The sequence below is a fragment of the Tritonibacter sp. SIMBA_163 genome (assembly GCF_046535935.1).
In the GTDB taxonomy this organism is placed as follows: domain Bacteria; phylum Pseudomonadota; class Alphaproteobacteria; order Rhodobacterales; family Rhodobacteraceae; genus Epibacterium; species Epibacterium scottomollicae.
In genome coordinates this window covers 278356-336026 of sequence record NZ_JAWJBP010000003.1, presented here as the reverse complement: position 1 = coordinate 336026, position 57671 = coordinate 278356, and the positions used below count along the sequence as shown (strand labels likewise).

Here is a 57671-nt window from a genome sequence, read left to right as displayed (position 1 = left end):
TGTTTCCGGTCTGCATCCGCTGGCCATTCACATCACAGGACAGAGCCAACGCCTGTGGATCAGCCACCTCGTCGGCCGTCACCAGCCACGGCCCGATCGGGCCAAAAGTGTCGCAGCTCTTGCCCTTGGTCCATTGTCCGGTCAGCTGCATCTGAAAATCCCGCTCTGAGACATCATTGACGACGCAGTACCCCGCAACATGATCGAGCGCGCTTTCCACAGTGACGTATTTCGCCGCAGTTCCGATCACAACGCCCAGCTCGACCTCCCAGTCTGTCTTGGTCGCCCCCCGCGGAATGCGGATCTCGTCATTCGGCCCGACGATACATGAATTTGCTTTCATGAAAAGAATGGGGTGTTCGGGGGCGGTTGCACCCACCTCTTCCGCATGATCGGAATAGTTGAGTCCGATGCAGAGGAACTTGCCCACCGAACCGATGCAGGGGGCGTAGTCGATCTCGCCCGACAGCTCCGGCAGGGCGCTGGCATCCAGCGCCCGGATCCCGGCTAACACCGACGGGTTCAGCGTCTCCGGCGTCACATCCCCCACGTGGATCGACAGATCCCGCGCCACGCCCGACTCATCCATCAGACCCGGCTTCACCCCGTCCGCCGTGCGGTACCGAAACAATTTCATATGCTCTCTCCCTGAAAATATCGCGCCGATCCGCCGCACGATCGGGCGCGGTCGGACCGGCAGATCATCTGCCTGCAGGCTAACTGGAAACGTAGCCCGCAACCACCTGCAGCAGCTTGAAGGCCGTGTTGGCGTCGTTCTCCACCACCGCGAGGAATTCCTCCTCACCGATCCGCAGGCAGGTGAGGTCGCTTTCGGCGATCATCGACAGGGCGCGGGGTTCCTTGCGGATCAGGCCCAGCTCGCCCACTAGGCGGCCGGGGCCGACCTTGGCAATCAGTTGCCCCTCCGCGCCCTCGTCTTCGGCCGGCAGGTAGAGCCCCGCCTCCCCTTCGATGATCATATAAGCGCCGTCGGTGGCCGCATCATCCTTGTGGAAAACTGCCGTGCCCGGCGTGGCCTCGAACCAACGCGCCCCAAAGGCCAGCAGGCGCAGCTGACGACGATTGAGACCGGAGAACAGTTCGGTGCTCTCCAAGGCGCGTAGCTTGCGCGACAGGTCCGCCGCGGCGGCGCTGTCCTCATCGACAGCCTCACGCACATCGGCGCGTTCGTCCTTCAGGCGGCCCTGGCGCATCTCGAAGTAGTGATCGAACCGGTCGGGGTCGCGAAAGGCAGGTTCGAGGAAAATCAGCGTGGTGTCCGGCAGCAGGTCCCGCAGGTTGTCCTGCATCGCCCGGCGGGTGTCGCGATCAAAGCTGGCCAAGGCACTGTCGAGGATCAGGATGTCCGGGCGTTTGATTGAGGCCCGGCAGAAGGCCAGCGGCTCGGCAAAGCTCTGCCCCAACCCCTGGCCGCCGACGGAGACCGGCAGCTCGAAAATCAGCTCCACCACCATTTCGCGCACGCCTGCCTTGTCGATCACCTCGGCGACTGCGCGCCGCAAATCCTCAACGCGCGCCCCGGCGCTGTCGGAAATCTTGCCGAAGATGGCATTCTCCAACACCGTGAAACCGGGGGCAAATTCGCTCTTGCTGAGCGGCACGAAGATGTCATCAAGCGTGTCCAGCAATTCACGCCCATGACTGTCACGCAAGGACAGGATGCGATCCTCGATTTCGGTGCTGAAGGCCGGTCCCAGCGCCTCGGCAGAGATCGAGAAAGGCACGATCATCATCTGCGCCAGCTCTTCCGGGTCCAGCGCCTCCGCGCCCTTGGATTTCACCTTCTGCAACAGCTGCAATGCCGCCTCATAATCCGATGCTTCCAGCCCCAGCTTGCGGAAGAGAGGATGCACCGTACCATCCATGCCGAAGATCTGCCGGAGCATCTCCAGCACGTCCTGCGCCAGATTGACCAGATCGGTGTCGAGGCCAATGCGGCGCACCGTTTGCAAAAAATCATGTTGGTCGCGCAGCAGTTCAAAGGTGATGGGCACCGAGCGCGTCGCATAAAGCAGGTTTTCCACCACCGGCAGTGTCGGGTTGTAATATTCACGGTTGTTGAAATGGGCAAAGGCATCCAGCCCGGCGTCCATCAGGGCCTGCTGCACCTGTGGGCGCAGTTTGACCAGCGCATTGGCCAGTTGTGGATGCTCACTGCTGACAAAAACCTGATCCATGCCGCGCCGCAGAAGCGCGGTGTCCGAACCAATGCCCTCGACGATGCGCAGCCACCAGTCGCGCAGCTCCTCAGCCTTTTCAAAACCGGCGATCGTCGGATCGACCCAGTTCACCCCAAACGGATCGGCGCTGTTGCCCGCCCGGATCGCGTCGCGCTGCGCCCGCGGATCGGTGGGATCTTCCAGTGGCCGGATGCGCAGCGGCATCAATACGTTTTCCCCGAAAGACCCCTGAAACAGCGCCGGTCTCGATGTGGCATGCCCGATACGAGTGGCAAGCACCATCTGGTGCAGGTCACGAATGCCGTAGCCCGCCAGTGTCACCGTGCCGGAGGCGGGCAGCACCTCGCGGGTCAGCACCTCGGCCAGGGCGCGGCGGTCCTCTTCCGACGGGGCGGCAATGCCGATCAGCTCGCCCTTAGGAAAGGTCGCGGACAATTCTTCCAGCACCAGATTGCCATCGGCATCGCGCACGCTGACCCCGTCCAGCACGATGTCGCCATGCAGATGCGGCAGCTCCTCCGGCTCACCCTGCATCAGGCGTTCGTCCACCATGTCCGGCGGCGCGAACCGCTCCAGGATCACCTCCCAGCGCAGCCCCATGTCCTGGGTCTGATTGTAATAGGTCAGCAGTTCCTTCCACGGCGAGGCCAGATCCTTGTAGGCCGCCAGCGCCGCCACCAGCGCGCCGAGCGAGACCTTGCCCTCCAGCACCAGATAACCGCCCACCGCATAGAAGAAGAACGGCGTCAGCTGGGTGATGAAGTTGTTGAGGAACTTCATGAAGAATTTCTTCTGGTAGATGTCGAAGCGGATCTCGTAGAGATGCCCCAGCCGATCCGTCACCCGCGCCATGCGGTAGCGCCAACCGCCGTTGACGCGCAGGGTCGATGCCCCCGCCGCGCTTTCGCCAATCTCGGAGGCCAATGCACGCACCTGCTGGATGCGCTTTTTGTTGAGCAGGTTGATGCGCCGCTGCAGCATTGGGATCAGCCAGCCCTGCAGCGGGATCAGCGCCACCGCCGCCAGCCCGAACCACAGGTTTTGGACAAACAGGAAATAGAGGATGGTCAGCATCTGACCCGCCTGCAGCACCGGTTGGCTGACCGCATCTCCCATCAGCCCACCCATGGGCTCGGATTCGGAGGTGATCATCGAGACAAGCTCGCCCTGGCTGGTGCGCTCGAAATAGGGCTGCGGGAATCGCAGGACACGGGCGATCAGGCTGTAGCGGAAACGGCGCAACATGCGTTCGGCCAGCACGCCCTTCATGGTGTTGATGCGCATCTTGGTCAGGCCATGCGCCAGCACCGCCAACAGGAAGGCGCCGCAAAGGATCCACAGGTAGGTGAGCTGGTCGAACTGCTGCCCCCAAACCTCGACGGTGGAGGACTGGGCGCCGATGGCGTCATTGATGATGCGCTTGGGCAGCTCCAGCGTCAGATAGAGCAGCGGAAACAGGCAGGCGGTGACCAGCAGGAGAATCAGCTGGTCACGCTTGGAGTACTTCCAGATGAATTGGAAAAGCGTGCGTTCTATGGGAAGGCTCCGAAGATCTTGCGGCTGGGCACCGGCCCGCGTGGTTTAACAAGGAAATTGACGTGATTTCCCCATGATTAGCGCGGTTTGCCCTTCTCAGGCAATGACGCAGACATGACGTGGGCGCAGCCTAGAAAGCTGGCCCTGTTACGTCTGTGAGCTATGTCACAGACAATCCAATGCGATATTTGCGATATAGAGAAAACACCGTAAGGTCCGCGAGTGACCTGCCCGCCGCACGTTGCAACTGCAAGAGGAACATCTGTTTTGCCAGAGAATGTCGGTATCGTCCTGCTGCTGATCTGCCTGTTCGAGGTCAAGCATATGTTTGCCGACTTCTACCTGCAGACCAAAAAGATGCTATCAGGCCGCTGTCAGTATTTTCATCCCGGTCGCGCCCAGCATGCAGGCGTGCATGCGATGGCCTCGGTGGTGGTCCTGTTCATCGTCGGCAGCCCGCCCTGGTTCATTGCGGTGATCTGCGCCGCGGAATGGCTGATCCATTTCAACATCGACTACTGGAAGGCGCATCATACCGAGTGTAACAAGCTGGATCCGACCCAGGGTGCGTTCTGGCGTGCCATGGGCACCGATCAGCTGCTGCATCATCTGACATACATCGGCATGACTGCCGCCTGGGCGATGGTCTCTCTCTGATCCATACCGTGCCGGTCTGCTACAGCGCCGCGGCGGGGAGGCTCCCGCCCGTGTCGGTTGCATTGAAATGCCCCCTCCCCCGTTGGGCCCGGCGCCGCGCTGACGCGCGGCGGGGGCGCTAGGCCGCATCGCTGCGCAGGGCGCGGTGCTCACCACCCAGCATTGATTTCAGCTGATGCACCGTTTCGGCCGGTACATCCAGCGCGGCCATGACCTCGGCGGCAAAGCTGACGGGCGCAGTGCCCGCCGCCGTCACCACGCGTCCATCAGAAACTGCCGTAGGCTGCTCCAGATACGTTGCTGAGCCCGCATAGCTGTCCGCATGGGTGCCGAGGAAGGCCGCATCGTTCGAGGTATGCCGCACCGCGTTCAACAGACCGGCCCGGGCCAACGCAAGGGTGCCGCCACAGATGCCCGCCACAACTGCACCACGCCGATGCGCTGCCCGCAGGACATCGACGACATCCGGCGCTTCGGGGCGTTCCCAGATCGTGCCGCCGATCACCACCAGCGCATCCGGCGCCCAGGCCTCCAGCAGGTCAAGCCCGTCAACCACCCGCGCCACCAGACCACCCATGGAGGTCACCGCGCCCGGCACTGGTGTGACAAAGCGGATTTCCAGCCCGAAATAACCCTGCCCGAGGCCACAGAGCACCCCGTATTCCCAATCCGCAAACCCCTGCGTCAGCAGCACTGCCACTTTGGTCATGTCACCCCTCTCCTTCGCCACCACTCAAGAAGGAACATAAAGTGAACACGCGAGTCGAACAACCGAGAATTCCACCGATCTGGCAAAAATCCATCGCGGCCGCGCAGCCGCTCAGGGCACCACCGGCGTGTCCCGTTTCACCGTCTTCAGGATCACATGGGTCTGCGCACTTGCAACACCCGCCAACTGGAACAGGAAACCTTCGAGAAACTGATTATAGGCTTCTAAATCCGGCGCGAGCACACGAAGATGATAATCCGCCTGCCCCGTGGTGGCATAACATTCCACAACATGGGGATTGGTCTCCACTGCACGGATGAATTCCGTCAGGTGTTCGGGCGCGTGGCGCGTCAGGTTGACCTGTACCAGCGCCTCGAACTTCAGCCCCATGGCCTTTGGCACCACGCGGGCCCCGTAGCGAGAGATGACACCTGCCTCCTCGAGCGCGCGCACTCTGCGCCACAACGCCGATGCAGACATGCTGACGGCGTCCGCGAGATCTGCGTTGGACATGCGGCAGTCTTCCTGCAGCAGCTTCAGAATGCGGCGATCACGTTCATCCAACTGCATCATGTCGAAATCTCACTCCCAAGAATCCATAATATCTGGTCCAATTTTCCGATTAACTGCCAATTTCCGCATGCTCTGGCAAGATTTTTCACATCTTTCGAATTACACTTTCAGCCACTTCATCCATTTCCCCGACCGATAGCCACTTTAAGGAGCCATCATGACCGAGCTGTCCCACGCGTTTCAGACTTACCAGCTGGAGGACCGCTATGCCCGCACCGAAGGCCGCGTGTTTCTGACCGGCACCCAGGCGCTGGCCCGGATCATGCTGGACCAGTCCCGTCGCGACCGCGCCGCCGGGCTCAACACCGCCGGATTTGTCTCCGGCTATCGTGGCTCGCCCCTGGGCGGCGTCGATCTGGAATTCTGGCGCGCCCGCGACCGGATGAAGGACGCCGGCATCGACTTCATGCCCGCGGTGAACGAAGATCTTGGCGCCACCGCCGTGCTTGGCGCCCAGCAAGCCATTCTTGACCCCGATTGCGAGGTCGAAGGCGTGTACTCCATGTGGTACGGCAAGGGGCCCGGCGTCGACCGCTCTGGCGACGCGCTGAAACACGGCAACGCCTACGGCTCCGCGCCCAAGGGCGGCGTGCTGGTGGTGGCAGGTGACGACCACGGCTGCGTGTCCTCCTCGATGCCGCATCAGTCAGACGTCGCCTTCATGTCGTGGTTCATGCCGGTGCTGAACCCGGCGGATGTGGGCGAATACCTGACGTTTGGCGAATATGGCCTTGCACTGTCGCGCTACTCCGGCACTTGGGTTGGCTTCAAGGCGGTGTCTGAAACAGTGGAAAGCGGCCGTTCGGTAGAGCTGCCAAAGGACCGCCAGTTCACCCTGCCCGACCTGCCTGACTATCCCGGCGGGCTGCACATTCGCTCGTCCGATCTGCCCTCGCCCGAGATCGAGACCCGCATCCGCGCCAAACTGCAGGCCGTGCGTGCCTTTACCGAAGCGAACCTGATCGACCGTCGCATCTATGATCTGCCAGAGGCTCGCTTTGGCATTGTCACCACCGGCAAGGGCCATCTCGACCTGATGGAAGCCCTGCGCCTGCTCGATCTGGACGAGGCCACCTGCCGCGACCTTGGCATCGACATCTACAAGGTCGGCATGGTCTGGCCGTTGGCCCGCGCCGAGGCGCTGCGTTTCGTGAACGGCAAGGAAGAGGTGCTGGTGATCGAAGAAAAACGCGGCATCATTGAAAGCCAGTTCAAGGAGTATTTCTACGACTGGCCCGGCGACAAGCCCAAGAAGATGGTCGGCAAATACCACGCCGCGGGCGAACCGCTGATCCCTTGGGTCGGCGAGCTGAGCCCCCTGATGCTGGTGCCGGTGGTGGCGGAGCGTCTGGACCGGTTCTTCCCCGAGCTGAAGCTGTTGGACAAGGCGCGCGCCCTGACCGACACGCCCCCGAACCTGCTGAACATCACTGGCGCCACCCGCACGCCCTATTTCTGCTCGGGCTGTCCGCACAACACCTCGACCAAGATCCCCGACGGCTCCACCGCCAACTCCGGCATCGGCTGCCACGTCATGGCCTCTTGGATGGGCCGCGACACCGCAGGCTATGCCCAGATGGGCGGCGAGGGCGTGCCGCATCTGGTGGCGTCGAAATACAACGGCGGCAAGCATGTGTTCCAGAACCTGGGCGAGGGCACCTGGTATCACTCCGGCTCACTCGCGATCCGGCAGGCGGTGGCGGCGGGGGCCAATATCACCTTCAAGGTGCTGTATAACGACGCGGTTGCCATGACCGGCGGTCAGCCAGTGGACGGTCCGGTCTCGGTTGCGGGTATCGCCCAGACCAGCCGCGCCGAAGGGGTGGACCGCATCGCGCTGATCTCGGATGACATCGACAAATTCACCCGCAGTGACTTTCCCGTCGGCACCTCGTTTCATGATCGCGCAGACCTCGATCTGGTTCAGCGCGAGCTGCGCGAGGTCAAGGGCGTCACCCTCTTGATCTATGAACAAACCTGCGCCACCGAAAAACGCCGCCGCCGCAAGCGCGGCACCATGGAAGACCCCAAGCGCTTTGCCTGGATCAACGATCTGGTCTGCGAGGGCTGCGGCGACTGTTCAGTTGAATCCAACTGCCTCAGTGTCGAGCCGAAGGACACCCCCTTCGGACGCAAGCGCAAGATCAACCTCTCCAGTTGCAACAAGGATTTCTCCTGCCTCAATGGCTTCTGCCCCAGCTTCGTGACGGTTGAGGGCGCCACGCGCCGCAAGAAACAGATCGCCGATCTGGACGCCCAGCGCCTGACAGCCGATCTGCCAACACCAGAGCTGCCCACGCTCTCACGGCCTTTCGATCTGCTGGTCACTGGGGTGGGCGGCACCGGTGTTGTCACCGTCGGCGCGCTGATCACCATGGCTGCGCATCTGGAGGGCAAAGGCTCCTCGGTGCTCGACTTTACCGGCTTTGCGCAGAAATTCGGCACGGTTCTCAGCTACATCCGCCTGGCAAAGACCCCCGAAGACGTGCACCAGGTGCGCACCGATCAGGGCTCCGCGGATGCGGTCATCGCCTGTGATGCGGTGGTGTCCTCCGCGCCCAAGGCCTCGGCGCATTATCGCGCCGGTGCTCAAGTGGCCCTGAACCTCGCCGAAATGCCAACCGGCGACATCGTCCTGCGCCGCGACGCGAGCCTCGACATCCCCACCCGTGCCCGCGCCGTGGCCTCGGTGGTGGGGGCCGAGAACGTCGCCGCGCTCAACGCCAATGCGGTGGCCGAGACGCTGCTCGGCGATGCGGTGTTGGCCAATGTCATCATGTTGGGCTTTTCCTGGCAGCAGGGACTGGTGCCCGTCAGCCTCAGCGCGCTGCAGCAGGCCATCGTGCTGAACGGCGTCGCCATCGAGAAAAACCAGCTGGCCTTTGCCATCGGCCGCACCTTGGCCGCCGCGCCGGACCGGCTCGCAGCACAGTACTCCGAGGACACGCCCGAAGAAGAAACGCTGCAGCAGCTGATCGACCGCCGCGCCGCCTTCCTCACCCAGTATCAGGACGCCGCTTACGCGCAGGACTATCGCGACCAGCTGGCTCGCCTGCACGCCGCCCTGCCCCGCGATCAGGCCGACAGCCTGACGACACATGCGGCGCGCAGCCTATTCAAACTGATGGCCTACAAGGATGAATTCGAGGTCGCCCGCCTGATGAGCGCCGACAGTTTCAAGGCCGAACTGGAGCGCGAATTTGACGGCGATTTCACAGTGAAATACCACATGGCGCCGCCGCTGCTAAATTTCAAAACCGACGCGCGCGGCCGCCCCGCCAAACGCGCGCTGGGGGCATGGATGTCACCACTGCTGACCCTGCTGGCCAAGGGAAAGAGCCTGCGGCAGACACCGCTCAACCCCTTCGCCTACCACGGCGAGGCCCGGATGCACCGCGACCTGCGCGATTGGTTCATGGACATCATCGAAGATATCGCCGCCCATCCGACGGCCCAAGCCTCCGACGTAATGGCGCAAATCCTCGCCGCCCCGATGGACATCCGCGGCTACGGCCCGGTGCGCGAAGAGGCCGCCCGAACCGTCAAGGCAGAGGTCGAAGCCCTGCGCGGCTGACCTCCTTCACCTTTTTTGAAAATACCTCCCGCCGGAGGCCACCGCCTTGCCCCCCAAGGGGGCAAGGCTCAAACCTACCGCGCGTCAGCGCGCCCACTGGGCAACGTTGACACTCAGCGCGACAGATCCTGCCAGAACTGTCGGCTGTAGTCGGAAAACTCGGCCAACTCATCTGCGGTCGGGGCCTGTCCGGTGAACACCTTGAGATACTCCGGCGTCATCTCCAGACGATAATCATGGCTCTCCTCCGGTTCCGCCATGTCATAGCCCAACTGCATGTAATAGAGCACCTTGGCCCGGGTCACCGCCTCCCGCTCGCCGCAGCCGTAGCGGGCGAACATCTCCGTCAGCGCCGCCACCCGCGCCGCATCCCCGTCCCGCATCCGTGCCAGCACCGCATCCGAGCGGCGGGCCCAGTCGCGCACCGCAAAATCCAACGCCGTGTTGAACAGCGCCGGGTTGGCGATACAGCGAAAGATGTTCAGGACCGCGCCGGTAATCCGCTCTGCTGGCACCGCCGCCTGGGCGATCAGACCGGCGGTATTGGTCTCTTCCCAGCGGGTCAGCAGCGCATCCAGCAGGTCCTGCCGCGATTTGAAATACCAGTAGAAGGATGACCGCGAGACCCCCATCGCCTCGGCCAGCGCCAGCACCTTCACCCGCTCCTCCCCGTCGCGGATCAGCACATCCAGACCGATGTTGAGCCAGTCGTCACGGGTGACCTTGATATTGCCCACCAGGGGCGCGGCCTCGGGATCATCGCGGTGCAGCAGCGGTTTCGGTGTCATCAGGCCCTCGGTCAATCAGGCGCACGTCCGGCGCGCAGGCACAGTGCCCCGCCCCGTCCGCCGGTGCAAGCCACGCCGCCCGCCGCCGGCACTCAAAGCGCCGCACTGGGCCGGGCTGCAATACGGGCCTGCCAATCCAGCGTCGCCTCATGCGACTGCGGCACCGGCATTTTGATAACGCGGGCAAAATCGACAAACACAAAGGCGGTGATATCGGCAAAGCTGAAGTTCTCGCCCGCCAGATAGGGCACCTGCTGCAAGCGCGCCTCCAATAAACCAAAAAACGCCTCTGCTCGCGCCCGGCCCCGCTCCGCCAGCGCCGGGATCTGAGGGCAGTCCACAGGGCCTGGCACCGCGCGGTTCTCAAACGCCGGATGGCTGTTGCGCAGTGCCTCGGCGATGGGCAGGCCGCCCTGCTGCTCGACCATGGCGTTCCACATCATCACCAGGCCCTTTTCCCGCGCGCCGCGCCCCAGCAGCGGCGGCTCTGGCTGTAGCGCCTCAAGATAGGCCGCAATCCCGAGGTTCTCGGTCAACAGCGTGCCGTCGTCCAGCTCAAGCGCTGGCACCATGCCGTGCGGGTTGATGGCGCGAAACTCAGCACTCAGCTGTTCGCCCTTCGCGATGGATATCTCACGCACCTCCGGGGTGAGACCCTTTTCGGCAAGCACCATCCGCGCCCGACGCGGATTGGGAGCGGTGGAACAATCGAAAAAGATCATGCGGATCTCCTGCTGATATGTTTGAGTCTGACCACAGGCTACAGGATGAGCACCGTCGGAGAGAAGAAACGTCACGTCCAGCCACAAGGGCCTGCTCAGAACGCGCATGGCGCCGCGCCCACACCTCATGTCGCGCCCCACGCCGGGCGCCAGACGCGGCGGAACCGGCACGCGGCTTGTCGCGTTAGTGTTGCAACCGCGCCCTATCAGCCGTGTCGTCGCCCCGCTGCGCCGCGGGAATGGGCCGCAGTGTCACATTTCACTCTGAGACGGTGGCCGTTGGGCAAATGACATTTGACTACAAGGGCCTGCCCGCGCGAAGGTATGGCGAAAAACTAGGGAGAACACTCATCACAAGTCCTGCGCAGCGGCCGCATGACGGGAGCATCTGAATGCGCCCCCTTCTGTCGGTTGAAGATCTCAGTATTGGGTTCGGGAAGGACACACCGGTTGTCCGGAATGTGAATTTCGCGGTGAACCCCGGCGAAACGCTGGCGCTTGTCGGCGAGAGCGGCTCTGGCAAGACCATCAGCTGTCGCGCCGTGCTGCGCATTCTGCCGCGCACCGCGCGCCTGCACTCGGGCCGCATGATCTTGAGCGGCAGCGACGGCGATCTTGATCTGGCGCGTATCAGCGAACGGCAGATGCGCCGTGACGTGCGCGGCAACCGCATCGCGATGATCTTTCAGGAACCGATGCGTTCGCTGTCGCCACTGCACCGGATCGGCAATCAGGTGGTCGAGGTGATCCACCTGCATCGCTCCACCTCCGAGGCCGACGCCAAGCGCGAGGTGCTGGAGTGCTTCGAGCGCGTCGGCTTTCCCGACCCGGAGCGCACCTGGCGCTCCTATCCGTTTGAACTCTCGGGCGGCATGCGCCAGCGCGCGATGATCGCCATGGCCATGGTCGCCAAGCCTGACCTGCTGATCGCCGACGAGCCGACAACGGCGCTTGACGTGACCACTCAGGCGCAAGTGCTGGGGCTGATGAAGGAGCTACAGCAGGAAACCGGCATGGCGATGATCCTGGTGACCCATGATCTCGGCGTGGTGGCCAATATGGCCGAACAGGTGGTGGTGATGCACAAGGGCCGCGTGATGGAGGCTGGCCCCGCCGAGCCGATCCTGCGCGCGCCCGCCCATCCCTACACCCAGCACCTGTTCAACGCCGCCCCCAAGATCCCCGAGGCAATCTGCCCCCTGCGCGACGGCACCGAGGATCTGATCCTCGAGATGCGCAACGTCACCAAGACCTTCACCATGCGATCCGGCAAGAGCTGGAGCAAACCGACGCTGGTGCGCGCCTGCGAGAACGTGGACCTGACCCTGCCGCGCGGCAAGACGTTGGCCATCGTCGGCGAAAGCGGCTCCGGCAAGACCACCGCCGCCCGCATCGCGCTTGGCGCCGAGACGGTGGACCCCGGCGGCGAGATCCTGTTTCGCAATGCCCCCGGTGCTGCACCGCTGAAGGTCCATGACATGGATCGCGCCCGCCGCCGCCTGTTTCAGAAACAGGCGCAGATGGTGTTTCAGGACCCGTATTCTTCGCTCAGTCCCCGCCAGCGTATCATCGACACGCTGGCCGAACCGCTGGAGATCCACGGCATCGGCAACCGCGCCGAGCACAAGGCCCGCGCCGCCGAGATGCTGCGTCTGGTCGGCCTGCCCGTGGATATGCTGACACGCTTTCCGCATGCGTTTTCCGGCGGCCAGCGCCAGCGCCTGTCGATCGCCCGCGCGCTGATGCTCGACCCGAAGCTGCTGGTCTGCGACGAGCCGACCTCGGCGCTGGATGTCTCGGTGCAGGAGCAGATCCTGACCCTGCTGGAAGACATCCGCGACGCCCGCCAGCTGTCCTATCTCTTCATCAGTCACGACCTCGCCGTGGTCGCCCGCATCGCAGACGAGGTCGCAGTGATGCGCCGGGGTCTGATCGTCGAGCAGGCCCCGCCGGAAGTGCTGTTTCATGACCCCAAACACCCCTATACCAAGGCGTTGATCGCCGCTCAGCCGGTTCCGGACGTGGACCGGCCCATCAACCTCAAACTCGTGGCTCAGGGCGCCGGTGCGCCCGAAAGCTGGCCGGAGGCCTTCCGCTTTGTCGGACAGGACGCGCCGCCGCTGATGCCACTGGACCCCGGACATAAGGTGCGCTGCCATGTTTAACGCCCGAACCCCGCTTTTCTTCACCTCCGCGCTGGCCTTTGCCGTGGCGCTGCCGCTTGCCGCCCTTGCCCAGCCCGCCCTGCAGGAAAGCGCCTTTTGGAGCCATGAAGTCGAGGCCGGTGACCTGCCCCCCGTGGCCGAGCGTGTCCCGGCAGAACCACTGGTGGTGAACGTCGCCGCCAAGGGGCGCACGCCCGGCGTTCAGGGCGGCACGCTCAACACCATGGTCACCCGCTCCAAGGACATCCGCCAGATGGTGGTCTACGGCTATGCCCGGCTGGTGGGCTACAATGAGGCCTATGACCTGGTGCCCGACATCCTCGAAAGCTTCGAGAATGAAAACAACCGTATCTTCACCCTGAACCTGCGTGAGGGGCACAAGTGGTCCTCCGGCGATCCATTCACCTCGACCGATTTCGAATACTGGTGGAAACACATCGCCAACAACGCCGAGCTGAACCCCACCGGCCCGCCGGATTTCGTCCGCGTCGAAGGCGAGCTGCCAGAGGTGACATTCCCGGACGCCTCCACGGTTGTCTTTGAATGGAGCCGGCCGAACCCCAGCTTTCTTCAGGTTCTGGCGCAGGCCGCGCCGCCCTTCATCTATCGCCCCTCCGCCTATCTGAAGCAGTTCCACAAGGATTTTGCCGAGCCAGAAGCGCTGCAGGAGGAAATCGACTACGCGCGAGTCAAGAGCTGGGCCGCACTGCACAACAAGCGCGACAATATGGACAAGTTCGACAACCCGGACCTGCCCACGCTGCAGCCCTGGCTCAACGCCACTGCCGGCAAGAAGATCCGCCATCAGTTCGTGCGCAACCCCTATTACCACCGCATCGACGAGAACGGTTTGCAGCTGCCCTATATCGACACGGTGGAGATGGAGATCGTCTCCGGCGGGCTGGTTGCGGCCAAATCCAACGCGGGCGAGGCCGACCTGCAGGCGCGGGGCCTAGATTTCCGCGACATCCCGATCCTGCGCAAGGGCGAGGCCAATGGCGGCTATCGCACCGAACTCTGGTCCTCCGGCACCGCCTCGCAGATCGCGATCTACCCCAACCTCAACTCCGGCGATGAGGTCTGGCGCCAGACCCTGCGCGACGTGCGCGTGCGCCGGGCCTTGTCGGTGGCCATAAACCGCGCCGCGATCAACAAATCTCTCTATTTCAAACTGGCCAAGCCCGGCGCCATGACGGTGCTGGAGCAGAGCCCGTTCTTCGACCAGAGCCTGCGCGATGCTTGGGCCCAATATGACCCGGAGCTGGCAAACACGCTGCTGGACGAGGCCGGATTGGTCGAACGGGACGGCTACGGCATCCGCCGCCTGCCCGATGGCCGCCCGATGGAGCTGGTGATCGAGACCGCCGGCGAACGCCAGGAGGTGGAGAACGCGTTACAGATCATCACCGATGACTGGCGCGACGTGGGCGTGAAACTGGTGATGCGCCCGCTGGACCGCGACATCCTGCGCAACCGGGTGTTCTCCGGCACCACCATGGCCTCGGTCTGGTACGGCTGGGACAACGGTCTGCCGCAAAGCTATACTTCGCCCGCCTACCTCGCGCCCACCGATCAGGTGTTCCTGTCCTGGCCCAAATGGGGTCAGTTCTACCAGACGGGCGGCTCCGTGGGTGAAGCCCCCGATCTGCCCGCCGGTGAGCGCCTGATGGAGCTGCTGCACGACTGGAACCTCGCCACGGATGCCACCATGCGCGCCGAAGCCTGGCGCGAGATGCTGCAGATCCACGCTGACAATGTCTTTGCCATCGGTCTGGTCGCAGGTGCGCCGCAGCCCGTGGTGGTCTCCGACCGGTTGCGCAACGTACCCAAAACCGCGATCTGGGCCTGGGATCCGGGGGCGCATTTCGGCGTGCACCGGATGGATGAGTTTTTCTTTGAGGATGGCGAAGGCTGATGCAAATCCTCCGCTACGCGATCTACCGGTTCGGCACCATGCTGCTGACCCTGCTGCTGGTTTCGGTCCTGGTGTTCTTCATCATCAACCTGCCACCGGGGGATTTCCTGTCAAACCAGATCGCGGAGCTGCGCGCCACCGGACAGGAGGCGGGCGTCGCCAAGGCCGAATTCCTGCGCCGCGAATACGCCTTGGATAAACCGCTGTGGCAGCAGTACTTCATCTGGATGGGGATGCTGCCCGGCCCGCACGGGTTTTCCGGCATGCTGCAGGGCAACTTTGGCTGGTCGTTCGAATTCGACCGCCCGGTGTCCGAGATCGTCGGCGACAGCCTCTGGCTCACCGTGCTGGTGAACCTCGCAGCGGTGCTGTTTGTCTATATGGTGGCGCTGCCGCTCGGCGTGCTGGCGGCCGCCAAGTCCCGCACCATGATCGACTATACCGCTGCCTTCATCGGCTATCTCGGTCTGGCCACCCCGAATTTTCTGCTGGCGCTGATCCTGTTCTACTACGGGCATCAATACCTCGACCTTCCCATCGGTGGGCTGATGGCACCGGAATTCGAGGGTGAACCGATGAGTTGGGACAAGGTCAAATCGATCCTGATCCACCTGATCGTGCCGACCTTCGTGATCGGCACCTCCGGGGCCTCGGCCATGATGCAACGCCTGCGCGCCAACATGCTCGACGAGCTGGGCAAACCTTACGTGGAGACCGCCGTGGCCAAGGGCATGCGCCCCTCGCGGATGCTGGCGAAATATCCGCTGCGGGTGGCCTTCAACCCCTTTGTGGCCGATATCGGCAACCTGCTGCCCGCAATGGTCTCAGGCTCGGTTCTGGTCTCGGTGGTGCTGGGTCTGCAGACCATCGGCCCGGTCTTGCTGCAGGCGCTGAAATCGCAGGACATGTTCCTGTCGGGCTTTGTGCTGATGTTCGTGGCGCTGCTGACCTTGATCGGCACGATGATCTCCGACGTGTTGCTGGTCCTCCTAGATCCGCGCATCCGCTATGAGGGCCGCGATTCATGAGCCAGGAATACCCCGATGGCCGCTACGTCGACGATGCGCCCTATGATGCAAACGCCTCCATCCGCGAGCTGGAGCGCAAGGATCTCGACGCCCCCAACTGGGTGCTGATCTGGCGTAAGTTCAAGACTCACCGTCTGGGCCTGATCTCCGGCGTGTTCCTGTTGTTCTGTTATGTGATGCTGCCCTTTGTCGGCTTTATCGCCCCCTACGGACCAAACGAACGCGATGCCGAACACCTCTACTCGCCGCCGCAATCGGTGAACCTGTTTCACGAGGGCGAATTCCTCGGCCCGTTCATCTATCCGCTGACCTCGGAGGCGGATCTTGAGACGTTTCAATGGGTCGTGAAGCCTGACTATGACAATCCCCGGCAGATCGAGTTTTTCTGCGAGGGGGCAGAATATCGCCTCGCCGGGCTGATCCGCGCCGATACACATCTGTTCTGCGCCCCGGAGGGCGCTACGCTGTTCCTCTGGGGCTCTGACCGGCTGGGCCGCGACATCTTCAGCCGCATCCTGTTTGGCGCGCAACTGTCGCTGACGGTGGGTCTGATCGGCATCACCGTGTCCTTTGTGCTGGGCATTTTCTTCGGCTCGGTTGCGGGCTATTTCGGTGGCAAGATCGACTGGGTCATCAACCGGGTGATCGAGATCCTGCGCAGCCTGCCGGAGCTGCCGCTCTGGCTGGCGCTTTCCGCCGCGGTGCCCTCCACATGGTCGCCAGTGGCGGTGTTCTTCATCATCTCGATCATCCTCGGCATATTGGACTGGCCGGGGCTGGCGCGCTCGGTACGGGCCAAATTCCTCAGCTTGCGCGAAGAGGAATACGTCCGCGCCGCCGAGATGATGGGGGCCTCGTCGGGCCGGGTGATCAAGAAGCACCTGTTGCCCAACTTCATGAGCCACCTGATCGCGTCGGCCACCCTGTCGATCCCGGCAATGATCCTGGGCGAGACGGCGCTGTCGTTCCTCGGGCTTGGACTGCGCGCGCCCGCCGTGAGCTGGGGCGTGATGCTCAATGACGCGCAGAACCTCGCCAATATCGAGATCTACCCCTGGACCGCGATCCCGATGCTGCCGATCATCGTGGTGGTGCTGGCCTTCAACTTCCTCGGCGACGGTTTGCGCGACAGTTTGGACCCCTATCAGCAATGACGTTTCTCAGCTCTCTCCCGGCTGCTGATCGCTACCACATCACCGGCACCGGCCACCGCCCCAGTGTCTATGCGGTCTCGGAACTGGCCAATGCCGCGCTTGGCGCGGTGGGTCTGGCGCTGGCCGATCTGATCGCCGCGCTGAACCTCGCGCCGACAGCGCCGGAGGTCACGGTGGACCAGCGGCTGGCGTCACTGTGGTTTGGCTATTCCTTCCGTCCCGAGGGCTGGGAGATGCCCGCGCTCTGGGACCCGATCGCCGGGGATTATGCCTGTGCCGATGGCTGGATCCGCCTGCACACCAACCTGCCGCACCACCGCGCAGCCGCCCTCTCGGTGCTGGACTGCACCGAGGATCGCGATGCGGTGACCGCGGCGGTGGCACGCTGGGACGGCGATGCACTGGAGCGCGCGGTCGTCGAGGCAGGCGGTGTCGCTGCTGCCATGCGCAGCCGCGCCGACTGGATGGCGCATCCGCAGGGCAAGGCGGTGGCGCAGGAGCCGCTGGTGGATTGGATCAAACCACGCCGCGTGGTGCTGCGCGACCGCCCCGCCGCCTGTCTCGCCCGGCCGCTGGCGGGGCTGCGGGTGCTCGATCTGACGCGGGTGCTGGCCGGTCCGGTCAGCACCCGCACGCTGGCCGGGTTCGGCGCCGATGTGCTGCGGATCGACCCGCCGGGCTGGGACGAGCCGGGCGTCTTGCAGGACATCACCCTGGGCAAGCATATGGCGCAGCTGAACCTGCGCGGGACGTCAGGCCGCGAGCGGCTGAAGGAGCTGCTGGCCCGCGCCGATGTGCTGGTGCATGGCTACCGCCCCGGTGCGCTGGATGCGCTGGGGTTGGACATCGCCACCCGCGACGCGATCGCCCCCAACCGGGTGGAGGTGACGCTGGACGCTTATGGCTGGACCGGCCCCTGGGCGGGACGGCGCGGATTTGACAGCCTGGTGCAGATGAGTTCGGGCCTTGCCGATGCGGGCCGTGTCTGGGCCGGAGCCGACAAGCCCACACCGCTGCCGGTGCAGGCCCTCGACCACGCCACCGGATATATGATGGCAGCGGCTGTACTGACTGCGCTCAGACAAGCTGCCAGCGGCGCCGAGACCGCCGTGGCCCGCCTGTCGTTGGCCCGCATGGCCGAAGAACTGGTCACCCTGCCCAAATCGCTGGCCGGGGTGGAAATCGCGGCGGCGGATGAGGCTGATTACGGCGATCATGAGGACAGCGGCTGGGGGCCTGCCCGCCGCCTGCGCGCGCCGCTGTCGCTCGCGGGCTGCCACATGGGCTGGAGCTTGCCCGCCACCCCGAGCGGCACCGACGCCGCCGACTGGCCCGCACCCCACTTCTGAGCCTTCCGACCTATCCCAAAGGATCAAGCGATGTTTCGCTTCGGGCTTTGCCCGAAGCGACCCGCGCCGCGCGCGCCCCATTCGGGGCGCGCGCGGCGCTTGGCCCAACTGCCAGCGAGGCGCAGGGCACCTGCGCATTCAGCATGGCAGGCGGGAGCGCCCCCGCATGCCTTCTGCGCCAGCGTCAGCGGTCGTCGCCGCCGCCATCATTGGCATCCATCAGATCATCCTCGATCGCCGCCTGCGCCGCCCCAAGCGCTGCATCGCGCTTGGCCGGGGCAACCTTCTCGCCACTGTCGTCAACCACCCGCACGGTGACCTCGCGGTGCGCGAACTTGATGCCTTCGCGCTCGAACAGGTCACGGATCTCCTGGAACACCTTCTTGCGCACCAGCCACTGATCGCCCGGTTTGGTCATGAACTTCACCCGGATGATCATCGCCGAATCCTGCATCTCGATCACGCCCTGCGACTTCAGCGGCTGGATGAAGTTGTGGCCGATCACCTCATCCTGCAACAGCTCCTTGCCGAGGGTCTTGATCAGCTTGCGCACCTTCTCCACATCGGTGTCATAGGTCACCCGCAGCGGCAGCTTCATGATCACCCAGTCGCGGGAGTAATTGGTCAGCACCTGGATCTCGCCAAACGGGATGGTGTGCAGGGCGCCCAGATGATGGCGCAGTTGAAATGAGCGCACCGAGATCTTCTCCACCGTGCCCTTGACGCTGCCGATGTCGATGTATTCGCCGCGCCTGAAGGCATCGTCGATCAGGAAGAAAGCGCCCGAGAAGATATCGCGCACCAGGGTCTGCGAGCCAAAGCCCACCGCCAGACCCACCACACCGGCACCGGCGAACAACGGGCTGACATTGATGCCGATCTCCATCAGCACGATCAGGATGATGGTCACCACCACCACGGCCAAAATGGCCCCACGGAACAGCGGCAAGAGGGTCGCCAGCCGACTGGCGCTGCTGCCACCGCCCTCATCCCCCAGCTCCCCTTCCGGCTGATCCTGCGTTTCCTCTTCGATCTTGCTGTCGATCCAGATGCGCGCGACATGGAAGACCAGATAGCCGATGAACAGGATCACCAGCACGTCGATCACCCGGTCCAGCCGCGGAGCATCCTGCAGCGAGAACTCGGGATCCCAGACATAGATCAGCGACACTGCACCGACGAGAAAGGCCAATATGCCAGCCGCCCGGCGGGCAAGATCCCGAAAGGTTGCGATCGGGTGCTTTGGTCGTTCATGCGCAGGGGCCTCGCCCTCGTCAACGCGATCATCCCAGTCATCGGAGGCCGTCTGCGCTACAAGAACCCGACGGTGCGTGCCGAACTGCTCGATCACATAATTGGTGAGTCCATAGACCACCAAAATCGAGGTCATCACCGCGAACAGCCCCATCGTGGGCGGCACCGGGCTTGGGTTCTCCAGGACCAGATCAAAGGTCAGAGCCAGCCAGCCGAAGGCAACATACAGGATCACCAGCGGCGCCCAGATCCAGCACAACAGGCGGATCGGCCAGGCCACGGCAGCACGCGGGCCGGAGCCCATGATCGCGCCGGAGATGGCCCGGGCATTGAACAGCACCAGCAGGATCGCCAGCACAGAGGATGCCAGCATCAGAATGGCATAGGCCAGCGCGTAAATATTGTAGTTGAGGCCGAAGTCCTGCACCCAGGTTGCAACCATGACCGCGGCAAAATCAAAGGTCGCCAGCCCCGACAGCCAGAAATAAAGCCGCCGCGCCTCCCGGTCCCCCAGCGACGGGATACGGTACTGGCTGAGATAAGGCGACAGCACCATGCGCCACAGATCAGAGAGGGTGCGCGCGGCAAAGAAGGTCAGATAGACCGCAAGCGAGGTGAACTCGACCGAAACATCACCGGATGCTCCAAAGACCAGCAGCGTCACCAGCAGCGCGAAGATCATCGCGAACAGCGTCGCGCCCAGCCCGGCGCCAAAGCGGATCAGCAGGAAGGGCATCTTGCCAGCGTAGCCTTCTGGCGCGTCTTCGATCCGGCTGACCACGAAGCGCTTGATCAGCCGCTTGCCGTAGATTTCAGTCGACAGCCAGCGCCCGATCAGCAGCAGCACCGTGGTAACAATCACCACCTCGACAAAGGTCATGATGCGCCCGTCGGGACTGGTGGCGCGCAGGATATAGGCCATCTCATTGTAGGAATTGGGCAGCGCTGCCAGACGCTCGTTGAGCTTGGCCCGGAAATCGCGCACCTCGGTCTGGGCCTTCATCATCGTCGATGCGCCGCCCATGACGCCAGGCTCCGTCGCCATCTCCGCTTCGGCGTCCGCGCGCGCAGCGGCGTCGCTCAGCGGACGCCCGCGACCGTCCAGGATCACCACACCAACCCCGGCCTCGGAGGCTTGGCGGATGGCCTCTGCCAGTCCATCCCCCTCGACGGCGACACTGTCCTGCGCCTGCGCCGCCCCGACGACAAGCAGACTCATCATGGCCGTCAACAGCCACGCGCGTAGAACAATCATCAGGCTTGGCATGCGTCGCGTTCCCTTTCCTTGGGTGATTTTCTCACCACATTAGGCAAAAACGGGCGGCAAGTATCGCTTTTGCGTATCGGATGACGCCCGGATCTCATTGGTTTGATTGCATGAGCGCGCCAGCCAAGCTATATCACCCGTGTTTAATTGCTCGGGTTGTCGGCGCTGCGTGTTCACCGCGCCATAGCAGACCCGGCGCAGAGGCATGGGAAATCCGGCCGCGCTCCGCCGCTGATCAGGAGTGCGCCCGCATGACGTTGGGGCGGAATATGGCCAAGACGCACTGCATCACCCGATCCGGGTGCTGCACATCCCTCCCGACGCGGCGCCACGCCGCCTCGTGGCATGGGACCACCTCCGCAGGAGGGCACCGCCCGTCACCACGCCCGACCCCCACTTGCAAGCGAGTCCCCCTATGAGCGCCAGCACCCCCGCCCGTTTGGGCCCCTCGGGACGCGGACCGCGCATCCTGTTCTACAGCCACGACACCTTCGGGCTGGGACATCTGCGCCGCTCTCGTGCCCTGGCCGCCGCGATCACCTCTGCGGATCGCACCGCCTCTGCGATGATCCTGACCGGCTCGCCGGTGGCGGGGCGCTTTGCTTTCCCAAACCGGGTCGATCACATGCGTCTGCCCGGCGTCATCAAACGCTCCGATGGGTCCTACGCCAGCCGCACCATGGGCATGAATATCGAGGAAACCACCGAATTGCGTGCCGGGCTGATCCGCTCCACCGCCGAACAGTTTGCCCCGGACATCCTCGTCGTGGACAAGGAACCCTGCGGCTTTCGCGGCGAGCTGCTGCCCACGCTTGAACTGCTGCAAAAGCAGGGCAAGGCCAAGCTGGTGCTCGGCCTGCGCGACGTGCTGGACGAACCCGAGGTGCTCAGCGCCGAATGGGATCGCAAGGGCGCCCTGGCGGCGGCGGAACAATTCTACGATGAAATCTGGGTGTACGGGCTGCGCGATGTCTACGACCCCACCGCCGGGCTTGATCTGAGCGCGGCAGCTCAGGCGCGGATGCACTGGACCGGATACCTGCGCCGCGATCTTGGCAGCGTGGGCGAACCGCCCGAGCGACCTTATGTCCTGATCACTCCGGGCGGCGGTGGCGATGGCGCCATGATGGTGGACCTTGCGATTTCCGCCTACGAACGTGACCCCGATCTGATGCCGCGCGCGGTGCTGGTCTACGGGCCGTTCCTGTCCGGCGAGACACGCGCGGCCTTCGAGGATCGTGTGGCCGCACTGGATGGGCGCGTCACCGCCGTCGGCTTCGAGAGCGAGATCGAAACGCTCTTCGCAGGCGCGCAGGGGGTGATCTGCATGGGCGGCTACAATACCTTTTGCGAGGTTCTCTCGTTCGACAAACCGGCGGTGATCGTGCCGCGCACCACGCCGCGTCTCGAACAATGGATCCGCGCCAGCCGTGCCGAAGAACTGGGCCTTGTCACCATGCTTGATGAAACGCGCGACGGCTGGACGCCGCAGGCCATGATCGGTGCCATTCGTGCGCTGGAGCGGCAACCCCGCCCGTCGCAGGCGATCTCCGACGGGCTTCTGGACGGGCTCGACTACGTGACCGGGCGCGTCGACACTCTCTTGCACCAATTGCCGCGTGAGGCCGCAGAATGACATCACATCTCCCGGCGCTTGCCGTGCTGGTCAAGGGCTGGCCGCGCCTGTCCGAGACGTTCATAGCCCAGGAGCTGGTGGCGCTCGAAGAGGCTGGCCAACCCTTTGAAATCTGGTCGTTACGCCATCCCACCGACACCAAGACCCATCCGCTGCACGACCGCCTGCATGCGCCGGTACACTACCTGCCGGAATATCTGCACGATGACCCCGCCCGCGTCGCCCGCGCGCGCGAGACTGCGCGCACCCTGCCCGGCTATGCGACCGCCTATGCGGTCTGGCGCGCAGATTTGCGGCGCGATCCCAGCCACAACCGCATCCGCCGCTTTGGTCAGGCCTGCGTGCTGGCCTGCGAACTGCCCGCCGAGGTCCGTGGTCTTTACGCGCATTTCCTGCACACGCCGTCCTCCGTGGCGCGCTACGCCGCCATCATGCGCGGCCTGCCGTGGAGCTTTGCCGCGCATGCCAAGGACATCTGGACCTCGCCCGAATGGGAGCTGCGCGAAAAGCTCAAGACCGAGACCCATGGCGCAGCCTTCGGTGCCACCTGCACCGGGTTTGGTGCAAAACACCTGCAGGACCTCTCCGACGGGACCCCGGTGGATCTGATCTATCACGGCCTCGACCTGTCCCGCTTTCCCGCGCCGCCGCAGCGTATCCCGCGCACGCCCGATGCCCCGTTTCACATGATGTCGGTGGGCCGACTGGTGGAGAAAAAGGGCTTTGACCGGCTGATCGCCGCGCTGGCGCTGCTGCCCGCAGATCTGGACTGGCACTGGACCCATATCGGTGGTGGCGGCCTGAGGGATCTGTTGCAGGGCATGGCCGAGGATGCAGGTGTTGCGGACCGCATCACCTGGCGCGGTGCCTGCGACCAGCCTGAGGTGATCGCCGCCATGCGCGCCGCCGATCTCTTTGTGCTGCCCTCTCGCGTGGCTGCCGATGGCGACCGCGACGGGCTGCCGAACGTGCTGATGGAGGCCGCCTCGCAGGGGCTGGCGATCCTCTCCACCCCGGTCTCCGCCATCCCGGAGTTCATCGAAAGCGGCACCCATGGGCTGTTGTCCGATGACGCGCCCGCCGCCCTTGCCGATGCCATGCTGCGCTTTGCCCACGCCCCGGAAGAGGCAACCCGCATGGCGGATGCCGCATTGGCGCGCCTGCGTGCGGAGTTCACCATGCCCCCCGGCATCGCGCAGCTGAACACGCGCCTGTCGGCCATGCTCGGGACCGCAGAATGACACAGCCCCGCGTTGCCTTCTACGCGCCGATGAAGGCCCCCAGCCACGCCACGCCCTCCGGTGATCGGGCCATGGGCCGCAGCCTGATGGGGCTGCTGCAGGAGGGCGGCGCGGAGGTCGTGCTGGCCTCTGACCTGCGCCTGCACGACAAGCTTGGCGACCCGGTCCACCAGCAGATTCTGCAACAGCGCGCCGCCGATGAGGTGGGCCGCCTGGTCGAGGAACTGCCCCGGATCGACCTCTGGGTCACCTATCACAATTACTACAAGGCGCCCGACCTGATCGGCCCCGCCGTGGCCGCCGCCCGCGACATCCCTTACGTCCAGATCGAAAGCACCCGCGCGGCCAAACGGCTGATCGGGCCGTGGGCCGAATTTGCCCAGGCCGCCCATGCGGCCGCGGATCAGGCGGCGGTGATCTTCTACCTGACCGATCAGGACCGCGAAACGCTGGAACGGGATCGCGCCGGGGATCAGCAGCTGGTACATTTGCGCCCCTTCCTGTCGCGCAGCGATCTGCCAGACCCCGGCACGCTGGACGGGCCGATGCTGGCGGCGGGGATGATGCGGCAGGGGGACAAGCTGGCCTCTTATGCGCTTATCGCCGAGACACTGCGCCAACTTGATGCCAAGGCATCAACAGGGCGCGCGGTCGACTGGCAACTCCAAATTGCGGGCGACGGCCCCGCGCGCGCCGAGGTCGAGGCGCTTGTCGCCCCCTTTGGCGATCGCGTGCGCTTCCTCGGTCAGCTTGATGGCGCGTCCATGGCAGAGGCCTACAGTAGCGCTTCGCTGTTCCTATGGCCCGGTGTCAACGAGGCCTACGGCATGGTCTATCTCGAAGCGCAATCGCATGGGCTGCCGGTGGTGGCGCAAGACCGCCCCGGCCTGCGCGATGTGCTGCTGCCCGGCGCCTACCCCGCCCCGCACGCCGGTGCGGCAGCGCTGGCGGACGAGGTTGCGCGCCTTCTCGACAGCGCAGCAGAACGCGCCGATCTGGGGCGGCGGGCGCGGGATCATATCGCCACGCGCCACCTCAGACCCGCCGCACGCGACACGCTATGGTCAGCCCTGACTCCGCTGCTGGATCATCCGGCATGATCCGCCTCGCCCTCCTGCGACACGGGCATACGGCATGGAATCGCGCCGGGCGCATCCAGGGCCGCAGCGACATCGCGCTGGATGACACTGCCCGCGCGGAACTCGCCGCTCAAGCCCTGCCCAAGGACTGGCAAGGGGCCGACCTCTGGTCCAGCCCGCTGCAGCGCGCGGACGAGACCGCACGTCTGGTCACCGGCCGTGCGCCGCGCACCTCTCCCGCCCTGATCGAGATGAACTGGGGCGACTGGGAGGGCCAGCACGGAACCCGCCTGCGCGCCGACCCAGGCAGCGGCTTTCGCGACATCGAACACTGGGGCTGGGATTATCGCCCCCCCGGCGGCGAAACCCCGGCGGAGGTCTGGGACCGTCTGCGCCCCTGGATCGCCAGCCTGGAGCGCGACAGCGTCGCGGTCTGTCACATCGGCATCATGCGCATGATCCTGGCCCGCGCCCATGGCTGGAATTTCGACGGTCCGGCACCGTTTCAGGTCAAACGCAACCGGTTGTTCGTGGTGGAGGTCGACGGGGCTGCGCTGACCCCTTGGCACGAGCCCGTCAGGTTGGAAAAACGCACGTCATGAATGTCCTGATCGTTGTCACGCATCTGTTGGGCACCGGCCATCTGTCCCGCGCGCTGACGCTGGGGCGGGCCTTTGTCGAGACTGGCCATCACGTCACCGTCGCCTCTGGCGGCTTCCCCGCACCGCAACTCTCCACCCACGGGCTTGCCTTCGAACAATTGCCGCCGCTGCGCTCTGACGGCGTGGACTTCGCCCGCCTGCTGGACAAGGACGGCGCTGTGGCCGATGACGCCTACCACAGGGCCCGCCGCAATCACCTGACCACCCTGCTGCAAGCGTTGCAGCCGGATGTGCTGATCACCGAACTCTATCCCTTTGGCCGCCGCTCCCTGCGCGCTGAATTCCGCGCCCTGCTGGAGGCCGCCAAGGACCTGCCCCGCCGACCCCTGGTGCTGTCCTCGATCCGCGACATCCTTGCCCCGCCCTCAAAGCCGAAAAAGGCCGAGGACGCAGACGCCATGATCGCGGAATTCTACGACGGCGTGCTGGTGCATTCGGATCCGAAGGCCACCACGCTGGACACCAGCTGGCCGGTTTCCGACCTGCTGGCGGGCAAGGTGCACTACACCGGCTATGTCGCGCCCCCGGCTGCCACGCCCCATCCGGAGGGCGCCGGCAAGGGAGAGATTCTCGTCAGCGCCGGTGGCGGCGGCGTGGGGGATGCGCTCTATGCCTGCGCGGTGCAGGCGGCCAAGGCGATGCCGGACCATATCTGGCGCATTCTGGTCGGCGGATCAGATGCAGCGGCACGCATCACTCAGCTCTCGGACCCGACCTCGCCGGCTCTTCTGGAACCGGCCCGCCCCGATTTCCGCACCATGCTGCCCCATGCAGCGGCCTCGGTCAGCATGTGCGGTTACAACACCGCCCTCGACCTGCTGCAATCAGGCACCCCTGCGGTGCTGGTGCCCTTTGATGCGGGCAAGGAGGTAGAGCAATCCCTGCGCGCCCGAAGCCTCGCTCCCCTGCCCGGCTTTGCGGTCGAACCGGCCTCCACCCTTACCCCGGACCGCCTCTGCGCCGCCCTGCGCCAAGTCATGCAGGACACGCAACGCAGCCTTGACGGGTTTGAATTTGACGGGGCGCGCCGCAGCGTGGAGATTGCGGCATCGCTGCTGGGGAGGCAGCGCGCTTGAGCGCAAACGGGGGAGATCGGATGACACACGGCTGGAACGCGCTGGACGCGGAGCTGGAACACTGGGCCGCGCAAGACCTGCGCCTGCCGCTCTGGTGGCGGGATGACGATGCGATTGCCCCCAGCGACGCGCTGGCCCGGCTGGAGGCCCTGGCCACGCAGCTTGATCTGCCGGTGCACCTTGCGGTGATCCCCGAAGGCGCGGTGGCGGATCTTGTGACATCCGTGCAGCAATCGAGCCATCTGGTGCCGGTGGTGCATGGCTGGGCCCATCAAAACCACGCCGGTGCCGACAAGAAGAAATGCGAATTTCCGAGCACCCGGCCAGTGGATCAGGCGCTTGCGGATGCCGAAGACGGCATGGAGCGGCTGAAACAGCTGTTCGGAACCTCCCTGCAGCCGATGTTCGTGCCGCCCTGGAACCGGATCTCGCCCGCGATGCTGCCCTGGCTGGCGGGCCTGGGCTTTGCCGCGCTCTCCACCTATGGGCCGCGCAAGCGGGTGCAGGCCGCGCCGGGACTGATGCAGATCAACACTCATGTGGACCCGATCGACTGGAAGGGCAGCCGGGGTCTGGCCGCCGAAGATGAGATCCTCGCGCGGCTGGTGGCACACCTTGAGGCCCGGCGCGCCGGTACGCAGGATCGCGCAGAGCCGCTGGGCCTGCTGACACATCACCTTGTGCATGACGATCAGGTGTGGGAGTTCTGCGAAACCCTCCTGACCCGCCTGCTGGCCGGTCCCGCGCATCCCTGGCGCTTCAACGAAAGGATCAGCTGAGATGAGCCGACTGGACAGCATGCTGCGCCGCCTCACCGCCCAACGCGACGGGCTCAATTGGGCTGCGGAGGCGATTTCCGACGTTGCCGGTGATGTGCTCGACCTCGGACTGGGCAACGGGCGCACCTATGACCACCTGCGCGAGGTTCTGGCCGAACGGCGCATCTGGGTCATCGACCGGGTGCTGCAATGCCATCCGTCCTGCGTGCCGCCGGAGGAGAATTTCCTGCAAGGCGAAGCGGAGCCGATGCTGGCCCGACTGGCCGAGGGCGGACACCGTCTGGCGCTGGCGCATTACGATCTGGGCTTTGGCGTCAAGGAAAAGGACGTGGCCGAGGCGGCAAAACTGTCGCCAGCGTTGGCACAGGTCATGGCGCCGGGCGGGCTGATCATCTCCGGCCAGCCGCTGGTGGGCTTCACCGAGGTCGACGGACCGGCGGGCATTCCCGAAGGCCGCTACATGTTCTATCGCGCCGGCTAAACGCACCGGCCCTTCGAAGCCCACCTTCGCACTCGCCTATTTTCGAACTCACCCACTTTCAACCTCAAAGGAGAGCCGCTGTCGCGGCTCTCAGGTTTTGCGCTTTGCTTTGCAAATCGCGGGGGAGCGGGGGCCGCGCCTGCGGCGCGGCCCCCGCTCGGCCCAACGCTTTTGGGGGAGGCTCTGCCTCAACCATAAAGGGGCGGGAGTGCTCCCTCTGCGCCGAAACGCAACACCCAGGACAGGTCAATCTGACTGCCCCAATGTTTCGCACGCGAAACAATGCGGCAGCATGTCTGATACTTTTTGTGGGCGTAGCCAAGCCTGCGCATGCTGATATCTAGCGTCACCGCAACACGGCCCTTCATACGCGACCAAAGCGTCGCCTAGCGGCTTTCCAAACTACGAACACTACGCGCGGCCCCTTTGGGGGACGCGCTCCGCTTTGCAGCCCGCCGATCCCGCAGGATCAGGCGATGCGTTGACCGCGGGACAGTACCGCGCGCGGCATCGGGGTGCCGTCGCCAATGGCAAAGCGGATCAGATCGGCGCGCTTGCCGACCTCCAGCACACCGCGATCCGTCAACCCGACCGCGGCCGCCGGAGCCGAGGTCACAGTCGCCATGCCACGGGCCAGATCACCCCAGATTTCGCCCAGCTTCACCGCTGCCTGCAGCTGCGCTGCCGGGATGTAGTCCGACGACACGATGTCCAGCAGCTCCAGCTCCGCCAGCTCCTTCGCCGCGACGTTGCCGGAGTGCGACCCGCCCCGCATCAGGTTCGGCGCGCCCATCATCACCGCAATGCCGTGGGCATGGCAGGCCCGCGCGGCCTCGACCGTGGTGGGAAACTCGGCCAGACGAATGCCGTGACCGGCAGAGGTGGCAACCTGCTCGGCGGTGGTGTCGTCATGGCTGGCCAGAACCGCACCAAAGCGCGCGGCCTCGGCCACGGTGGCGGCCTCATGCGCATCGCCGAAACGGGCGCGCAGGTCCTTCAGGTTGGCCACATGGGTGATGAACTCCTCATCCGACATGCCCCGCTTGGACTTCACATATTGCTCCAGCTTGGCGATATCGCGGAACTGGCGCTGGCCTGGCGTGTGATCCATCAGGCTGACCAGACCAACACGATCCTCGGCAGTGAATTCCGACAGCTCCTCGGCCAGGGTTTCCGAGCAGACCTCGGCGCGCAAATGCAGGAAGTGACTGATCTTAAGCATGTCCTTGGCGCGCAACTCCAGCATCTCGGTCGCCAGCTGGCGGGCATATTTCACGTAAGCCCCCTTGCCGCTCGGGATGGACCCGACGCGCATGGCATCAAATACGGTTGTGATACCGGTGGAGGCCAGCTCCGCATCATGCGCCACCAATGCAGCAGCATGGGACCAGTCCACACCGGGGCGCGGCTCGATATGGCGCTCCAGATTGTCTGTGTGCAGCTCGATCAGGCCGGGGCTGAGGTAATCCCCCTCCAGGTCCATCGCCCCGGTGGGCACGGCGCTGCCATCGGCGATCTCGGCGATCAGTCCGTCGGTGATTTTGACACTGCCCCTGCGGGTTTCACCGGCAAGGATCAGCGTGGCATTGGCAAGGATCAACTCTTGTGTCATCTGAATTTCACGTCTTTCGAGCTAGAGAAGGCCCACGTCTTAGGAGGCCAATGTGACATTTACGCGATACGCGATTTACTTCGCTCCGCCCGCCGATGCGGGTTGGAGCAAATGGGCAACCGGCTGGCTCGGTTGGGATATGGAAGCGGGCCGTGAGGCCGCCCCCCCCGAGGCCGGTGCATTGGATGTGGCGGCAATCACCGCGACGCCGCGCAAATACGGGCTGCATGCGACCATGAAGCCGCCGATGCGTCTGGCAACGGGCACCGATGAGGCGCAGTTGCGCGCCGCCTGCGCCGCGCTGGCCGCCACCCGTACGCCCGTCACGCTGGACGGGTTGCAGATCGACCGGCTGGGCCGGTTTTTGGCGCTGCGCCCGGTTGGGGACGTCACCGCCCTGAACGCGCTGGCAGCGGCCTGCGTGACCGAGCTGGATGCCTTTCGAGCGCCGGCACCGGATGCCGAGGTCGCAAAACGCCGCGCGGCGGGCCTCAGTGCCGAGCAGGACACAAACCTTGTCGAATGGGGCTATCCTTACGTGCTGGACCAGTTCCGCTTTCACATCACCCTCACCGGAAAATTGCCCAAGGGCGATCTTCCCGCGGTCGAGGATTACCTCGCGTCCGAGCTGGCGCCGCTTTTGCCTCAGCCCTTCGTGATCAACGACTTGGCACTGATGGGCGAGGCAGAGGATGGGCGCTTTCACCTGATCCAACGCTATGCCCTCTCGGCCTGAATGATCGCCTGAGCCTGGACAATGGCGGCACAGAGCGCGCCGCTGTTGTCCACCTCATAGACCTGTCGCAGCCCGTCCGGCAGAGCGAGGCTGGCGCGGGCCAGACGGCGCTGCACCTCCTCGGCATCCTCGCGCCCGCGACCGGCCAAGCGCTGCGCCAGCACCTCCGGGTCGGCGGTGACGGAGATCACGCGAAAGTCGTCAAACACCTCCTGCGCCTGCAGAAGCACCGCACGCGACAGGTTCACCAGCACGCCGGACGCGCCAATGCGCAGTTTCTCGATGTCGCGCGGGATGCCGTACCGCAGCCCATGCGCGCGCCAGTGCAAGGCAAAAACATCCACCAGCACCAGCGCTTCGAATTCGGGCTCGGACACCGGTTGATAGTCTTCACCACCCGCGTCGGGCGCGCGGGTGATGACGCGGCGCATGCTGCGCAGGCGTGGATCGGCGACCGCAAGGCCGCTCATCACGCTGTCCTTGCCGACTCCCGAAGGGCCGACAACGGCGATCACCGGTCCTTTGGCGGGGCTCATGTCGGCAGACACGCTCATGCGGCGACCTTGGGAGAGAAGGCCGACACATCAATGAACCGATCACAGACCTGTTCGCGCGCGGACTCGTCGTGGAAGATGCCGATGATCGCCGCACCGCGTGCCTTGGCGGTCTCGATCAGGCCCAGCACGGTGGCGCGGTTCTGCGCATCGAGGCTGGCGGTGGGCTCGTCCAAGAGCATCGCCGGATAGTCATAGGCAAACCCGCGCGCGATGTTGACCCGCTGCTGTTCCCCGCCGGAGAAGGTGGTGGGGCTGAGGCTCCACAGGCGCTCGGGGATATTGAGCTGCGCCAGCAGCGATGCGGCGCGGTCGCGCGCCTTTTCCACCGGGGTGCCGACGGACAGCAGCGGCTCTGCCACCACATCCAGCGTGGAGACCCGTGGCACCACCCGCAGGAACTGACTGACGTAGCCCAGCGTCTTGCGGCGCAGTTCCAGGATTTCACGCGGCTCGGCCTGCGCCACGTCCAGCCCGCCGATCAGGATATGACCGGAGGCCGCGAGGTAATTGCCGTAAATGAGCCGCATGAGGGTCGATTTGCCCGCGCCCGAGGCGCCGACCAGCCCAACGCATTCGCCGGGGCTGACAGAGAGCGTCGCGCCCTCCATCACCGGAATGGTGGCGCTGCCCTGATTGTGCAGGGTGAAGCTTTTGCAGACATTTTGAATGTCGATCATGGGAGTGTGAGAAGCGGTCATAGCCAGCCTTTCCAACGGAAGAAGAGAATGCTGTCGCGTGCAACTTGTATCATCGCGCAGGCACGGAACATTGCTCACACCTGCAGCACGGACGAGACCAGAAGCTGAGTATAGGCGTGTTGCGGATCATCAAGCACCTGATCCGTGAGGCCGGTTTCCACCACATGGCCGGATTTCATCACCATCAGGCGATCCGCCAACAGGCGCACCACGGCGAGGTCATGGGTGACGATGATCGCCGACAGCCCCATTTCGCGCACCAATCCGCGCAGCAGGTCCAACAGTCGCGCCTGTACGGAGACATCAAGCCCGCCGGTGGGTTCGTCCATGAACACCAGACGCGGGCCGGTCACCAGGTTGCGGGCGATCTGCAGACGCTGCTGCATGCCGCCGGAGAACGCCGTGGGGCGGTCGTCCACCCGGCTCTCCTCGATCTCCACCCGGTCGAGCCAGTCGACGGCACGGTCGCGGATCTGACCATAGTGGCGGTCGCCCACGGCCATCAGCCGCTCGCCAATGTTGCCACCCGCCGAGACCGACATGCGCAGCCCGTCGCGGGCGTGCTGGTGCACAAAGGCCCAGTCGGTGCGGCTGAGCATGCGGCGCTCGGGCTCCGACATGGTGACGGTATCGACCGGGCCGCGATCACGGGTGTCAAAGATCACCTCGCCCGCGTCCGGCTCCAGATGCCCGGCAAGGCAGTTCAGCAGCGTGGATTTGCCGGAGCCCGACTCGCCCACGATACCCATGACTTCGCCCGGATAGAGATCAAATGAGACATCGGTGCACCCGATCCGGTGGCCGTACATCTTCTGGATGTTGTTGACTTGCAAAAGAGATTGCATCACGCGGCCTCCGGTCCGGTGGTGAGGGGTGCGTCGGAGCCAAGACGGCCCACATGGCCCGCCTCGCGCCGCGCGCGGCAATAATCAGTGTCGGAACAGACAAACATCCGCCCCCCTGCATCATCCATGATCACCTCGTCGAGATAGCTGTCCTCGGCGGCGCAGAGATCGCAGGCATGGTCGGCCTTGGTGGCTTCAAACGGGTAGTCCTCGAAATCGAGGGAGACCACTTTGGTGTAGGGGGGAACCGCGTAGATACGCTGCTCCCGCCCCGCACCAAAGAGCTGGATCGCGGCCATTTCCATCTTGGGGTTGTCGAATTTCGGAATGGGAGACGGATCCATGACATAGCGCCCTTCCACCTTCACCGGATAGGCATAGGAGGTGGCGATGGAGCCATGTTGGCTGATGTCCTCATAGAGCTTCACATGCATGAGGCCGTATTCTTCAAGCGCATGCATCTTGCGGGTCTCGGTCTCGCGCGGCTCCAGAAAGCGCAGTGGCTCCGGGATCGGCACCTGATAGACGATGATCTGATCCTCGCGCAGGGTGGCCTCCGGAATCCGGTGACGGGTCTGGATGATCGAGGCTTTTTCGGTTTCCTCGGTGGTGGCAACACCGGCGGTGCGCTCAAAGAACTTGCGTATGGAGACCGCGTTGGTGGTGTCATCCGCGCCCTGGTCGATCACCTTGAGGGTATCATCCGGCGTCAGCGCCGCCGCAGAGACCTGCACGCCGCCGGTGCCCCAGCCATAGGGCATCGGCATCTCGCGACTGGCAAAGGGCACCTGATAACCGGGGATAGCGAGACCTTTGAGGATCGCGCGACGGATCATCCGCTTGGTCTGCTCGTCAAGGTATGCAAAGTTGTAGTCAGACATGTTAACGACCCCTTACCGGATTTCTGTGACCTGCATTTGAGGGCGATCCCAAATGAGTTTTGAACAAAAATTGGCTTTCGCATTTGGAGGAGGTTTTTTCCTGTTGATCTATTGTCTCGTTCGGTTGGCGATTAGATTTCGCCGAGGAGATTTTGACAGCGCCCCAGCCAAAGGCGATCAAACGAAAGCGCATAATTCGATAGATCCAATCGATGTAGCGGTCGGCACGGGACATTACGGAGGTGGTGCAATCCATAGAGACGGGGAAGATTAAGCTCATTCCGCCGCCTCCCGCGCTTGCTGGGCCGCCACGCGCGCGGCCTCGGCCTCACGGCGCAGCTTGCGCACCAGTTCCAGTTCGGACTGGAAATCCACGTAATGCGGCAGCTTGATATGTTCGAGAAAGCCGGTCGCCTGGATGTTGTCGCAATGGCTGAGGACAAATTCCTCGTCCTGCGCGGCGGCGCCGACGTCGTCCTCACCCAGCTCGCGCCAGCGCAGCGCCCGGTCCACCAGCGCCATGGCAATCGCCTTGCGCTCGGTCTGGCCAAAAACCAGACCATAGCCCCGGGTGAACTGCGGCGGCTCGGTCTTGGAGCCCTTGAACTGGTTCACCGTCTCGCATTCCGTCAGCTCCACCTCGCCGATCTCGATGGCAAAGCCCAGCTCGGGGATGTCCATCTCCACCGCGACAGAGCCGATGCGCAGCTCGCCCACAAAGGCGTGGTTGCGCGCATAGCCGCGCTGGGTGGAATAGGCCATGCCAAGGATGAACCCCTCGTCGCCCCGGGTCAGCGTCTGCAACCGGGTGGCGCGATCCGCCGGGAAAGACATCGGCTCGCGCGTGATGTCCTTGGGCGTGGCATCGCTGGCGGGCTGATCCTCGATGATGTCCTCGCCGCGCAGGAAGCTGGTCACATGCGGGGTTGGCTCGCGGCGTGGTGTGCCACTGGGGGCCTCGGGCAGCTCTCCTTCGGCGGCCAGTTTGAAATCCAGCAGCCGGTGGGTGTAGTCGAATGTCGGGCCAAGCACCTGCCCGCCGGGCACGTCCTTGAAGGTGGCCGAGACGCGACGGTCGCAGGCCATGTCGGCGGTCTCCACGGGCTGTGAGGTGCCAAAGCGCGGCAGCGTGGTGCGATAGGCACGCATGAGAAATATTGCCTCGATCAGATCGCCTCGCGACTGCTTGATCGCCAGTGCCGCAAGGTCGGGATCATATAGCGAGCCTTCGGCCATCACGCGGTTCACCGCCAGCTTCAGCTGCTCGCGGATCTGGGCCAGTGACAGCTCGGCGACGGAAGTGTCGCCACGGCGCTCCTCCGCCAGCCAGGCATGGGCATTGTCGATGGCGCGTTCGCCACCTTTTACGGCTACATACATGCGCTTAGCCCTCCGACTGGATCTGGCTCGACCGTGGCAGGGCAGCCACTTGCGATCCTGATGTGAAAAAGAAATCCACCCCAAGCGGGTAGAGCATGGAATTGCGCTGCATCAGGGCCACGTCGGGCAGGTACATCTGGGCGCTGTCCTTGATGCCAGGCCCGGTGAGACGCGCATTCGGGGCGGCCAAATCGCCCCCCTCAACCACCAGCGTGGCGGAGCGGTCCGGGTATTCCGAGGTGCCGATGCGGTATTGATCGATCGGCATCAGTGCGGCCCAGCCGCCAACGGCAAAATCCGCCTCCGCTGCGGGGACAATCGGCGCGCCGGTGTGAAAGGTCAGCCAGCCGCGCAAGCCCGCGCTGTCCACATCCGTCGCCAGATAGATGCCGGTTTCCGGATCACACAGGGTCAGCAACAGGCTGGCAGCAGCGATGCCGAGGCCCTCGGGCGCTTCGCCGCCGGTCAGGGTGCGGATCTCACCCGGACGCGCCATTACGTCCATCGCGGCCCGAAAGCCATGCGCCGCGGCCACTGCGGGATCGGCAAAACCGCCGGAATAGATATCGAGCTGGGTCATCAGTCCTCTCCTCGCACCATGGTGAAGAAATCAACCTTGGTCGCGGCGGCCTTGGCGGCGCGGGCGTCGCGGGCGGCAGCTTTCTCCTGGCGCAGTGGCGTCAGGATCTTGTCCTCGACCTCTGCCGCGGCTTCGGTCTGCATCATCGCGTCCAGCTTGGCGGCCAGTTCCGCCTGCCGCTTGCTGCGGCCCTGCACATAACCATGCCCAACGGTGCCGTCGGCAATCTTGAGTGTGCAGCGAGTCACCGTCATTTCCCCGAGGTTGAAAGGCGCGCCAGTGCCGCCGGTCCGCCCCCGCACCATCACGCCACCGGTCTCGGGTGCGCGCAGCCAGTCGTGGTCAGGCTGCGCCTCCAATGTGTCGAAGAGCGCGACAAGGCGGCCCTCCGCTGCCGAGGCCAAAAGGCTCATCCAGCCTTTGCGTGCCTCTGGCGCTATTTCTTGTGTCATGTCTCTGGTCGCCTCTTGGCAGGATTGTCTACATGTCCTATACAACTAGACAAATACTACATGAGTCGCCCTCTGCGGCGCAAGCCACCTGATCGTGAAGGTTTGATGACATGGCAAAATCCCCCTCTCGCACTCCGGTCTGGAAGTCGATCACCATCACCCTGACCGATGACATCGCCCAGGGGCGCTACGACACCGGCACCAAGCTGCCCGCAGAGGCACAGCTGGCCGAGCGTTTTGGCGTCAACCGCCACACGGTGCGCCGGGCGCTGGCGGATATGGCGCAGCAGGGTCTGGTGCATGCGCGCCGGGGTGCGGGCGTGTTTGTGGCGGCGAAACCCACTGACTACCCGGTGGGCAAGCGCATCCGCTTTCACCAGAACATCCGCCGCGCGGGCCGCGCGCCTAGCAAGAAAGTGCTGCGGCTGGAGGTGCTGGCCGCCGATGGGCGCGAAGCCGATGCCCTGGATCTGGAGCCCGGGGCGCCGGTGGTGGTTTATGAGGGGTTGTCTTACGCGGATGACCATCCGGTCGCATTGGCGCGGACGGTGTTTCCGGCAGACCGCTTGCCCGGCATCATGGAGGCGCTGGAGGCGCATGAGTCTATCACCGCCGCGCTGAAAGCCTGCGGCGTCGAGGACTATACCCGTCGCGAAACCCGGATCACCGCAAAGCTTGCAACCGCAACGCAAGCCCTGCACCTGCGCACATCGGAGGGCGCGCCGATCCTGCGCACCACGGGAATCTCAGACGACATGCAGGGTGTGCCGATCGAATTCGGGCGGACCTGGTTTGCCGGTGACCGGGTGACTCTGACGGTGGGCGACGACTGACGCGACCGCACGACGGGACTGCTCCCGCCAGGCGCCGGATCGCTGCCACGCGCGGCCGGGCCCAACTCCGCCAAGGGGGCTTGCAGCCGGCAAGACACCTGCGGAGGCGGGAGCCCCCGTCCCCGCGCTGCGCCGTCCGTTATTCATACTTCTCCAGAAAGGCCTCTGCCCGCAACGCCCGGAAGTCCGGCAGAGCCGCTCGCAGGGACGCATGATCCCACTCCCACCAGGCCAGCGCCATCATCCGCTCCGCCACCGGTTCCGGGTAGCGCCGCCGGATCAACCGCGCTGTGTTGCCACCCACGATGGTGTAGGGCGCCACATCCTTGGTCACCACGGACCCCGAGGCCACCACGGCCCCGTGACCGATGGTCACCTCCGGCTTAATCATCGCGCCATGGCCGATCCATGTGTCGTGCCCAATGCTTGAGCGGCGGCTCTTACGGTGCGCAAACCACTCCGCATCATCCTCCGCATCCTCCCAGTAGCTGGCCGAGCGATAGAGGAAATGATGCAGAGAGGCCTTCTCCATAGGGTGATCAGTGGCGCCGATACGGGTGAAGCTGGCGATATTGGCGAATTTTCCGATCTCCGCATTGGCGATGTCACAGCTGCGGTCGCAGTAGCTGTAGTCGCCGAAATGACTGTTGGCCACGCGGGTGCCTGCACCGACCTCCGTGTAGGCCCCGAAGCTACTGTGCGCCACGTCGCAACCGGGGTGGATCACCGGCTCTGTCGGAGAGAGTTTTGCCATGTCTTGCCTGCTTTCCGTCCGCAAGGGTCCAGCCTTGACTGGCTCGTGCGGAACTTGTCGAGATTCAATATACAACTAGACAAAGTATAATTTACCGCCACGCGTCAGGCCATGGGTTTCGCACCTGTGGAAGACGTAAAAGCCCCCACCCGGAACGGGCGAGGGCCTTGATGCGACAGGGGTCAGCCCTGCCCTAAGCTCAGGCCGACATATCAGTGCCCGCCCTCACTACCGCTGATCAACCGCTTGCGCAGCCAGCCGGAGAACCAGTCCATCATCATCACCATCAGGATGATCAGCACGATGTAATAGCTCACCTCTTCCCAGTCCTTCTGGGTGATGATCGCCTGGGTCAGCAGCAGACCGATTCCACCGCCGGTAATTGCACCGATGATGGTGGCCGAGCGGGTGTTGGATTCGAGGAAATACAACAACTGCGACAGAAGCACTGGCATAATCTGCGGTATCACTCCGAAACGGTAGCGCTGGATTGGCTTGGCACCGGTGGAGGCGACACCCTCGATCTGTTTCTCATCGACGTTTTCCAGCGCCTCGGAGAAGATCTTGCCGAAGGTGCCAGTATCGGTGATCAGGATCGCCAGCGCGCCGGTCATCGGGCCGGGGCCAAATGCGCGCGCCAGCACCACGGTCCAGATCAGCGAATCCACGCCGCGCACGAAATCAAACACCCGCCGCGTCGCAAATCGTATGACCCGGATCGGCATGAAGTTTCGCGTACCGAGGAATGCCAGCGGCAGTGCCACCAGACCCGCGCCAAACGTCCCAAGGAACGCCATCAGGATGGTCTCGCCGATGGCCCAGGCCACATCGCTGTGCCGCCACATCTTGTTGTTCCAGAAGTCGTTCCAGATTGCGCCTGCCTCGCCAGAAACCGCGCGACTGGCCAACTCCCCGATGCCGGCCCCGTGATAGGGGCTGTCGAGGGTGAAGAAGAACAATTCCCACCCCAGGAAATAGCGAAACACTTCAGAGCGATTCCGGGTTACCGACAGGCGCCCCGCATCAGTGGTGATCGCCAGCCGGTTCTTGGAGAGGTTGATCCAGTCAGGCACCTCGCCCTCGGGCAGCACCGCCTGTACGCCCAAGCTGCGCGAGGGGGTGGCGGAGACCAGACCGTAGCCGGGAATATCATATTCGATGGTCTCGGGACCAAAGCGCACCACATGGCCGCCGGTCAGGTCGATCACCGTTGTGCCGCCCGCCGCAGCCGCCGGGGTCACCCAGTCCGGGCTCATGCCCTCCGGGTATTCGCCCTTGCGCTCGCCCTCGACCGCATAGGTCACGTCGCCCGTGCGATTGTCGCGGGTGACATGGGTTTTGTAACTGTAGGTGTCGGATACCAAAGTGCGGGCGTTGTCCATTGATGCACGTTCCCACAGGCCCAGCACATCGAAGGAAAAGAAAACATAGGTCAAATAGGCCAGCACGACCGCAGGCAGGCCGAAGTTCATCAGCTTCTTCTTCAGGAACAGCTTATCCATCTGCCCCTTCAGCGGGCCGGTGTTGAGGTCCATGGTGGTCATGCGGTGGCCCCTTTCCGGTTGCCGTGGGTCAGGCGATCGCGCACCGAACCGGAGATCTGGTCGACAACAACAATGGTTGCGAACAGCAGAACAAAAATCGCTGCTGCCTCGTCGTATTTGCCCTGCCCCCAGGACATGGAGTTCTTCAGCTCGTAGCCGATGCCTCCGGCGCCCACGAAGCCCAGGATCGCAGAGGCGCGAATGTTGATTTCAAATCGCAAAAGCGCATAGGACACGTAGTTCGGACCCACCTGAGGGATCACCCCGAGCCACATGCGTTGGGCCCAGGAGGCCCCGGTAGAACTGAGCCCCTCGACGGGTTTCAGGGAGGCGTTCTCGTTCACCTCGGAAAACAGTTTTCCCAATGCGCCGGCGGTGTGAACGGCGATGGCGATCATTGCAGGAACCGGACCACCGCCCAGCAAAAAGATCAGCACCAGCGCAATCACGATTTCCGGAATCGCGCGGCAGATGTCCATGATCCGGCGAAACAGCGGGATCAGCGCTGGCCAGGGTGCCATGCCGCGTGTCGACAACAGCGACAGCAGAATGCCAAAGATGGCCCCCAACAGTGTGGCAGCCCCGGCGATGTTGACGGTCTCGATCAGGGCGGGGAAGAAATGCACCATATGGCCGGGCAGTTCCGCCGCCTTTTCTGCCGCTTCGGACAGCACCTCGGCCGGGTAGTCGAAGATCCGCTGGTAGCCGTCGGCAAAAGAGCCGGCGTTGCGGTCATCGGCGGTGCGGAAGCCCGCCACCATCAGCGCGATAAACAATGCCAGAAGCACCCCGCCATAGAGGCGCTTGCGTCGGGTGAGATCGGCATATTGCGTCCGGATCTCATCCACCGTTCTGGGGGCGTGAGCGGTCAGATCAGCCATTAAATTCGTCCTGGGTCATGGGTGTGGCCCTGTTCCGGGTCCGCTGCGGGACAGCCGCAGACCAGGGGCCAAAAATGCGGGGCCCGGATCGTGATCCGAACCCCGCGAAGACATGGAAACGCGCGCTTAGTTGGACTTCAGCTTGCGGGCTTCGATGATGACTTCGTAGGCGTCGTGGGCGATCGGCTGGAAGCCTTTGGATTCACCCGCTGCCACGGAATAGTAGCAGTCGTAGTCCATCGCCGGCATGGAGGCCATCAGCGCGGTCATCTTGACTTTGACGTCCTCGGGCAGCGCCTTGCGCAGCACAACCGGGCCTTCGGGGATCGGCTTGGACTGCCAGATCTGGACCAGATCGTTCATGTCGATCAGGCCCGCATCAACCGCCTTGCGCAGCGCGCCGGAGTTGTAGCCATCTTCCCAGTTGCCCAGACCGTCGGCCCAGGTCACGCCTGCGTCGATGTCGCCGTTTGCAACCGCAACGATGGTCTGCTCGTGGCCGCCAGTGAATTTCACTTCGCCGAAGTAGTCGCCGGACTGCATGGTGGAGCCGGTGGCCTGCGGGATCTCGATGGAGGGGATCAGGTAGCCGGAGGTGGAGTTCGGATCACCGAAGCCGAAGACCTTGCCCTTGACGTCTTCAAGTGCCTCGATGCCGCTGTCTTTATGCGCGAAACCAACAGAGTAGTAGCCGTAACCGCCATCCACGTTGACCTTGACCAGAACCGGCTCAACCGCTTCGGGGTCGGAGAGATAGGTCTTTGCGTAGCCGGATGCGCCCAGCCACGCCATGTCGATGGTGCCGCCCAGCAGACCCTGGATCACGCCGTTGTAGTCGGCAGGGGCGAACAGCTTGGTTTCAACGCCCAGCAGTTCTTCGGTCTTGGCGCGCAGGCATTCGTTGGAGTTCAGACGGTCCTGGGCGTTCTCGCCGCCGAGGATGCCGATGCGGAATTCAGAGATGTCGTCAGCCATGACGGGTGTGGTCAGGGCCGTGGAGGCCAGTGCGGCAAGGATCAGGTGTTTCATCGTGGAATACTCCGGTTGTGGGTTGGCCCGACGCCATACTGGCCCCGGGATGATGAAAGGGGGTCAGGGTCAGACGTAGGCTTCGGCGGTGCGAACCGCCTCTGTCTGCTCCAGGGTTTCGATTGCGGTGGAGGTGGCGGCCTCGGAGAAATCCGCGCCCGCACCGTAGATTTCGCGGGCAACGCCGGTGGTCAGCTGCTCCGGCAGGCCATCAAAGACGATGCGACCGTCGCGCATGCCGACCACCCGGTCGCAGTAGCGCCGCGCCGTATCCAGCGTGTGAAGGTTTGCAACCACGGTGCGGCCGTCTTCCTCGTGGATGCGGCGCAGGGCTTCCATCACGGTTTGTGCGTTCATCGGGTCGAGCGAGGCGATGGGTTCATCCGCAAGAATGATCTTGGGGTCCTGCATCAGGGCGCGGGCAATGGCGACGCGCTGTTGCTGCCCGCCGGACAGGGCCTCGGCCCGCTTCGGCGCATGATCGGCGATGCCCAGACGGTCGAGAATGTCGATCGCCTTGTGGATGTCCGACATCGGATAGAGGTTGAACATGGTCGCCAGCGTGGAGCGGTGGTTCAACGTTCCGTGCAACACGTTCGACACCACATCCATGCGCGGCACCAGATTGAACTGCTGAAAGATCATCGCGCAATCCGACTGCCAGGCGCGCTTGTCCTTGCCCTTCAGCCTGGTGATGTCGCGGCCTTCAAAGGTGATCGACCCTTCGGTCGCATCGCCAAGACGGTTGAGCATTCGCAGCAGAGTGGATTTGCCAGCACCCGAGCGTCCGATAATGCCCAGCATGCAGGGTTTGTCGATATCGAGCGTCGCGGCGTCCACAGCCGTTTTGTCGCCGAATCTCTTGGTCAGTTTGTTGATACGCAGCACGTGCGGCCCCCTTTGGTTCCGCGACTGCCTACGCATGATCACCAAATCATTTGTGTCATCGATATAAAACTTTTGTAACTTGCCCCGATTTTCGTGACACAGCGGTAAGATCTCGGCGACAGCCGCATCCGCGCCTCCGCCCTTCCCTGCCGCGCATCTGGCCCCATTGCTCCGCATTTCTATCGCGTGGATGGCGCGGGCTCTGGGTCATCCGCTCGGGCGGGCGCAGACTCACCCTGTGCAGCAGCGGTCCTAGGCGCTATACCGCGCGCAGTTTTTACAGACTCACACCTCCCTGCCCTCCTGCCAAGGATCCCCGCCGATGACCTTTGACCGTTCCATCAAGATTGCCCCGTCCATCCTGTCGGCGGATTTCGCCAATTTCGGCCAGGAGATCCAGGCCATCGAGGCCCAGGGCGCCGACTGGGTACATGTGGATGTGATGGACGGGCATTTTGTGCCCAACCTCACCTTTGGCCCGGCCGCGGTGAAGGCGTTCCGCCCGCATGTGAAGACCGTGATGGACGTGCACCTGATGATCGCGCCGGTCGATCCTTATATCGATGCCTATGCCGAAGCAGGGGCAGATGTGCTCACCGCCCATGTGGAGGCCGGCCCGCATATTCACCGCACCCTGCAAGCCATTCGCGGTGCCGGCATGAAGGCAGGCGTGGCGCTTAACCCCGGCACCCCGGCCGAGGCAGTGGCGCATCTGCTGGATCTCACCGACCTCATCTGTGTGATGACGGTGAACCCGGGCTTTGGCGGGCAGAAATTCATCGATATGACCAGCAAGGTGCGCGCCCTGCGTCAGATGATTGGCGACCGCCCAGTGCATATCGAGATCGACGGGGGCGTCGACACCACCACGGCACCGCTGGTGGCCGAGGCGGGCGCAGATGTGCTGGTGGCGGGCTCTGCGGTGTTCCGCGACGGTTCCGTCGACACGCCGCAGGTCTATGGCGAGAACATCCGCAACATCCGCGCCGCCGCGACCGGATCCTGAACTGTGTCCTGAACTGCGTCCTGACCGCAGGCTGTGAAAGGCCAATCAAGCCTGACCCGCCGGGGGGGCTCCCGCCCGTCCGGCCTGCATTAAAAATGCCTGCCGCCCCGTTGGGCCGGGCGCCGGGCCATACGGCCCGGCGCATCAGCGCTTGCGGATCCGGCGGAAGATCCCCGTTGCCGTTGCCAACAACTGCCCTTCGGCATCCTTCAGCTCTCCCGTCACATGGGCGGTGCTTTTGCCGCCCCCTGTCGCCTCGGCGGTAGCGGTCACCGGGCCCGGCCCGGTCGCCGCAATGTAGGAGAGGTTCAGCGCCACCGTCACCACTGCCGCGTGCCCCTCAGAGTCGAAATACTGCGCGGCGGTGTTGCCGCAGACCACATCCATCACGGTCGCCACTATACCGCCATGCAGGATGCCATGGCGATTGAGATGCTGTGCCCCCACCTCCAGCGTCACCCTGCAGGCCCCGGTGGCATCGAAGCGCGTGTCGTAACCTACAAGCTGCTGGCAGCCGGGATCGGATATCAGACGATGGCGGGGGTCTTGCGGATCTGGATCAAATGCCATCACGGCGTCCTTCAATGGCGGAAACACGGCGGGACTGTTGCCCAGCCCGCCTGCAAGGTCCAGCCCCTGATGTCTTCCCCAATGGGAAGACATCGCGCCCGGGGTGGCCTCGATGGCCAGTCCGGGCGCTCCGTCCGTTACCGGGAGATCACGCCAGCCGCCAACCAGGCGTCGAACTGCGCCAGCACCGCCTCGCAAAAGTCCCTGTCATTGATGTGGCAGGGCAGCTCCTGCAACTCGACCGACTCCGGCACAGCGCGGCGCATCTCGTCACAGAATGCGGCAAGCCCCTCCGCATCATGCAACTCTCCGCCAGCCCGGTCCCATTCGTTGCAGCCCCCGGTGGGCAGGAAAAACGCAACCGGCCCCGTCGCACCTGCCAGCTTTTCACAGATCGCGCGCGCCACCGTGCGCCGCTCCCCCGCCTCCAGCATGGCCGCGGTCAGCAAACGGTTGTGCGCATGACACTCCCGTCCCTGCAATGCAGCAGGCTTCTCCTGCCAGCCGACAAAATCCACCAGATCATAACAGCCCGGCGCTACCATCTGCGGAACGCTGGCCTTGCCCGCATGGGTCATCCGCCCCTCTCCCGCCGACAGACCCCCAAACAGATGATTGCTCACCTCCTGTGGTGCGAAATCCATCACCGCAGCAAAGGCGCCCGCACCCGCGAGGCTCTCGAAGGCCCGCCCGCCCATGCCGGTGGCATGAAACACCGCCACATCAAAGCCGCGCGCTTCCAGCGCCGGCTTCAGCGTCACCATGTAGTTCAGCACCGTCTTGCCAAAGGACGTCATCCCCACCATTGGCCGCTCGAACCGCGGCGCCTCCACCGCGCGCGCCGCGCCCAGCACCGCACCCGCCGCCTGACTGAGCGACGCCTTGCAAATATCGTTGAGCCCATAAAGCCCCCCGGCCCAGAGGATCATCTGCACATCGGCCGGAATGCGCTCCGGCGGCAGAAGCGGTGAAAACGCCACCGTCGAGACCACATATTTCGGCACCCCCAACGGCAGCGCACCACATAGGTCCAGCGCCAGATCAGTGCCCATGGTGCCACCCAGCACGATCACACCATGAATGCGCCCCGCCCGCCACAAATCGAACGCCAGCCGGGCCGAGCCCGCCCCCATGATCTGCATCGCGGTGTTCTCATTCCCGCTGTCAATGGCGACCTGAATGGAACTGCCCGCCGCCTCCGCCACTTCATGCTTTGACACATCCGTGGGCACCTTGGGGTCGCCCAGAACACTCACATCCATGCTGAGCACTTGACCGCCCTGCCCCCGGATCACCCCCGACAGATAGGACAGCTCATCATCCTTGGTGTCCCAGGTCCCGGCCACAAGGATCGTCTTTTCACCGCTCATCTCATCCTCCCCTCGGGCGCCTCCCGCGCCCGTCTTCATCTTTTCCCAAATACCTCCGCCGGAGGCCGCGCGGTCCTCGCGCAGCTAGGATCGCGCTCCCGTCACAGCTGTATCCAAGCGGTTTTCAAATCGACGTATTTCTCCAGCGCATGCAGGGATTTGTCGTGCCCATTGCCGGACTGACCAACCCCGCCCAAGGGCACCGTATTGTCGGCCCCGCCATAGGTGTTCACATGCACCACGCCCGCCCGAATGCCCGCAACACAGCGATGCGCCCGGGACAGGTCCTGGGTCCAGACCCCGGCAGCAAGGCCATAGTCGGTGGCATTGGCCAACCGCAGCGCCTCGTCTTCGCCCTCAAAGGCTGTCACCGACAGAACCGGCCCAAAAACCTCGCGTTGGAACAGGCTCGACTGTTCGCGCACGCCTGTCACCACAGTTGGCGCCATATAGGTGCCGCCGGTCTCCGCCAGGATACGCCCGCCGCCACAGCGCACATCGCCGCCCTCGGTCACGGCGCGCGCCACGTGATCGAGGTTCGCTGCCAGCTGGGTTTCGGAATTCACCGCCCCGATCTGACTGCCCAGATCCAGCGGATCGCCGACCTTCAGCGCCTCGGCATGTTCGACAATCCGCGCCACAAACTCATCGTGGATCGACGCCTCGACCAGCAGGCGCGAGCCCGCCACACAGACCTGGCCGGAGTTGCGAAAGATCCCCATGGCCGAGACCTTGGCCGCGTGATCGAGATCCTTGGCATCGGCAAAGACGATGTTGGGCGATTTGCCCCCCAGCTCCAGATAGCAGCCTTTCAGGTTCGAACGCGCCGAGGCCTCCAGCAAGCGTCGCCCCGTGGCACCAGAGCCGGTGAAGACCAGGACATCCACATCCATATGCTCGGACAGCGCCGCGCCGGTCACCGCACCGGGGCCGGTCACCACATTCAGCACCCCATCGGGCAGGCCGCACTCCGAACAGATCTCCGCCAGCCGCAACAGCGACAGCGAGGCGGTCTCGGCCGGTTTCAGCACCACGGAATTGCCCATCGCGAGCGCGGGCGCCAGTTTCCATGCGCCGATCATCAGCGGGAAGTTCCATGGCACAATCGCGCCCACCACACCGACGGGGGCGCGCTGCACTAGTCCCAGCACATCCGGTGCAGTGGGCGCCACTTCGCCCGCCACCTTGTCCAGGGCCTCAGCATAGTAGCGGAAGGTTCCCGCCGCCGATCCGGCCTCGGCCTTCAGCGCCATGTTGAATTCGGTGCCATTGTCGCGCACGCCCAGAACCGTGAGCGCCAGCGCCTCGGCCTCGATCCTGTCGGCGATCCGGTGCAGCACCTTCTTGCGCGCTGCCGGGGCCAGCCCTGACCAGCGGCCATCCTCGAACGCGCGCCGCCCGGAGGCCACAGCGCGATCCACATCGGCTGCCGTGGCCGTGGCCAATGTGGTCAGAACAGATCCGTCAATCGGCGAAGCAACTTCGCATGGCGCGCCCTCACCTTCCGTCCATGCTCCTTCAAGAAAGAGGTTCTGCGGCGCAACAGCAGTGCGCCGAAGCGTGTTGATGCGGTTTTGGTCTGCCATTCGGCCTCCTTCAGCTCGCGCGCTTCCCTGCGGATGCGCAGGACATGCGTCGCAAGCACGATAATGATGATGGAAAACAGGATGAACGCCACCGGGCGATCAATGAAATCAAAGGGGGTCTTCACCCGCGCCATGGCGGCGCGCAGCTTCACCTCCATGATGCCGCCCAGCACCATGCCGAGGATGATCGGCACCGCAGGCAGCTGCAGGCGCTTCAGCACGAAGCCAAACAGGCCAAACCCCGCGGCCATGAAACAGTCGGTGGCAGAGTTCCGCAGGGAATAGACCCCGACGAAACTGAGGGTCAGGATGCCCACGCCGAGAAAACGGTTGGGTATGCGCACCACCTGAATGAGCGACTTTGTCGCCCCAAGCAGGAAGACCAGCACCAGCACGTTGAGGATCAGCAGCGCCAGATAAAGGGCTACAACAAAATCCATCTGGTTCTGGAACAGCCCCGGCCCGGGCACCACGTTGTGCACGTAGAACACCGACAACATCATCGCCGTCAGCGCCTCGCCCGGGATGCCAAGCGCCAGAAGCGGCACCATGGCGGCGGCGGGCACGGCGTTGTTGGCGGTCTCGGCGGCGATCAGCCCCTCGGAGGAGCCATTCCCGAAATCCTGCGGCCGTTTCGAGGATTTCTGCGCGTAGGTGTAGGACATGAACTGCGCGGTGAATTCGCCGACGCCGGGGATCATGCCCATGACAACGCCAAAGCCCGCCGAAACCGTCGCCACGCGCGGGTGGCGCGCCAGCTCTCGCAACCCCTGAAACATGCCGCCGCGCAGTTTGGTGAGGCGGATTTTCTCGTCCTCGTCGGTCAGCAGCACAAAGGCCTGCGAGATCGCAAACAACCCCAGCACCACCACAATCAGGTTGATGCCGGAGCCCAGCGCATCCGTGCCGAATGTGTAGCGCTGGGTGTATTTTACCGGCTCCATGCCGATGGTGTTGAGAAAGATCCCGAGACAGGCCAGCGCCCCCGCGATCAGCGCCTGTCCCCGGTGCGCCACCACCACCAGCAGCAAGCCCAGCAGCGCGGCGAGGAAGATCTCGCGCGCGCCAAACAGCGGCGCGATTTTCGCCAGCACGGGCGCAAACAGGATCAGGCAGATCACCGAGAACACGCCGCCAAAGAAGCTGGCGGAATAGGCCAGACTGAGGGCGCGGCGCGGCTCTCCGCGGGCGGTCATCGGATAGCCGTCATAGGTGGTCAGCGCGTTGACGGCGGTGCCGGGCGTGTTGATCAGGATCGCCGGGATCGCCCCGCCATACATGGACGAGCCATAGATGCCCAACAGCACCGTCAGCCCCACGATGGGATCAAGCGAGAAGGTCGCGGGCAGCAGGATCGCGATGGCAACCGCCGGGCCGACACCGGGGATGGCGCCGATCAGAACGCCGCCGACCGACCCGGCCAGCAGTGCCAGCGCCACGTCCCAGCGCATCAGGATGTCGAGGGCAGAAAGGATCAGGTCCATGCGCGCGCGTCTTCCTTGGAAAAAGTCTCAGAGATAGAGGATGGCAAAGCTGCGCCAGGCATCCGGCAGATAGTCATAGAGCACCGCCCCGGGGATACGCACCGCCAGAACACCCTTGAAGAACAGCACGATAAACACCGCAAACCCGGCGCTGATCGCCATCATCTGCGGGCTGCGATACCCCATCCGCCACGCCAGCAGCGGCACGAAGATCAGCGTCATCGGCAGGTAGCCGATCAGCGGCACCAGCATCACGTAGACCATGAACCACAGCGCGTATTCCAACGCGGCCACCCAGCGCAGCGCCTCGCGCAGGTCGGCGCGCTCGATACGGCGGAACGGCAGCCGCCACAGGTGCAGCGCGGTGCAAAAGACCATGCCGCCGACACCCACCGCGGGCCAGAACCGAGGCTGGGCAAAAAGGCCGGTCTTGTTCACCCAAGCCGTCTGCTGAGTGATCTGGGACAACAGCAGCACCGACAGGGTCAGGAACGACAGCACAAACAAGAGCTGTCCCCGGCGCGGGCCGGCAAATCTGCGTTCACGTTCGCTTTGCATTAGAGTCTCTGGCTGGGAAGGTGTGAGGGCAGAGGTCTACAGAAGATGAGGCCGAAAAATCCGCCGGACCATGCGGGATGGCACCGGCGGAAGGCTCGGGGAGGTTACTCCAGCGCGGTGCTGATCCGCGCCATCGTCTCGATGTCATTGGCCACGCGGGCGGTGCTGGTGTCCGCATCCTGCCAATAGACCAGCGCGCCGGTTTCCGCCGCCACCGCCTGCGCGCGGTCGCTCATCACGGTCTTCTGCGCCACGGCGACGATCTTATCGCGCACGTCCTGCGGTGTGTCCTTGGTCACGAACAGGCCATTCCACAGCGCGATGTCCAGGTCCGGGTTCAACTCGCCAATGGTCGGCGCGTCGGGCACCAGCGGGATGCGGCTGTCGGTGATGGAGACCAGCACCTTCACATCGTCCAGACAGGGCAGGATCAGTTGCAGCGTGGTGTTGATCACATCCGCATCGCCCGACGCCAGCGTGTTGCAGTCCAGCGCATCAAAGGCGGCATCCGCGCCCCACTCGAACCCGGCGGATTTGGCATAGGCCTTGGTGACCTGCGTCGGCGTCAGCACATCGCCGAAATGGCCCAGCACCACGTCATTGTCCTGCGCATGCGCTGCCAGCTCCTCCATCGAGGAATAGGGCGCATCGCCCGAGGTCGCGATGACGAAGGGATAGGTCAGGAAAATGCCAAGCGGGTCGAATTTCTCCGGCGTCAGCGGCGGAATGTCGATCTGGTGGCCCATCACCGGCACGCCGATCACGAAGGAGCCCACGGTATAGCCGTCAGCCGGCGCATTGGCGACCTCGATGGCACCGGGGAAAGGCCCGCCACCGCCGCCGGGCTTGTTCACCACCGCGGCAGCGACGCCGTATTCCTCCTGGAAATCCTCGGCGATCATGCGGGTCAGCACGTCTTCAAGATCACCGGGCGGCCAGGGCACGATGAAGTTCACGGGTTTCTCCGGATACTCCGCCAGAGCGGCTCCCGCTGTCAGTGCAAGGCCCGCTGCGGCCACACATCCCTTGAGTACAGATGTCACGGTCATTGGCTGTCTCCCTGTTCGCCATTCAAGTTGCCGTTGGTCAAATGGCGACGTTGTCCGCCGCTCGGTTGATCTTCGCTTGTGGTCGTCGCCATCGGTTCATTATTTGAACCAATGGTTTGAATTTAGATTGACAGCCATGGGGTCAATCTGTCAACAAAAATGAAAGAGCGCCCTCCACTCAGGGGCAGAGGCGCTGAGAAATCTGGCAGATCAGGATTGCGATCACCCATGGGAACCGTCTCCAAAGCACTGAATTTGCTGACCCATTTCAACCACGGGCGGCTGGTGATCGGGCTGAGCGATCTCACGCGCCTGTCGGGCATGAACAAGGCGACGGTCTATCGGCTGATGAGCGAATTGCAGGCAACGGGATTCGTCGAACAGGTCGATGGCGACCGCGCCTACCGCCTTGGCCCGCAGGTGTTGCGGCTGGCAGCACTGCGCGAGGCCAGCGTGCCGATCCTGTCGGCGTCGCGCCGGGTGCTGCGGGAATTGTCCGAGGAAACGGGTGAGACAACCCACCTGTCGCTGTTGCAGGGGGACCAGCTCGCATCCCTCAGCCACGCCTATGCGCCGCGCAATGCCACCAAGGTGATGATGGAGGACGCCGAGGTGCTGACCTTCCACGGCACAGCCTCCGGCCTTGCGGTGCTGGCCTTTGCCGACCCGGACTTTGTCGACGCCGTGCTGGCGCAACCACTGGAGGCGCGCACCGCCCAGACCCAAACCGACCCGGTCGCCATCCGCGCCGAACTGGCAGCGGTCCAGCGCAGCGGGCTGGCGCAATCCATCGGCGGCTACGAGGCGGAGGTGCATTCCCACGCGGTGCCGATCTTTGGTCCGGACCAAGTGGTGCTGGGGGCGCTGGCGGTGGCCGCGCCGACCTCCCGCATGAGCGACGATCAGAAAACCGCCATTCCCCGCGCCCTGCGTCTGGCCGGTCTGGCCCTTACCGAACGTATCGGCGGCGCTTGCCCGCCCGAGTTTCCCACCGACATCGCGGCCTGAGCGCCGCGCCGCGACAAGGAGTCCGCCCCATGACCGCACATCAGCCCGACGCCAATTTCCTGAAAGAACACAATGCCCGGAGCCTCTGGCATCCGATGGCCCATCCCGGCGACAGCCTCGCCAATCCGCCGACCATCGTGACCGGCGCCTCTGGCGTGCGCATCAAGGATGTGGACGGACATGAGGTGGTCGACGCTGTGGGCGGCCTGTGGAACGTGAACCTCGGGTTTTCCTGTCAGCCGGTGAAGGATGCGATCGCCGCGCAGCTGGATGTGCTGCCCTATTATTCGATCTTTCGCGGCACGACCAACGATCAGGTGATCCAGCTGGCCGAGGAGCTGCGAGACTTTTTCGCGCCCGACGGTCTCAGCCGCGCGTTCTTCACCTCCGGCGGCTCCGATTCGGTGGAAACTGCCCTGCGGCTGGCGCGGCAGTATCACAAGGTGCGCGGAGAGCCGTCGCGGGTGAAATACCTGAGCCTGAAGAAGGGCTATCACGGCACCCATTTTGGCGGCGCCTCGGTGAATGGTAACGCCAATTTCCGCACCGCTTATGAACCCCTGCTAGCCGGCTGCCACCACATCCCTGCCCCCTATACCTATCGCAACCCGTTCAACGAAACCGACCCGGAGCGGCTGGCGCAGCTCTGTCTGGCGGCGCTGGAGGATGAAATCGCCTTTCAGGGCGCCGGCACGATTGCGGCCTTCATCATGGAGCCGATCCTGGGTGCCGGGGGCGTGATCCCGCCGCATGAGAGCTTCATGCCCGGAGTGGCCGAGATCTGCCGCAAGCATGGTATCCTGCTGATCGCCGACGAGGTCATCACCGCCTTTGGCCGTTGTGGCTCCTGGAGCGGGTCGCGGCACTGGGGCGTGCAACCGGACATGATGTGCACGGCGAAGGCGATCACCAATGGCTATTTCCCCTTCGGCGCGCTGATGATTTCTGAACGCCTGGTTGAGGTGTTTGAAAAGGATGAGACCGGCAAGGCCGCCATCGGCCATGGCTACACCTATTCCGGCCACCCGGTCGGCGCGGCCGCGGCGTTGGCCTGTCTGGCGGAAACCAAACGGCTCGATGTGCCCACAAATGCGGCGGCGCGCGGTGCACAGGTGCATCAGGGGCTGACAGCACTGCAGGAACGCTATGGCCTGATCGGCGACGTGCGCGGTGGCCATGGGCTGATGAATGCGCTGGAGCTGGTCAGCGACCGTGCCACCAAGGCCGCCATCGACAAGAAGACGATCAACACCATTCAGGAGGTCGCCTATCAGAACGGCGCCATGGTGCGGGTCTCGGGCCCCAACATCATCCTGTCGCCGCCACTGGTACTGACCAAGGCGGATGTGAGCCAGATCCTCTCGGCGCTTGATGCAGGCTTTGCGGCGGTGAGCTGACACGGCGTCCGGGCGCCACCGCCTCCGTGCCCCATTGGGGCGCGGAGGCCACCGGATACCATGGCGCGCCCGAAGCCTTTGGCTTCGGGCGCGCATCTTTCGGTAGCGCCGCTGGCGCGGCGCGGTCGCGCGTGTGGCTCAGGACACCGCATCTTCGCGAATGCAGGTCCAGACAGTGCGGCTGGAGACGTCTTCGATCTTCTGAAAACCACCCTCGCGCAGAATGGTCTTGCAGCGGCGCATGCCCTTGACCTCATAGGCCTCCGGGTGGAATTCGATCACGATGGCCCGGAAGGGGCTGAGATCCATCGCCTCCAGAAGCGCCAGCTCGCCGCCCTCGATATCCATCACCAGCACGGTTGGTTGTAGCTCCGCCACCACCTCGGCCAGATCCACGGTCGGGATCTCAACCACCCGCGAGGGCCGCCCCCCCTCGTTCAGCAGTGAAGAACCCAGGAAGCTATTGCGCAGGTGAAATTCCATCTTCTCTGGGCGGCCCGCCCCGGCAAAAAGCACCTGATTGCGCAGCTCCACCCGACCGCCAAGCTCGTTCATCTCGTGCAGGGCCGTGATCACCGGCACCAGCTCCGGATTGGCCTCGAAGGACAGCACCTTCTCCGGCCTGGCATTCATCGCGATCACCGCACCCACCACACCAAGGCCCGCGCCGACCTCCAGCACCCGGTCGTCTTCACGCACCACATGCAGGGCTCCGGCAATCTCCTGGCCCTCATAGCGCGCCGCGTTGATCCGTTCGATCCGCGTCTCGGTCAAGAAGGGTGACTGCGGCACCTTCACGCCAAGGCATGTGGCTGCGACCTCCTGCGTCACCAGCGGGGCTGCATCTAACGTCACCGCTGTCGACGTCACTTCTGTATCAGACATGTTCTGCTCATTTCGCCTGAGTTGATTGTGCCGACACTCTGGCGCTGCCGCGCGAGAAAAAGCAAGCGCAGGCCACAGCGGGCCTGCGCAAGAGCCACTATCTGTGTCTCAGTTCAGACAATCCGTCAGACGAAATGCACGTAAAAATCGCGCAGCGCATCCCCTTCCAGATCGCGGGTTTTGCGGACCTCTTTCTGTTTCATGTAGACGTGGTTGGCGATCAGATCAGGCCCCACGGCCTGTGTCAGCGCGACGTCCTTCTCCAGATCCGCCACCGCGCCCTTCAGCGTCATTGCGGTGCTTTCGCGGGTATCCGTGCGGTCAAACCCGTCGCCTGTCTCCATCGGCCCCAGCGCATAGCCCTGCTCCACCCCAAGACGCGCCGCCTGCAACAGCGCGGCCACCGTGGTGTAGGGGTTCGACGACGCATCCGCCATCCGGTGCTCCAGCCGCGCCTTGGCGCCGCCTTCGGAGCTGATCCGCGTGGTGACATTGCGATGATCGCCGCCCCAGTTCTGCCAGAAGCCCGACAGGCTGCCGGGTTGCAAGCGCATGTAACTGTTGGCGGTGGGCGCGATCAGACCCGCCAAGCCCTTGTGGTGATGCAGAAACCCGGCAAGGCAGCCGCGTGCCAGATCATTCATGTGCTCCGGCCCACCACGCGGCCCGGAGGACAGCGCATTGCCGCCAGCCTCATCGGTGAACGACAGGTTCACATGCATGCCGGACCCACCGGCCTGCGCCACCGGCTTGGGCATGAAGGTCAGCACGATGCCATATTCCAGCGCAATCTCCCGCGCCATCAGACGGAACAACACGATGTCATCCACTGCCTTCACCGCATCGTCAAAGGTCAGCGTATATTCGAACTGCGGGCTGTCAAACTCGGCGGTGATCATGTCGAGCGAGAAGCCCATCTCGTCCGCCATCGCCCAGATGCGGTCATTGAACCGCAACGGGTCCGCAAACGGTCCGGTGCCGTAGACCACGCCGCCCGGCGCATCATAGGGCACCAACCGGCCATAGTCGTCCGGCTGCAGGGCAAAGGCCTCCAGCTCGATCCCCACCTTGGGAGTGAGCCCCCTGGCCTGCCAGCCCGCCACCGCGCGCTTCAACGCGCCCCGCGGACACAGCGTGAGCAGCTCGCCCGCATCGTCATAGAGATCGCCCAGCACGATCTTGGTCGAGGCATGCCAGCTGTCGCGGATCTCCTCGCCGCGCCAGCGCAGTTCCATATCCGGCAGGCCCTGCTTCACCATTGATCCCGGCGCATCCAGCAGATCGCGGTCGTAGTGCGTGCCGAAGACGGAGCGGCAGAACCGGGTGTCATCGTCGCCGATCTTGGAATGCGGCAGGTATTTTCCGCGCATGATACTGAGATGGTCGCAGAAAAGCGCACGCAGGCGGGTTTTCATTTGGCTTCCTTTCCTGTTGGCGGCCTGCGCATCTTTGGCGTGCGTCTTGGCCCAGATTGAGTCCCAACAGAGGGCAGTGGCCGACCTCGGGTGGGTGCGAAGCGCCCTTCCGTGGGGGAGGTCGGGCGCTGTCCGGGCGACCGCCCGAACGGGTCTTCTGTTGAGCCTACGCGGCTTCCATCCGAACCGGCAATTCCTTGATGCCGCCGACGAAATTCGAGCGCAGGAATTTATGCGCACCAGCTGGCTCGATGGACTTGATCCGCTTGGCTAACTCCTGAAACAGCACCGTGACCTCCAGCCGCGCCAGCCACATGCCAAGGCAGACATGCGGGCCGAACTGGCCAAAGGACAGATGCCGGTTGGGATTGCGCATCAGGTTCACCCGGAACGGGTCGTCAAAATAGCTGTCATCGCGGTTGGCCGAGATGAACCAATACAGAAGCTTGTCGCCCTCGCGGATGGTCTTGCCGTGCATCTCCACATCCTGCGTCGCCGTGCGGCGGAAGTAGAGCGCGGGCGTCGCCCAACGGATGATCTCATCCGCCGCCGTCTCCCAGACCTCGCCGCCCGCCTGCATCTGCGCCAGAAGCTCCGGCTGATGACACATCGCCTGAATGCCAGCTGCGATGGAGTAACGCGTCGTGTCATTGCCCGCCGCCACCAGCAGGCAGAAGAAATTGCGAAACTCAGTCTCGGTAATGACAGATCCGTCGCGGGCCGGCTGCAAGATCATGTTGAGCACCCCGGATGTGTCGCCGGCCTTTTCCTTCGCTTCCATCAACTCCTTGGCATAGATGTATAATTCTGCCCCCGCCGGAGAGTTGAAGGGCATCATGCGGAATTCATCCGTGTCCATCTTGTCCAGTACGTGGGAAGTGAAATCCGGATCGGTATTGGCGATCAACGCATCACCTTTCTCCACCAGCCACGGCAGATCCGAGTCCGGCAGGCCCACCACGCGCCCTAGCATCCGCATCGGCAATTGCCGGGCGATCTCCTTGGTGGCGTCAAAGGTGCCCTTTGCCAGTGCCGCGTCCAGAATTTCGGCGCAGAGGTCGCGAATATCCGCCTCGTATTGCGCCATGGTGGTCTTGGAGAACGCCTTCAGCAGCTTCATCCGCACCTGTGAATGGTCGGGCGGGTCGGTTTCCTGAAACGTACGCCGGGCGAGGTATTCCTCGTAGGTCTGGTCCTCCATGCGGATGCCACGCGCCGAGGAAAACACCTCCGTGTTCTTGTTCATCTTGGTGATGTCATCGTAACGGGTCACCGACCAGAAATTCTGCCCGTCCGGGTAGTCTGTCCAATGCAGCGGGTCATCACGCCGGAGCCGGGCAAAGGTGTTATGCGGCGCGCCACTGGCAAAGGCGTCATGGCTCGACAGGTCCGCGTATCCATCATCGGTCGGGGTCCAGATCGTCATGGCGGGGCTTCCTTTGGCTTGCTTCACATGTATACTATTAAGCACTGTAAATATGCATATGGGAAGCCTGAACATGCGCATTGCGATTTTGATGACCAATACGGACGACAGCGCCTTTGCACACAGGCACCCGAAGGATGGCGCAAAGTTCACCGCGCTGGTGCAGATGGCGCGGCCCCACTGGTCCTGTGTTGTTTTCGCGGTGAAGGACGATATTTTTCCCGAAGATATAAGCCGTTATGACGGAGTGATGATCACTGGCAGCCCCGCCTCCACCCGCTCTGGCGCACCCTGGGTGGACCGGCTGCTGGCGCTGATCCGGCAGATCCATGATCGCAAGATTCCGCTGTTCGGAGCCTGTTTTGGCCATCAGGCGATTGCCCTCGCCCTGGGCGGACGCGTCGACGATCTGCCCGACGGCTGGGTGCATGGCCGCACCGAGAATCACCTTGTTGCGCGCCCGGAGTGGGCCACTGAACTGCCGGATGTGGTCTCAATCTACGGCTCTCACGTGGAATATGTGCACGAATTGCCGAAAGGGGCCGATCCGTTGATGACCCGCGACGGGCACAGCACCGGCTTTACGCTGGGGCGCAATATCGCCACCACCCAGCACCATCCGGAAATGACGCATGCGTTTATAAGCGCGCTGACCGAGGAGCTGCGGCAGGACATGGGTCCCGAGGTCTACGCCCGCGCACAGGATAGCTTGAAGCAGAAGGCCGACCAGCCGGCTCTGGCAGAAGCCATCGCACGATTTTTCGAAGTTGCGCGCGCCGGCTAACCCAGGGCTGCCAGCAGATCCATCACCGTGACCTGATCGAACAGCACATGCGCCTGCATCGCGGCCTCGGCACGATCGCGGTCATGCGACAGGATCAGCGTGGCGATCTCGCGGTGCTCTTGCGCCGATTGCGCAATGGCGCCGGGATAGCGGTAGCGGGCGCGATAATAGGCCATCAGCTTGCGGGCATTGGTCTTGATCATTTCGACCAGAAACGGATTGGCCGCGCCCAGCGCCACGGTTTCGTGAAACACAAGGTTCAGCTGGTAATAGCCGTCGGGATCGCTGTCGCCCTGTTCCGCCGCATGCGCCTCGCAGGCGGTCACAGCCGCCTCCAGCCGGGCGCGCAACGCAGGCGAAATGCGCCGCGCCGCCAGTCCTGCCGCCTGCCCTTCCAGCTGCGCATGCACCTCTTGGATGGCGAGGAACTCCTCCAGCGTCGGCTTGAACAACACCGCCCCTTTGCGCGGCAGGCGGCGGATCAGGCCGAAGGCTTCGAGCTGGATATAAGCCTCGCGGATCGGCGTGCGCGACACGCCATGGCGGCTGGCCAGCACCGCCTCGTCAATCTCCTGTCCCGGCGCCAGCCGCCCGGCGTCGATATCCTCGAGGATCGCTGCAATCAGCGTCTCCGTCTGCCCGGCCATGCCCGTCTCCTGTTGCCTGTGTGCCTGCTTACGGCAGCAAGGACAGGCTTGGCAACTCAAGGCCACAAGGGGATGGCCAGAAGACCGCGCAGGCGGACACCGTGGCACGACGGCCTGATTGTGGAACCGATCAGTTACGGGACAGACACGCATGGGTCGGGCAGTTGCGCGCCAGGACGACGGCGTCTCCAGCCTCCCGTTCGGTCTAAGCAACGCGTGTCACGCGCCACCGGCCCCCAGCAGCGACCAATCTACCAATATGGGGACGGCAAGCAGCAGCTGCGCAAATCCTTTGCCCTGCGGATCATTGCGCAAGGAGGACGCGGCCCCTCCCTCCGACACGCCGGTAAGCATGATGTTCATTGCCGACATACCGGGCAGCACATAACGCGTGATCTGACCCTTCGCCAGAACGTGACCAAAAACCCGCTCCAGATGCTCCCTATCCAGCCCGTCCCAGATCCACGGCAACTGTTCAGGACGGCGGGCGATCACCCCGATATTGACCATGTCGCCCCTGTCGCCACTGCGCGCAAAGGCCAGCCGGGACAATGGGACGGTCACCACCGGCCCCTTTTTCACAGGTGGTTTCGGAGCGGCATGCGGCGCGGGCAGTTGGTCGCTCTGCTCCATCTCAGTCGCAGGCACCGACACCTTTCGCTCCAGCTGCGTGCCGATCCGGACCATCAGTGGCACATCAGATTTTGGCGTCAGGCAGGAAAACAGCGACAACACTGGCGCAGGGCGCGGACCACCCCCGACAAACCCGCTGAGACCCGGCGGCGCAGCCATCCCAAGCCCGTTGGCGGCCTTGTGAAAGGTCAGAACTCCGGCGACGTCCGGATGACGCACAGCCACTTTGGCGACCACTTCGCGCGCAGCCTCACTGCTGCGCAACAGGCCGAACTGGCTCTCGGCGCCAAGGATTTCAACACTGCTCTGCGTGAAGGGCGCCATGCCGCGCGCCGCA

52 protein-coding genes (2 of these 52 only partly in view) are annotated in these 57671 nt (G+C 64.1%); 21 read left to right on the top strand and 31 right to left on the bottom strand.

The genetic code is table 11. The features are described 5' to 3' along the window. Together R0J92_RS08540 and R0J92_RS08535 are read right to left on the bottom strand one after the other, a co-directional pair. Positions 1-637, bottom strand: partial view of a fumarylacetoacetate hydrolase family protein gene (locus R0J92_RS08540; protein WP_411051369.1) — the 5' portion only. It extends 212 nt beyond the left edge of the window; the window shows 637 of its 849 coding nt (coding positions 1-637); the start codon lies at positions 635-637; its stop codon lies beyond the left edge, outside the window. Positions 638-716: 79 nt separating this feature from the next. Further along, a complete protein-coding gene (locus tag R0J92_RS08535) occupies positions 717-3617 on the bottom strand; it encodes an ABC transporter transmembrane domain-containing protein (protein WP_411051417.1) in 2901 nt (966 codons plus the stop codon). Between R0J92_RS08535 and R0J92_RS08530 the strand changes: the two genes are divergently transcribed. Both R0J92_RS08530 and R0J92_RS08525 read left to right on the top strand, forming a co-directional pair. Then, complete coding sequence (locus R0J92_RS08530) at positions 3498-3803, top strand: hypothetical protein (RefSeq protein ID WP_411051368.1); 306 nt, start codon at positions 3498-3500, stop codon at positions 3801-3803. The genes R0J92_RS08535 and R0J92_RS08530 overlap by 120 nt on opposite strands. Before the next feature lie 201 nt (positions 3804-4004). Continuing rightward, a complete protein-coding gene (locus tag R0J92_RS08525) occupies positions 4005-4394 on the top strand; it encodes a DUF3307 domain-containing protein (protein ID WP_106161868.1) in 390 nt (129 codons plus the stop codon). Between the two features lie 118 nt (positions 4395-4512). Here R0J92_RS08525 and R0J92_RS08520 read toward each other — a convergent pair whose 3' ends face one another. Next, positions 4513-5103 carry a type 1 glutamine amidotransferase family protein gene (locus R0J92_RS08520; protein ID WP_411051367.1) on the bottom strand — a complete coding sequence of 197 codons (591 nt, stop codon included), beginning with the start codon at positions 5101-5103 and terminating at the stop codon, positions 4513-4515. Between the two features lie 111 nt (positions 5104-5214). Continuing rightward, positions 5215-5673, bottom strand: a complete 459-nt coding sequence (locus R0J92_RS08515; RefSeq protein WP_106162304.1) for an Lrp/AsnC family transcriptional regulator — start codon at positions 5671-5673, stop codon at positions 5215-5217. Between the two features lie 160 nt (positions 5674-5833). Between R0J92_RS08515 and R0J92_RS08510 the strand changes: the two genes are divergently transcribed. Continuing rightward, the gene (locus R0J92_RS08510) at positions 5834-9250 is read left to right on the top strand and encodes an indolepyruvate ferredoxin oxidoreductase family protein (RefSeq protein ID WP_411051366.1); all 3417 of its coding nucleotides are present in this window, start codon (positions 5834-5836) and stop codon (positions 9248-9250) included. A 113-nt stretch (positions 9251-9363) separates the two neighbouring features. Here the strand turns inward: R0J92_RS08510 and R0J92_RS08505 are convergent, their stop codons facing one another. Together R0J92_RS08505 and R0J92_RS08500 are read right to left on the bottom strand one after the other, a co-directional pair. Then, positions 9364-10038: a TetR/AcrR family transcriptional regulator gene (locus R0J92_RS08505; protein WP_411051365.1), complete on the bottom strand. Its 675-nt coding sequence runs from the start codon at positions 10036-10038 to the stop codon at positions 9364-9366. Positions 10039-10130: 92 nt separating this feature from the next. Next, positions 10131-10760 (bottom strand): glutathione S-transferase family protein, encoded by a 630-nt coding sequence (locus tag R0J92_RS08500; protein ID WP_411051364.1) that lies wholly within the window; start codon positions 10758-10760, stop codon positions 10131-10133. A 392-nt stretch (positions 10761-11152) separates the two neighbouring features. On the opposite strand from R0J92_RS08500, the gene R0J92_RS08495 reads away from it, so the two are divergent. From R0J92_RS08495 to R0J92_RS08475, 5 genes are read left to right on the top strand one after another with little or no spacing between them, the layout of a single operon-like run. Then, a complete protein-coding gene (locus R0J92_RS08495; protein WP_411051363.1) occupies positions 11153-12925 on the top strand; it encodes a dipeptide ABC transporter ATP-binding protein in 1773 nt (590 codons plus the stop codon). Then, complete coding sequence (locus tag R0J92_RS08490) at positions 12918-14840, top strand: ABC transporter substrate-binding protein (protein ID WP_411051362.1); 1923 nt, start codon at positions 12918-12920, stop codon at positions 14838-14840. The genes R0J92_RS08495 and R0J92_RS08490 overlap by 8 nt, the downstream gene beginning before the upstream one ends. Beyond that, positions 14840-15868: an ABC transporter permease gene (locus tag R0J92_RS08485; RefSeq protein WP_106161854.1), complete on the top strand. Its 1029-nt coding sequence runs from the start codon at positions 14840-14842 to the stop codon at positions 15866-15868. Before R0J92_RS08490 ends, R0J92_RS08485 begins: the two co-directional genes overlap by 1 nt. Then, positions 15865-17022, top strand: a complete 1158-nt coding sequence (locus R0J92_RS08480; RefSeq protein WP_106161852.1) for an ABC transporter permease — start codon at positions 15865-15867, stop codon at positions 17020-17022. Before R0J92_RS08485 ends, R0J92_RS08480 begins: the two co-directional genes overlap by 4 nt. Further along, on the top strand, positions 17019-18371 hold the full coding sequence (locus R0J92_RS08475) for a CoA transferase (RefSeq protein WP_411051361.1): 1353 nt from the start codon (positions 17019-17021) through the stop codon (positions 18369-18371). The genes R0J92_RS08480 and R0J92_RS08475 overlap by 4 nt, the downstream gene beginning before the upstream one ends. Before the next feature lie 184 nt (positions 18372-18555). On the opposite strand, the gene R0J92_RS08470 is transcribed toward R0J92_RS08475, so the two are convergent. Next, complete coding sequence (locus R0J92_RS08470) at positions 18556-20892, bottom strand: mechanosensitive ion channel family protein (RefSeq protein ID WP_411051360.1); 2337 nt, start codon at positions 20890-20892, stop codon at positions 18556-18558. 415 nt (positions 20893-21307) lie between these two features. On the opposite strand from R0J92_RS08470, the gene R0J92_RS08465 reads away from it, so the two are divergent. Genes R0J92_RS08465 through R0J92_RS08435 form a run of 7 tightly spaced genes read left to right on the top strand, consistent with a single transcriptional unit; the run spans position 21308 to position 27846 of the window. Then, a complete protein-coding gene (locus R0J92_RS08465) occupies positions 21308-22528 on the top strand; it encodes a glycosyltransferase family protein (protein WP_411051359.1) in 1221 nt (406 codons plus the stop codon). Next, entirely contained in the window at positions 22525-23769 is a 1245-nt protein-coding gene (locus R0J92_RS08460) for a glycosyltransferase (protein ID WP_411051358.1), read from the top strand. Before R0J92_RS08465 ends, R0J92_RS08460 begins: the two co-directional genes overlap by 4 nt. Then, complete coding sequence (locus R0J92_RS08455) at positions 23766-24869, top strand: glycosyltransferase family 4 protein (RefSeq protein WP_411051357.1); 1104 nt, start codon at positions 23766-23768, stop codon at positions 24867-24869. The genes R0J92_RS08460 and R0J92_RS08455 overlap by 4 nt, the downstream gene beginning before the upstream one ends. Further along, on the top strand, positions 24866-25450 hold the full coding sequence (locus tag R0J92_RS08450) for a histidine phosphatase family protein (RefSeq protein WP_411051356.1): 585 nt from the start codon (positions 24866-24868) through the stop codon (positions 25448-25450). Before R0J92_RS08455 ends, R0J92_RS08450 begins: the two co-directional genes overlap by 4 nt. Then, positions 25447-26586: a glycosyltransferase family protein gene (locus R0J92_RS08445; protein ID WP_411051355.1), complete on the top strand. Its 1140-nt coding sequence runs from the start codon at positions 25447-25449 to the stop codon at positions 26584-26586. Before R0J92_RS08450 ends, R0J92_RS08445 begins: the two co-directional genes overlap by 4 nt. A gap of 20 nt (positions 26587-26606) precedes the next feature. Beyond that, on the top strand, positions 26607-27365 hold the full coding sequence (locus R0J92_RS08440; RefSeq protein ID WP_411051354.1) for a polysaccharide deacetylase family protein: 759 nt from the start codon (positions 26607-26609) through the stop codon (positions 27363-27365). A gap of 1 nt (position 27366) precedes the next feature. Then, positions 27367-27846, top strand: coding sequence for a class I SAM-dependent methyltransferase (locus tag R0J92_RS08435; protein WP_411051353.1), 480 nt, complete (start codon positions 27367-27369; stop codon positions 27844-27846). A gap of 469 nt (positions 27847-28315) precedes the next feature. Here the strand turns inward: R0J92_RS08435 and R0J92_RS08430 are convergent, their stop codons facing one another. Beyond that, complete coding sequence (locus R0J92_RS08430) at positions 28316-29458, bottom strand: alpha-D-ribose 1-methylphosphonate 5-triphosphate diphosphatase (protein WP_411051352.1); 1143 nt, start codon at positions 29456-29458, stop codon at positions 28316-28318. Positions 29459-29510: 52 nt separating this feature from the next. Here R0J92_RS08430 and R0J92_RS08425 point away from each other — a divergent pair, with 52 nt between their 5' ends. After that, on the top strand, positions 29511-30194 hold the full coding sequence (locus tag R0J92_RS08425) for a DUF1045 domain-containing protein (RefSeq protein ID WP_411051351.1): 684 nt from the start codon (positions 29511-29513) through the stop codon (positions 30192-30194). Here the strand turns inward: R0J92_RS08425 and phnN are convergent. The 7 genes from phnN to phnG all read right to left on the bottom strand — a co-directional run bounded on the left by phnN (position 30176) and on the right by phnG (position 35587). Continuing rightward, on the bottom strand, positions 30176-30748 hold the full coding sequence (gene phnN, locus R0J92_RS08420; RefSeq protein ID WP_411051350.1) for a phosphonate metabolism protein/1,5-bisphosphokinase (PRPP-forming) PhnN: 573 nt from the start codon (positions 30746-30748) through the stop codon (positions 30176-30178). The two genes, R0J92_RS08425 and phnN, sit on opposite strands and share 19 nt — an antisense overlap. Beyond that, the gene (phnL, locus tag R0J92_RS08415) at positions 30745-31428 is read right to left on the bottom strand and encodes a phosphonate C-P lyase system protein PhnL (protein ID WP_106161826.1); all 684 of its coding nucleotides are present in this window, start codon (positions 31426-31428) and stop codon (positions 30745-30747) included. Before phnL ends, phnN begins: the two co-directional genes overlap by 4 nt. 95 nt (positions 31429-31523) lie before the next feature. After that, the gene (gene phnK / locus R0J92_RS08410; protein WP_106161824.1) at positions 31524-32294 is read right to left on the bottom strand and encodes a phosphonate C-P lyase system protein PhnK; all 771 of its coding nucleotides are present in this window, start codon (positions 32292-32294) and stop codon (positions 31524-31526) included. Beyond that, positions 32294-33175: an alpha-D-ribose 1-methylphosphonate 5-phosphate C-P-lyase PhnJ gene (locus tag R0J92_RS08405; protein ID WP_106161822.1), complete on the bottom strand. Its 882-nt coding sequence runs from the start codon at positions 33173-33175 to the stop codon at positions 32294-32296. Before R0J92_RS08405 ends, phnK begins: the two co-directional genes overlap by 1 nt. A gap of 276 nt (positions 33176-33451) precedes the next feature. Continuing rightward, entirely contained in the window at positions 33452-34555 is a 1104-nt protein-coding gene (locus R0J92_RS08400) for a carbon-phosphorus lyase complex subunit PhnI (RefSeq protein ID WP_411051349.1), read from the bottom strand. Between the two features lie 4 nt (positions 34556-34559). Continuing rightward, the gene (gene phnH, locus R0J92_RS08395; RefSeq protein WP_106161818.1) at positions 34560-35135 is read right to left on the bottom strand and encodes a phosphonate C-P lyase system protein PhnH; all 576 of its coding nucleotides are present in this window, start codon (positions 35133-35135) and stop codon (positions 34560-34562) included. Further along, positions 35135-35587 carry a phosphonate C-P lyase system protein PhnG gene (phnG, locus tag R0J92_RS08390; protein WP_106161816.1) on the bottom strand — a complete coding sequence of 151 codons (453 nt, stop codon included), beginning with the start codon at positions 35585-35587 and terminating at the stop codon, positions 35135-35137. Before phnG ends, phnH begins: the two co-directional genes overlap by 1 nt. 110 nt (positions 35588-35697) lie before the next feature. On the opposite strand from phnG, the gene phnF reads away from it, so the two are divergent. Then, positions 35698-36420 carry a phosphonate metabolism transcriptional regulator PhnF gene (phnF, locus tag R0J92_RS08385; RefSeq protein WP_411051348.1) on the top strand — a complete coding sequence of 241 codons (723 nt, stop codon included), beginning with the start codon at positions 35698-35700 and terminating at the stop codon, positions 36418-36420. 139 nt (positions 36421-36559) lie between these two features. On the opposite strand, the gene R0J92_RS08380 is transcribed toward phnF, so the two are convergent. The 5 genes from R0J92_RS08380 to phnC form a co-directional block, all read right to left on the bottom strand. After that, complete coding sequence (locus R0J92_RS08380; protein WP_411051347.1) at positions 36560-37174, bottom strand: chloramphenicol acetyltransferase; 615 nt, start codon at positions 37172-37174, stop codon at positions 36560-36562. 212 nt (positions 37175-37386) lie between these two features. Then, positions 37387-38718, bottom strand: coding sequence for a phosphonate ABC transporter, permease protein PhnE (gene phnE, locus R0J92_RS08375; protein WP_411051346.1), 1332 nt, complete (start codon positions 38716-38718; stop codon positions 37387-37389). Further along, positions 38715-39599: a phosphonate ABC transporter, permease protein PhnE gene (gene phnE / locus R0J92_RS08370; RefSeq protein WP_411051345.1), complete on the bottom strand. Its 885-nt coding sequence runs from the start codon at positions 39597-39599 to the stop codon at positions 38715-38717. The genes phnE (R0J92_RS08375) and phnE (R0J92_RS08370) overlap by 4 nt, the downstream gene beginning before the upstream one ends. Positions 39600-39725: 126 nt before the next feature. Continuing rightward, a complete protein-coding gene (gene phnD, locus R0J92_RS08365) occupies positions 39726-40628 on the bottom strand; it encodes a phosphonate ABC transporter substrate-binding protein (protein ID WP_411051344.1) in 903 nt (300 codons plus the stop codon). A 69-nt stretch (positions 40629-40697) separates the two neighbouring features. After that, positions 40698-41516 (bottom strand): phosphonate ABC transporter ATP-binding protein, encoded by an 819-nt coding sequence (gene phnC, locus R0J92_RS08360; protein ID WP_106162303.1) that lies wholly within the window; start codon positions 41514-41516, stop codon positions 40698-40700. 322 nt (positions 41517-41838) lie between these two features. On the opposite strand from phnC, the gene rpe reads away from it, so the two are divergent. Beyond that, positions 41839-42522: a ribulose-phosphate 3-epimerase gene (gene rpe / locus R0J92_RS08355; RefSeq protein WP_411051343.1), complete on the top strand. Its 684-nt coding sequence runs from the start codon at positions 41839-41841 to the stop codon at positions 42520-42522. Between the two features lie 144 nt (positions 42523-42666). On the opposite strand, the gene R0J92_RS08350 is transcribed toward rpe, so the two are convergent. The 6 genes from R0J92_RS08350 to R0J92_RS08325 all read right to left on the bottom strand — a co-directional run bounded on the left by R0J92_RS08350 (position 42667) and on the right by R0J92_RS08325 (position 49139). Beyond that, positions 42667-43092, bottom strand: coding sequence for a PaaI family thioesterase (locus R0J92_RS08350; protein WP_411051342.1), 426 nt, complete (start codon positions 43090-43092; stop codon positions 42667-42669). A gap of 137 nt (positions 43093-43229) precedes the next feature. Next, positions 43230-44462, bottom strand: coding sequence for a Tm-1-like ATP-binding domain-containing protein (locus R0J92_RS08345; RefSeq protein ID WP_411051341.1), 1233 nt, complete (start codon positions 44460-44462; stop codon positions 43230-43232). Between the two features lie 101 nt (positions 44463-44563). Next, entirely contained in the window at positions 44564-45931 is a 1368-nt protein-coding gene (locus R0J92_RS08340; RefSeq protein ID WP_411051416.1) for an aldehyde dehydrogenase family protein, read from the bottom strand. Continuing rightward, a complete protein-coding gene (locus R0J92_RS08335; protein WP_411051340.1) occupies positions 45913-47532 on the bottom strand; it encodes a tripartite tricarboxylate transporter permease in 1620 nt (539 codons plus the stop codon). The genes R0J92_RS08340 and R0J92_RS08335 overlap by 19 nt, the downstream gene beginning before the upstream one ends. A gap of 27 nt (positions 47533-47559) precedes the next feature. Beyond that, positions 47560-48090, bottom strand: a complete 531-nt coding sequence (locus tag R0J92_RS08330) for a tripartite tricarboxylate transporter TctB family protein (protein ID WP_411051339.1) — start codon at positions 48088-48090, stop codon at positions 47560-47562. A gap of 104 nt (positions 48091-48194) precedes the next feature. Then, positions 48195-49139, bottom strand: a complete 945-nt coding sequence (locus tag R0J92_RS08325) for a tripartite tricarboxylate transporter substrate binding protein (protein ID WP_411051338.1) — start codon at positions 49137-49139, stop codon at positions 48195-48197. Between the two features lie 228 nt (positions 49140-49367). On the opposite strand from R0J92_RS08325, the gene R0J92_RS08320 reads away from it, so the two are divergent. Together R0J92_RS08320 and R0J92_RS08315 are read left to right on the top strand one after the other, a co-directional pair. Beyond that, on the top strand, positions 49368-50147 hold the full coding sequence (locus tag R0J92_RS08320) for an IclR family transcriptional regulator (protein WP_411051337.1): 780 nt from the start codon (positions 49368-49370) through the stop codon (positions 50145-50147). A gap of 29 nt (positions 50148-50176) precedes the next feature. After that, positions 50177-51544 (top strand): aspartate aminotransferase family protein, encoded by a 1368-nt coding sequence (locus R0J92_RS08315; RefSeq protein ID WP_411051336.1) that lies wholly within the window; start codon positions 50177-50179, stop codon positions 51542-51544. Between the two features lie 138 nt (positions 51545-51682). Here the strand turns inward: R0J92_RS08315 and R0J92_RS08310 are convergent, their stop codons facing one another. From R0J92_RS08310 to R0J92_RS08300, 3 genes are all read right to left on the bottom strand, one after another. After that, positions 51683-52429 carry an FkbM family methyltransferase gene (locus R0J92_RS08310; RefSeq protein ID WP_411051335.1) on the bottom strand — a complete coding sequence of 249 codons (747 nt, stop codon included), beginning with the start codon at positions 52427-52429 and terminating at the stop codon, positions 51683-51685. A 125-nt stretch (positions 52430-52554) separates the two neighbouring features. Next, the gene (locus R0J92_RS08305; protein WP_411051334.1) at positions 52555-53844 is read right to left on the bottom strand and encodes a glutamine synthetase; all 1290 of its coding nucleotides are present in this window, start codon (positions 53842-53844) and stop codon (positions 52555-52557) included. A 166-nt stretch (positions 53845-54010) separates the two neighbouring features. Then, a complete protein-coding gene (locus R0J92_RS08300) occupies positions 54011-55270 on the bottom strand; it encodes a cytochrome P450 (protein ID WP_411051333.1) in 1260 nt (419 codons plus the stop codon). 73 nt (positions 55271-55343) lie between these two features. Here R0J92_RS08300 and R0J92_RS08295 point away from each other — a divergent pair, with 73 nt between their 5' ends. Next, positions 55344-56054 (top strand): type 1 glutamine amidotransferase, encoded by a 711-nt coding sequence (locus R0J92_RS08295; protein ID WP_411051332.1) that lies wholly within the window; start codon positions 55344-55346, stop codon positions 56052-56054. Here the strand turns inward: R0J92_RS08295 and R0J92_RS08290 are convergent. Continuing rightward, positions 56051-56701, bottom strand: coding sequence for a GntR family transcriptional regulator (locus tag R0J92_RS08290; RefSeq protein ID WP_411051331.1), 651 nt, complete (start codon positions 56699-56701; stop codon positions 56051-56053). The genes R0J92_RS08295 and R0J92_RS08290 overlap by 4 nt on opposite strands. A gap of 219 nt (positions 56702-56920) precedes the next feature. Then, positions 56921-57671 carry the 3' portion of an acyclic terpene utilization AtuA family protein gene (locus tag R0J92_RS08285; protein ID WP_411051330.1) on the bottom strand. 1058 nt of this gene lie beyond the right edge of the window, so only the last 751 of its 1809 coding nucleotides appear in the window; its start codon lies beyond the right edge, outside the window; it ends in the stop codon at positions 56921-56923.

Coding starts and splice junctions, on each gene's coding strand:
- R0J92_RS08530 (WP_411051368.1), top strand. CDS start 3,498: ATGCGCCAGCACCGCCAACAGGAAGGCGCCGCAAAGGATCCACAGGTA.
- R0J92_RS08520 (WP_411051367.1), bottom strand. CDS start 5,103: ATGACCAAAGTGGCAGTGCTGCTGACGCAGGGGTTTGCGGATTGGGAA.
- R0J92_RS08515 (WP_106162304.1), bottom strand. CDS start 5,673: ATGCAGTTGGATGAACGTGATCGCCGCATTCTGAAGCTGCTGCAGGAA.
- R0J92_RS08510 (WP_411051366.1), top strand. CDS start 5,834: ATGACCGAGCTGTCCCACGCGTTTCAGACTTACCAGCTGGAGGACCGC.
- R0J92_RS08505 (WP_411051365.1), bottom strand. CDS start 10,038: ATGACACCGAAACCGCTGCTGCACCGCGATGATCCCGAGGCCGCGCCC.
- R0J92_RS08500 (WP_411051364.1), bottom strand. CDS start 10,760: ATGATCTTTTTCGATTGTTCCACCGCTCCCAATCCGCGTCGGGCGCGG.
- R0J92_RS08495 (WP_411051363.1), top strand. CDS start 11,153: ATGCGCCCCCTTCTGTCGGTTGAAGATCTCAGTATTGGGTTCGGGAAG.
- R0J92_RS08490 (WP_411051362.1), top strand. CDS start 12,918: ATGTTTAACGCCCGAACCCCGCTTTTCTTCACCTCCGCGCTGGCCTTT.
- R0J92_RS08485 (WP_106161854.1), top strand. CDS start 14,840: ATGCAAATCCTCCGCTACGCGATCTACCGGTTCGGCACCATGCTGCTG.
- R0J92_RS08480 (WP_106161852.1), top strand. CDS start 15,865: ATGAGCCAGGAATACCCCGATGGCCGCTACGTCGACGATGCGCCCTAT.
- R0J92_RS08475 (WP_411051361.1), top strand. CDS start 17,019: ATGACGTTTCTCAGCTCTCTCCCGGCTGCTGATCGCTACCACATCACC.
- R0J92_RS08470 (WP_411051360.1), bottom strand. CDS start 20,892: ATGCCAAGCCTGATGATTGTTCTACGCGCGTGGCTGTTGACGGCCATG.
- R0J92_RS08465 (WP_411051359.1), top strand. CDS start 21,308: ATGAGCGCCAGCACCCCCGCCCGTTTGGGCCCCTCGGGACGCGGACCG.
- R0J92_RS08460 (WP_411051358.1), top strand. CDS start 22,525: ATGACATCACATCTCCCGGCGCTTGCCGTGCTGGTCAAGGGCTGGCCG.
- R0J92_RS08455 (WP_411051357.1), top strand. CDS start 23,766: ATGACACAGCCCCGCGTTGCCTTCTACGCGCCGATGAAGGCCCCCAGC.
- R0J92_RS08450 (WP_411051356.1), top strand. CDS start 24,866: ATGATCCGCCTCGCCCTCCTGCGACACGGGCATACGGCATGGAATCGC.
- R0J92_RS08445 (WP_411051355.1), top strand. CDS start 25,447: ATGAATGTCCTGATCGTTGTCACGCATCTGTTGGGCACCGGCCATCTG.
- R0J92_RS08440 (WP_411051354.1), top strand. CDS start 26,607: ATGACACACGGCTGGAACGCGCTGGACGCGGAGCTGGAACACTGGGCC.
- R0J92_RS08435 (WP_411051353.1), top strand. CDS start 27,367: ATGAGCCGACTGGACAGCATGCTGCGCCGCCTCACCGCCCAACGCGAC.
- R0J92_RS08430 (WP_411051352.1), bottom strand. CDS start 29,458: ATGACACAAGAGTTGATCCTTGCCAATGCCACGCTGATCCTTGCCGGT.
- phnN (WP_411051350.1), bottom strand. CDS start 30,748: ATGAGCGTGTCTGCCGACATGAGCCCCGCCAAAGGACCGGTGATCGCC.
- phnL (WP_106161826.1), bottom strand. CDS start 31,428: ATGATCGACATTCAAAATGTCTGCAAAAGCTTCACCCTGCACAATCAG.
- phnK (WP_106161824.1), bottom strand. CDS start 32,294: ATGCAATCTCTTTTGCAAGTCAACAACATCCAGAAGATGTACGGCCAC.
- R0J92_RS08405 (WP_106161822.1), bottom strand. CDS start 33,175: ATGTCTGACTACAACTTTGCATACCTTGACGAGCAGACCAAGCGGATG.
- R0J92_RS08400 (WP_411051349.1), bottom strand. CDS start 34,555: ATGTATGTAGCCGTAAAAGGTGGCGAACGCGCCATCGACAATGCCCAT.
- phnH (WP_106161818.1), bottom strand. CDS start 35,135: ATGACCCAGCTCGATATCTATTCCGGCGGTTTTGCCGATCCCGCAGTG.
- phnG (WP_106161816.1), bottom strand. CDS start 35,587: ATGACACAAGAAATAGCGCCAGAGGCACGCAAAGGCTGGATGAGCCTT.
- phnF (WP_411051348.1), top strand. CDS start 35,698: ATGGCAAAATCCCCCTCTCGCACTCCGGTCTGGAAGTCGATCACCATC.
- R0J92_RS08380 (WP_411051347.1), bottom strand. CDS start 37,174: ATGGCAAAACTCTCTCCGACAGAGCCGGTGATCCACCCCGGTTGCGAC.
- phnE (WP_411051346.1), bottom strand. CDS start 38,718: ATGACCACCATGGACCTCAACACCGGCCCGCTGAAGGGGCAGATGGAT.
- phnE (WP_411051345.1), bottom strand. CDS start 39,599: ATGGCTGATCTGACCGCTCACGCCCCCAGAACGGTGGATGAGATCCGG.
- phnD (WP_411051344.1), bottom strand. CDS start 40,628: ATGAAACACCTGATCCTTGCCGCACTGGCCTCCACGGCCCTGACCACA.
- rpe (WP_411051343.1), top strand. CDS start 41,839: ATGACCTTTGACCGTTCCATCAAGATTGCCCCGTCCATCCTGTCGGCG.
- R0J92_RS08350 (WP_411051342.1), bottom strand. CDS start 43,092: ATGGCATTTGATCCAGATCCGCAAGACCCCCGCCATCGTCTGATATCC.
- R0J92_RS08345 (WP_411051341.1), bottom strand. CDS start 44,462: ATGAGCGGTGAAAAGACGATCCTTGTGGCCGGGACCTGGGACACCAAG.
- R0J92_RS08335 (WP_411051340.1), bottom strand. CDS start 47,532: ATGGACCTGATCCTTTCTGCCCTCGACATCCTGATGCGCTGGGACGTG.
- R0J92_RS08330 (WP_411051339.1), bottom strand. CDS start 48,090: ATGCAAAGCGAACGTGAACGCAGATTTGCCGGCCCGCGCCGGGGACAG.
- R0J92_RS08325 (WP_411051338.1), bottom strand. CDS start 49,139: ATGACCGTGACATCTGTACTCAAGGGATGTGTGGCCGCAGCGGGCCTT.
- R0J92_RS08320 (WP_411051337.1), top strand. CDS start 49,368: ATGGGAACCGTCTCCAAAGCACTGAATTTGCTGACCCATTTCAACCAC.
- R0J92_RS08315 (WP_411051336.1), top strand. CDS start 50,177: ATGACCGCACATCAGCCCGACGCCAATTTCCTGAAAGAACACAATGCC.
- R0J92_RS08310 (WP_411051335.1), bottom strand. CDS start 52,429: ATGTCTGATACAGAAGTGACGTCGACAGCGGTGACGTTAGATGCAGCC.
- R0J92_RS08305 (WP_411051334.1), bottom strand. CDS start 53,844: ATGAAAACCCGCCTGCGTGCGCTTTTCTGCGACCATCTCAGTATCATG.
- R0J92_RS08300 (WP_411051333.1), bottom strand. CDS start 55,270: ATGACGATCTGGACCCCGACCGATGATGGATACGCGGACCTGTCGAGC.
- R0J92_RS08295 (WP_411051332.1), top strand. CDS start 55,344: ATGCGCATTGCGATTTTGATGACCAATACGGACGACAGCGCCTTTGCA.
- R0J92_RS08290 (WP_411051331.1), bottom strand. CDS start 56,701: ATGGCCGGGCAGACGGAGACGCTGATTGCAGCGATCCTCGAGGATATC.